At 62.0% G+C, this 56590-nt stretch carries 50 protein-coding genes (2 of these 50 only partly in view); 17 read left to right on the top strand and 33 right to left on the bottom strand.

The features are described 5' to 3' along the window. The 3 genes in view from V6093_RS12365 to V6093_RS12355 are tightly spaced (each overlapping or abutting the next) and all read left to right on the top strand, a layout consistent with a single transcriptional unit that may run on beyond the window. Window positions 1-168, top strand: partial view of a type II secretion system protein GspL gene (locus V6093_RS12365; RefSeq protein WP_258230026.1) — the 3' end only. It extends 909 nt beyond the left edge of the window; 168 of the gene's 1077 nt are visible here — the last part of the coding sequence; the start codon falls outside the window, past its left edge; it ends in the stop codon at window positions 166-168. After that, window positions 165-551, top strand: coding sequence for a type II secretion system protein GspM (gene gspM, locus V6093_RS12360; protein WP_003254992.1), 387 nt, complete (start codon window positions 165-167; stop codon window positions 549-551). The genes V6093_RS12365 and gspM overlap by 4 nt, the downstream gene beginning before the upstream one ends. Further along, entirely contained in the window at window positions 548-1210 is a 663-nt protein-coding gene (locus V6093_RS12355) for a hypothetical protein (protein WP_003254991.1), read from the top strand. Before gspM ends, V6093_RS12355 begins: the two co-directional genes overlap by 4 nt. A gap of 275 nt (window positions 1211-1485) precedes the next feature. On the opposite strand, the gene V6093_RS12350 is transcribed toward V6093_RS12355, so the two are convergent. The 3 genes from V6093_RS12350 to V6093_RS12340 form a co-directional block, all read right to left on the bottom strand. Next, window positions 1486-2247, bottom strand: coding sequence for a siderophore-interacting protein (locus V6093_RS12350; protein WP_012051379.1), 762 nt, complete (start codon window positions 2245-2247; stop codon window positions 1486-1488). Then, on the bottom strand, window positions 2240-2785 hold the full coding sequence (locus tag V6093_RS12345; protein ID WP_047605028.1) for a PadR family transcriptional regulator: 546 nt from the start codon (window positions 2783-2785) through the stop codon (window positions 2240-2242). The genes V6093_RS12350 and V6093_RS12345 overlap by 8 nt, the downstream gene beginning before the upstream one ends. An 89-nt stretch (window positions 2786-2874) precedes the next feature. Beyond that, window positions 2875-6024, bottom strand: coding sequence for a transglycosylase domain-containing protein (locus tag V6093_RS12340; RefSeq protein ID WP_019750593.1), 3150 nt, complete (start codon window positions 6022-6024; stop codon window positions 2875-2877). A 389-nt stretch (window positions 6025-6413) separates the two neighbouring features. Here V6093_RS12340 and V6093_RS12335 point away from each other — a divergent pair, with 389 nt between their 5' ends. Further along, window positions 6414-7832 (top strand): amino acid permease, encoded by a 1419-nt coding sequence (locus V6093_RS12335; RefSeq protein WP_003254987.1) that lies wholly within the window; start codon window positions 6414-6416, stop codon window positions 7830-7832. 36 nt (window positions 7833-7868) lie between these two features. On the opposite strand, the gene V6093_RS12330 is transcribed toward V6093_RS12335, so the two are convergent. Then, window positions 7869-9488 (bottom strand): FMN-binding glutamate synthase family protein, encoded by a 1620-nt coding sequence (locus tag V6093_RS12330; protein ID WP_004575669.1) that lies wholly within the window; start codon window positions 9486-9488, stop codon window positions 7869-7871. Window positions 9489-9771: 283 nt separating this feature from the next. Next, on the bottom strand, window positions 9772-14052 hold the full coding sequence (locus V6093_RS12325) for a DEAD/DEAH box helicase (RefSeq protein ID WP_265979753.1): 4281 nt from the start codon (window positions 14050-14052) through the stop codon (window positions 9772-9774). Window positions 14053-14188: 136 nt separating this feature from the next. Here V6093_RS12325 and V6093_RS12320 point away from each other — a divergent pair, with 136 nt between their 5' ends. Next, a complete protein-coding gene (locus V6093_RS12320; RefSeq protein WP_003254983.1) occupies window positions 14189-14602 on the top strand; it encodes an NUDIX domain-containing protein in 414 nt (137 codons plus the stop codon). Here V6093_RS12320 and metR read toward each other — a convergent pair. Next, a complete protein-coding gene (metR, locus tag V6093_RS12315; protein ID WP_003254981.1) occupies window positions 14586-15503 on the bottom strand; it encodes a transcriptional regulator MetR in 918 nt (305 codons plus the stop codon). The genes V6093_RS12320 and metR overlap by 17 nt on opposite strands. A gap of 195 nt (window positions 15504-15698) precedes the next feature. On the opposite strand from metR, the gene V6093_RS12310 reads away from it, so the two are divergent. Next, window positions 15699-16694 carry an alpha/beta fold hydrolase gene (locus tag V6093_RS12310; protein WP_265979755.1) on the top strand — a complete coding sequence of 332 codons (996 nt, stop codon included), beginning with the start codon at window positions 15699-15701 and terminating at the stop codon, window positions 16692-16694. A gap of 17 nt (window positions 16695-16711) precedes the next feature. Here V6093_RS12310 and V6093_RS12305 read toward each other — a convergent pair whose 3' ends face one another. The 7 genes from V6093_RS12305 to V6093_RS12275 form a co-directional block, all read right to left on the bottom strand. Then, the gene (locus V6093_RS12305; protein WP_010952237.1) at window positions 16712-17047 is read right to left on the bottom strand and encodes a GlpM family protein; all 336 of its coding nucleotides are present in this window, start codon (window positions 17045-17047) and stop codon (window positions 16712-16714) included. Window positions 17048-17071: 24 nt separating this feature from the next. Continuing rightward, complete coding sequence (locus V6093_RS12300; RefSeq protein WP_003254975.1) at window positions 17072-18400, bottom strand: sigma-54 dependent transcriptional regulator; 1329 nt, start codon at window positions 18398-18400, stop codon at window positions 17072-17074. Next, window positions 18397-20301 (bottom strand): ATP-binding protein, encoded by a 1905-nt coding sequence (locus tag V6093_RS12295; protein ID WP_179052734.1) that lies wholly within the window; start codon window positions 20299-20301, stop codon window positions 18397-18399. The genes V6093_RS12300 and V6093_RS12295 overlap by 4 nt, the downstream gene beginning before the upstream one ends. Before the next feature lie 68 nt (window positions 20302-20369). Beyond that, window positions 20370-21104, bottom strand: coding sequence for an amino acid ABC transporter ATP-binding protein (locus tag V6093_RS12290; protein WP_014589904.1), 735 nt, complete (start codon window positions 21102-21104; stop codon window positions 20370-20372). After that, window positions 21101-21772 carry an amino acid ABC transporter permease gene (locus V6093_RS12285; protein ID WP_003254970.1) on the bottom strand — a complete coding sequence of 224 codons (672 nt, stop codon included), beginning with the start codon at window positions 21770-21772 and terminating at the stop codon, window positions 21101-21103. The genes V6093_RS12290 and V6093_RS12285 overlap by 4 nt, the downstream gene beginning before the upstream one ends. Then, entirely contained in the window at window positions 21773-22519 is a 747-nt protein-coding gene (locus tag V6093_RS12280; protein WP_016488794.1) for an amino acid ABC transporter permease, read from the bottom strand. Between the two features lie 145 nt (window positions 22520-22664). Beyond that, entirely contained in the window at window positions 22665-23582 is a 918-nt protein-coding gene (locus tag V6093_RS12275) for a glutamate/aspartate ABC transporter substrate-binding protein (RefSeq protein WP_047605032.1), read from the bottom strand. 332 nt (window positions 23583-23914) lie between these two features. Here V6093_RS12275 and V6093_RS12270 point away from each other — a divergent pair, with 332 nt between their 5' ends. After that, window positions 23915-28237 (top strand): NEL-type E3 ubiquitin ligase domain-containing protein, encoded by a 4323-nt coding sequence (locus V6093_RS12270; RefSeq protein ID WP_323055205.1) that lies wholly within the window; start codon window positions 23915-23917, stop codon window positions 28235-28237. Window positions 28238-28264: 27 nt separating this feature from the next. On the opposite strand, the gene glpD is transcribed toward V6093_RS12270, so the two are convergent. The 4 genes from glpD to V6093_RS12250 form a co-directional block, all read right to left on the bottom strand. Then, entirely contained in the window at window positions 28265-29803 is a 1539-nt protein-coding gene (gene glpD / locus V6093_RS12265; RefSeq protein WP_003254964.1) for a glycerol-3-phosphate dehydrogenase, read from the bottom strand. A 294-nt stretch (window positions 29804-30097) separates the two neighbouring features. Then, window positions 30098-30853: a DNA-binding transcriptional repressor GlpR gene (gene glpR / locus V6093_RS12260; RefSeq protein WP_265979765.1), complete on the bottom strand. Its 756-nt coding sequence runs from the start codon at window positions 30851-30853 to the stop codon at window positions 30098-30100. Between the two features lie 101 nt (window positions 30854-30954). Next, entirely contained in the window at window positions 30955-32454 is a 1500-nt protein-coding gene (gene glpK / locus V6093_RS12255) for a glycerol kinase GlpK (RefSeq protein WP_003254960.1), read from the bottom strand. A 51-nt stretch (window positions 32455-32505) separates the two neighbouring features. Continuing rightward, complete coding sequence (locus V6093_RS12250) at window positions 32506-33357, bottom strand: MIP/aquaporin family protein (RefSeq protein ID WP_003254959.1); 852 nt, start codon at window positions 33355-33357, stop codon at window positions 32506-32508. Window positions 33358-33659: 302 nt separating this feature from the next. Between V6093_RS12250 and ybaK the strand changes: the two genes are divergently transcribed. After that, entirely contained in the window at window positions 33660-34130 is a 471-nt protein-coding gene (ybaK, locus tag V6093_RS12245) for a Cys-tRNA(Pro) deacylase (RefSeq protein ID WP_003254957.1), read from the top strand. A gap of 120 nt (window positions 34131-34250) precedes the next feature. Here ybaK and V6093_RS12240 read toward each other — a convergent pair whose 3' ends face one another. Together V6093_RS12240 and argF are read right to left on the bottom strand one after the other, a co-directional pair. Then, window positions 34251-35360, bottom strand: a complete 1110-nt coding sequence (locus tag V6093_RS12240) for an ABC transporter ATP-binding protein (RefSeq protein ID WP_014755513.1) — start codon at window positions 35358-35360, stop codon at window positions 34251-34253. Then, complete coding sequence (argF, locus tag V6093_RS12235) at window positions 35357-36277, bottom strand: ornithine carbamoyltransferase (RefSeq protein WP_003254953.1); 921 nt, start codon at window positions 36275-36277, stop codon at window positions 35357-35359. Before argF ends, V6093_RS12240 begins: the two co-directional genes overlap by 4 nt. Window positions 36278-36651: 374 nt before the next feature. On the opposite strand from argF, the gene V6093_RS12230 reads away from it, so the two are divergent. Further along, window positions 36652-38760, top strand: coding sequence for a molybdopterin-dependent oxidoreductase (locus V6093_RS12230; RefSeq protein WP_143999603.1), 2109 nt, complete (start codon window positions 36652-36654; stop codon window positions 38758-38760). A gap of 91 nt (window positions 38761-38851) precedes the next feature. Further along, window positions 38852-39187 carry a Grx4 family monothiol glutaredoxin gene (gene grxD / locus V6093_RS12225; RefSeq protein ID WP_003254949.1) on the top strand — a complete coding sequence of 112 codons (336 nt, stop codon included), beginning with the start codon at window positions 38852-38854 and terminating at the stop codon, window positions 39185-39187. A gap of 57 nt (window positions 39188-39244) precedes the next feature. Here grxD and bfr read toward each other — a convergent pair whose 3' ends face one another. Together bfr and V6093_RS12215 are read right to left on the bottom strand one after the other, a co-directional pair. Then, the gene (gene bfr, locus V6093_RS12220) at window positions 39245-39718 is read right to left on the bottom strand and encodes a bacterioferritin (protein ID WP_003254948.1); all 474 of its coding nucleotides are present in this window, start codon (window positions 39716-39718) and stop codon (window positions 39245-39247) included. Between the two features lie 199 nt (window positions 39719-39917). Then, window positions 39918-40136 (bottom strand): bacterioferritin-associated ferredoxin, encoded by a 219-nt coding sequence (locus tag V6093_RS12215; protein ID WP_003254947.1) that lies wholly within the window; start codon window positions 40134-40136, stop codon window positions 39918-39920. A 224-nt stretch (window positions 40137-40360) separates the two neighbouring features. Here V6093_RS12215 and V6093_RS12210 point away from each other — a divergent pair, with 224 nt between their 5' ends. After that, window positions 40361-40963 (top strand): peroxiredoxin, encoded by a 603-nt coding sequence (locus V6093_RS12210; protein WP_003254945.1) that lies wholly within the window; start codon window positions 40361-40363, stop codon window positions 40961-40963. Window positions 40964-41060: 97 nt separating this feature from the next. Here V6093_RS12210 and rnt read toward each other — a convergent pair whose 3' ends face one another. Together rnt and pyrC are read right to left on the bottom strand one after the other, a co-directional pair. Beyond that, window positions 41061-41672 (bottom strand): ribonuclease T, encoded by a 612-nt coding sequence (gene rnt / locus V6093_RS12205; protein ID WP_010952252.1) that lies wholly within the window; start codon window positions 41670-41672, stop codon window positions 41061-41063. Window positions 41673-41731: 59 nt separating this feature from the next. Continuing rightward, the gene (gene pyrC, locus V6093_RS12200) at window positions 41732-42778 is read right to left on the bottom strand and encodes a dihydroorotase (protein ID WP_003254943.1); all 1047 of its coding nucleotides are present in this window, start codon (window positions 42776-42778) and stop codon (window positions 41732-41734) included. 130 nt (window positions 42779-42908) lie between these two features. Here pyrC and V6093_RS12195 point away from each other — a divergent pair, with 130 nt between their 5' ends. Together V6093_RS12195 and V6093_RS12190 are read left to right on the top strand one after the other, a co-directional pair. Then, window positions 42909-43889 carry an OmpA family protein gene (locus V6093_RS12195; protein WP_047605035.1) on the top strand — a complete coding sequence of 327 codons (981 nt, stop codon included), beginning with the start codon at window positions 42909-42911 and terminating at the stop codon, window positions 43887-43889. An 827-nt stretch (window positions 43890-44716) separates the two neighbouring features. After that, window positions 44717-45934: an argininosuccinate synthase gene (locus V6093_RS12190; protein ID WP_003254941.1), complete on the top strand. Its 1218-nt coding sequence runs from the start codon at window positions 44717-44719 to the stop codon at window positions 45932-45934. Window positions 45935-46001: 67 nt separating this feature from the next. On the opposite strand, the gene V6093_RS12185 is transcribed toward V6093_RS12190, so the two are convergent. Next, complete coding sequence (locus V6093_RS12185; RefSeq protein WP_014860061.1) at window positions 46002-46484, bottom strand: hypothetical protein; 483 nt, start codon at window positions 46482-46484, stop codon at window positions 46002-46004. A 368-nt stretch (window positions 46485-46852) separates the two neighbouring features. On the opposite strand from V6093_RS12185, the gene V6093_RS12180 reads away from it, so the two are divergent. Next, window positions 46853-47476: a response regulator transcription factor gene (locus tag V6093_RS12180; RefSeq protein WP_003254939.1), complete on the top strand. Its 624-nt coding sequence runs from the start codon at window positions 46853-46855 to the stop codon at window positions 47474-47476. Window positions 47477-47546: 70 nt separating this feature from the next. Here V6093_RS12180 and V6093_RS12175 read toward each other — a convergent pair whose 3' ends face one another. The 7 genes from V6093_RS12175 to metG form a co-directional block, all read right to left on the bottom strand. Beyond that, entirely contained in the window at window positions 47547-47723 is a 177-nt protein-coding gene (locus tag V6093_RS12175; protein WP_003254937.1) for a PA3496 family putative envelope integrity protein, read from the bottom strand. Between the two features lie 103 nt (window positions 47724-47826). After that, window positions 47827-48465 carry an endonuclease III gene (nth, locus tag V6093_RS12170; RefSeq protein ID WP_003254935.1) on the bottom strand — a complete coding sequence of 213 codons (639 nt, stop codon included), beginning with the start codon at window positions 48463-48465 and terminating at the stop codon, window positions 47827-47829. 4 nt (window positions 48466-48469) lie between these two features. Next, the gene (locus V6093_RS12165) at window positions 48470-48994 is read right to left on the bottom strand and encodes an Rnf-Nqr domain containing protein (protein ID WP_003254934.1); all 525 of its coding nucleotides are present in this window, start codon (window positions 48992-48994) and stop codon (window positions 48470-48472) included. Next, a complete protein-coding gene (locus V6093_RS12160) occupies window positions 48987-49589 on the bottom strand; it encodes an RnfABCDGE type electron transport complex subunit G (RefSeq protein WP_004576225.1) in 603 nt (200 codons plus the stop codon). The genes V6093_RS12165 and V6093_RS12160 overlap by 8 nt, the downstream gene beginning before the upstream one ends. Further along, on the bottom strand, window positions 49586-50557 hold the full coding sequence (locus V6093_RS12155) for an RnfABCDGE type electron transport complex subunit D (protein WP_143999606.1): 972 nt from the start codon (window positions 50555-50557) through the stop codon (window positions 49586-49588). The genes V6093_RS12160 and V6093_RS12155 overlap by 4 nt, the downstream gene beginning before the upstream one ends. Continuing rightward, window positions 50554-51102: an Rnf-Nqr domain containing protein gene (locus V6093_RS12150; protein WP_014755521.1), complete on the bottom strand. Its 549-nt coding sequence runs from the start codon at window positions 51100-51102 to the stop codon at window positions 50554-50556. The genes V6093_RS12155 and V6093_RS12150 overlap by 4 nt, the downstream gene beginning before the upstream one ends. A 106-nt stretch (window positions 51103-51208) precedes the next feature. Then, window positions 51209-53248 (bottom strand): methionine--tRNA ligase, encoded by a 2040-nt coding sequence (metG, locus tag V6093_RS12145; protein ID WP_054889542.1) that lies wholly within the window; start codon window positions 53246-53248, stop codon window positions 51209-51211. Window positions 53249-53406: 158 nt separating this feature from the next. Between metG and apbC the strand changes: the two genes are divergently transcribed. After that, window positions 53407-54501: an iron-sulfur cluster carrier protein ApbC gene (apbC, locus tag V6093_RS12140; protein WP_003254924.1), complete on the top strand. Its 1095-nt coding sequence runs from the start codon at window positions 53407-53409 to the stop codon at window positions 54499-54501. Window positions 54502-54754: 253 nt separating this feature from the next. On the opposite strand, the gene V6093_RS12135 is transcribed toward apbC, so the two are convergent. Further along, complete coding sequence (locus V6093_RS12135) at window positions 54755-54964, bottom strand: cold-shock protein (RefSeq protein ID WP_003254922.1); 210 nt, start codon at window positions 54962-54964, stop codon at window positions 54755-54757. Window positions 54965-55291: 327 nt separating this feature from the next. Here V6093_RS12135 and dcd point away from each other — a divergent pair, with 327 nt between their 5' ends. Both dcd and V6093_RS12125 read left to right on the top strand, forming a co-directional pair. Next, entirely contained in the window at window positions 55292-55858 is a 567-nt protein-coding gene (gene dcd / locus V6093_RS12130) for a dCTP deaminase (RefSeq protein ID WP_003254920.1), read from the top strand. A gap of 94 nt (window positions 55859-55952) precedes the next feature. Further along, a complete protein-coding gene (locus V6093_RS12125) occupies window positions 55953-56180 on the top strand; it encodes a hypothetical protein (protein ID WP_003254918.1) in 228 nt (75 codons plus the stop codon). A gap of 6 nt (window positions 56181-56186) precedes the next feature. On the opposite strand, the gene pdeM is transcribed toward V6093_RS12125, so the two are convergent. After that, window positions 56187-56590: the 3' portion of a ligase-associated DNA damage response endonuclease PdeM gene (pdeM, locus tag V6093_RS12120; protein ID WP_047605037.1), read on the bottom strand. It continues 247 nt past the right edge of the window; the window shows 404 of its 651 coding nt (coding positions 248-651); its start codon lies beyond the right edge, outside the window; the stop codon is at window positions 56187-56189.

The raw sequence follows: 56590 nt of genomic DNA, 5'->3' as shown, positions 1-56590 counted from the left end.
AACCCCGGCTTGCGCCTGCAAGCGGTGCGCTTCGATGGTCAGCGTTGGCACCTGCGCCTGGAGGGCGAGGGCAGTGCGCCGCCATGGCGTGATATGGCGGCTGCCGCTGGCGCCACAGTGCAGGTTCAAGAAGGCCAAGTGATCTTCGACCTGGGAGCAGCCTCATGAACCGGGACTGGCTACAGCGTCATCGCTTCACGTTCGCCTGGGGACTGATCGCCCTGCTGCTGGCCTTCCTGGCCCTGCGCGAAGGCGTTGCGCAATGGCGCGTGCTTGGCCAGTGGCGTGTGCTGGCCGAACAGGCGGCCAGCCTGCAAGGCGGGCCCGGTTTGAACCTGGAGCGGCTACGTCAGTCGGCCCAGGCCCGTGGGGTTGAACTGACCGAAGTCGATACGCAAGGCAAGGCCTGGCAACTGCGCGGGCAGGTGGCCGATGAGCGCATGCTGCAAGGCTGGGTACAGAGCCTGCGTGCAGAAGGCGCACTGCCGTTGCAATGGGGGCTGGAGCAGCAGGGCAAGGGTTTGCGATTTGATCTGGTGGTGCAGCCATGAGCCGCAGTGCAGCAATGGCCTGGGTGTTACTGGTATTCGTGCTCACGCTGTTTATCGAGCTTCCGGCCAATTGGGTGGTGCGTGCGTTCGGCCTGCCGGTACGCGATGTCGGTGGAAGCCTCTGGCAAGGGCAGGCACAACAATGGGGGCCGGTCGGGCCTTTGCGCTGGACGCTGCAGCCCTGGCGCTTGCAGGCGAATGCGCAAGTGGGGTTCCAGGGGCAGGCCTGGCAGTTGCGTGCAGAAGGCTGGCCCTGGCGTTGGCGGCTGGAGGCATCAGCCAAGGGGCCTTTGGCGACGGTCTCGACGGATTACCGCCTGGCCGGCCAGTGGCAGGGTGTGTTGAGGATGCAGGGGACAGGGCGCCAATGCCAGGCCAGTGAAGGCCGCGTGATCGTAACCGACCTTGCCCTGAGCGACCCTTGGTCCCTAGGCCTTGGGCACGGCTGGCTGGAAATGGATTGCCGCAGTGGCTGGCACCTGCGCGGGCAGTTGGCGCAGCAAGGGCAACATCAACTGGCCGTGGATGCCGACCTGCCAGGACGCCAGGCGCAGGTGGTGTTCCAGCTGCAGCCTGAAGCGCAGTTGACGCCATTGTTGCGTGGGGCCCAATGGCTTGGGCCGCAGGCCTTGGCGGGGCAGCGAGACCTTCGTTGGTAAGCAACAACGTGGCGCGGCCTCCTGTAGATACGCTGCGAGCGGTCGAGCTTTTCTGAGCTGCTCGGGGCTGAAGCGCTTGGTCGTATCGATGGTGCATACCCGCGAAGCAGGCGGCGCGTTGCGTGGCACCGGCTGCGCCGGTGTTCGCGGGTGAACCCGCTCCTACAACGGCCTGTGCCCAACCACCGATTTGTGCCCAACCGCCGAGTTGTGTCCATCCCCGATCAGTGTAGGAGCGGGCTTGCCCGCGAAGACGGCAGATCAGGCAATCACGATCACTCGTCGTCCGCAGTCCCGTTGGCCCGCCAGTAGGCTGCAGCCTTTAGCGCGTCTTCCTTTACCCCTTTCTCCAGCAACAACGCCTTGGCCTGGCGAGTCAGGGCTTTTTCCAGCGCTACCCAGGCATACAGCTGGCCTTGCGGCAAGCTCAGGTTCCGCACCAGCTCCAACAAGTCTTCCCCTTGGCGACGTACCCAGATCACTTCCACCTGCGCCTTGCTTGGCAGCGGCTGGCGCTCGTGCTCGTCTTCGATCTGGATGACTGCCAGCACCTGGCGGCCCGCCGGCAACTCCTCCAGCCGACGGCCAATGGCCGGGATGGCAGTTTCATCACCGATCAGCAGGTAGCTGTCGAAAATATCCGGCACCACCAGCGAGGCCCGTGGCCCTGCAATGTCCAGGGTTTGCCCGGGCGCGGCTTGCGCGGCCCAGGTAGAGGCAGGGCCGTCGCCGTGCAGCACGAAGTCGATGTCCAGCTCATGTGCCACCAGGTCGATGCGCCGTGGTGTGTACTCGCGCATGGTGGGCCGCGCGCCACCGTCCTTGCCCAGGTTGCGGGCCTCGATGGCCTGTTGTTGCTCCGGCGTTTCGGCGAACAGCAGCTTGATATGGTCGTCGCTGCCCACGCTGGTAAAGCCTTGCAGCTCGGCACCCCCCAGGGTGATGCGGCGCATGCGCGGGGTCAGCTCGGTGACGCGCAGCACCTGCAGACGGCGCTGGCGGATCTCGTGGTTTACGCGGTGAATGGTGTCACTCATGGGGCGTCTCCCTGAAAGGTTCGGTGGGCCCGGAGGCGATGGCCTTGGCGGTATGGTTGAGCAGGTCACGGACCCGTTCGATTTCTTCCACTGTCCAGCGGCCGCTGTGCATGTGCAGTGCATGGCGCAGGTTGCCGACCGCTTCATGAATCTCTGGCGGGCGGTCGTGGCCGCGCAGGGCGCGTTTGCTGACCTCGATGCGCATGCGCACGCCATCCAGGGCTACTGCCTGATCCGCCAAGGCGTTGCGGCCGGCATCGGTGATGGCGTAGAGGCGTTTGCTGCCTTGTACCTGGCCGCTGATCAGTTCGGCCTCTTCGAGGAAGTTCAGCGTGGGGTAGATCACCCCAGGGCTTGGGCTGTAGCTGCCGTCGAACAGATTTTCGATCTGGCGGATCAGGTCGTAACCGTGGCCGGGCTGCTCGGCCAGCAAGTCCAGCATCAGCAGCTTGAGGTCACCCGGGGCGAAGACACGCGGGCCGCGCTCGCCACGGGCGGGGCGCCGCTCGAAGGGATCATGAGGGGGATGTTCGCGCATAAGGATAGGGCTCCGTCGTTTGCGATATATCTTAAGATATTACTCAAGATATATCTAAAGACAAGCCTTTAAATGCTGATGATTATCATCTACTGCGTCGATGTGTTCCCTGCCGGTGGCGGTGTGTGCAGGGCAACCTGTGGCGGCTTGCACTCATTCGGATTGCCCGGCTGCAGGTATGGCATGAGGATCGGTGCCATGCCCTTGAGCACCTGCACTGGCAGCGCCGAAGTAAATTTGAACGCTTCTGCCGTGCGACCCGGCACGAAGGCGGTCAGCGTGCCGAAATGGTTGTCGCCGAGGAAGAACACGAAGGTGGCGGTGCGGTTTAGCGAGCGCGAGCCGATCAGCCGGCCGCCGGCGCCAAAGCTCTCGATTCGGTTGTCGCCGGTACCGGTCTTGCCGCCCATCACCAGTGGGGTGCCGTCCTGCAGCTTGAAGCTGCCGGAAATACGCCGCGCGGTACCTGCATCGACCACTTGCGACATGGCGCCTTTGAGTGCACGCGCCACTTCGACTGGCAGAATTCGCACGCCCCGGTCCGGGTCTGTGATCAACTTGGTCTCGTAGGGTGTGTTGGCTGCGAAGTGCAGGGTGTCGATGCGCAGGGTCGGCAGGCGAACACCGTCGTTCTGGATGATCCCGACCAGTTCGGAGAGGGCAGCAGGGCGGTCGCCGGAGCTGCCGATGGCGGTGGCCAATGAGGGCACCAGGTGGTCGAATGGATAGCCCACGCGTTTCCAGCGTTGGTGGATGTCGAGGAAGGCTTCGATTTCGACCATGGTGCGGATGCGGCTGTCACGGGCGCCCTGGTAGCGGCTCTTGAACAGCCAGCCGTATACCTCCTGGCGTTCGAAACGACTGGCGTTGATCATCTCGGTCAGTGTCGAGCTTGGGTTCTTCAGCAGGTAGCCAAGCAGCCACAGGTCCAGCGGGTGGACCTTGGCGATGTAACCCTGATCAGGCAGGTCGTACTTGCCGGGGCCGTAAGCTGCGTACATCTCTGACAGACGGCCATCGGTCAGTTTGCCCAACACGGCCTTGTCGCCCTTGAGGTGGGCACGCACGAAGGCGTTGAAGGTTTCCTGGCCTGCCTCGGGGAACAGGTAGCGGTGTACCGCCGCCAACCGCTGCGGGGTCACGCGCATGCTGTCGAGGAAGGTGTCCAGGCGTTGTTGCGAGGTTTTACGCTGGTACTTCTTCCAGAAGCGCATCAGGTAGTTGGTGCCTTCCTTGTCGGCAAAGCGCGCAAGGTATTCCTGGCGGCGCGGGTCGGCATCGTCCTTGAGCAGCGGCACGCGGTTGTACGGCTGCTGGTAAGTCACGTAGCGCACCAGGTCGCGCATCAGGCGGATGAACGGCAGGTTGATCGACTCGCGCAGTGCATCCTTGAGTGTCGGGTTGCGGTTGTTGTCTTCCTTGCGGAAGTTGTTGAATACATGCATCCCGCCACCGGTGAAAAACGCTTCGCCGGTGTTGGCCGAGTACTTGCGCTCGAGCGCGGCGTCGAGCATGGCGTCAAGGCTCTGGTTCTTGCTGTTCTGCGCCAGCCATTCCAGCGACCATTGCGTGATGCGGTCGAGTTCGGCCACTTCGACCTTCTTCAGCTCGGCGGCAGGTTTGCCGGCGTACTTGTCGTGCAGCTCGGCGATAATTTCAAGGTAGGTGGTCAGTACCCGCAGCTTGGCGGTTGAGCCCAGCTCCAGCTTGCTGCCTTCGTTGATGTCGAAGGGCTGGTTGGTGCTGTCGGTCTGCACCCGGACCCGCGAGCCATCGGCGGTGCGTTCGAACAAGGTGAAGCTGTAGCTCACCTGGTCGGTGGTCTTGGCAGTGAGCAGCCGCTCGCCGATCAGGCCGATCTGTGCGGCAAACTCCGGGTCGGCAAGGTTTTTCAGGTACTGGCTGATCTGCAACTGCAGGTCGGCCTGCAAGGTACTTGTGGCTGACAGGTCGAGGCGGTCGAGGTCGTACAGCGGGCGATTGAGCATGGCCGACAGGCGGTTGCGTGCCAGGCTGATGCCCTTGTTGGTAATGATCGGTACGATGGTCGGCTGCGCGACCCAGTCGCGGTACACCGCCTTGCTGGCCAGCGCGGCATCGGCCAGTGGCTGATCGATGACCTTGTTGGCGGCGAGCACGCGGATGTGCGCGTCGGTCAGTTCGGCCAGCTCGACCCGGCCCTTGGACAAGTAATGCGAGGGGCGGCGTTGGGCAATCATCAGCGACAGCACCTGGCGCAGGGCCAGGCCGCGTGCGGCCATGCTCTCGGGGTCGGTGGCGGTGGCGTTCAGGGCCTGGTTGACCTGGTCGAAGTCGGCGCCGTACCACACCCGCAGGCCCTCGGCCATGCCATGTACTTCACCATGCCCAGGCACAGCCGACAGCGGTACGCTGTTGAGGTAGTCACGCACGATGCGCTGGCGTGCCTCGGTGGTGTCGGGGCCGCCCTGGTAGGCACGCACGCTGGCAGAAATCATCTGCCGGATTTTCTCTGCGCCCGACACCGTCAGGCCGTCGGGTGAGTGGCGATATTTCTCCAGCTGCGTGGCCAGGGTGCTGCCGCCGGCAGACTGGCCGGGCAGGGCCAGGTACTTGGCGACCTGGCTGTAGGCGGCCTTGGCAAAGCGCGGCCAGTCCACTGCCGGGTTGTTACGTGGGTCCTGGGTATCCAGCAGGTCGCGGTTTTCGATGAACAGCAAGCTGTTGACCATCACGGGAGGGATCGCTGCAAAGTCCGGGTACAGGTGCTGGGGGTAGTTGTACTGGTACAGCGTGTCGCCGCGGCAGTCGGTGATCGACAGGCCGGCCTGGATTTTCTCGATATAGGGCGCGAACAGCCCATGATCGACGTAGTTCATCAATGCGGGTGAGAACTTCACCTGTTCGCTGATGAGGTAGTCGCGCTTGAGCAGGCGTGGCAGGAATTCACCCAGGGCGCTATAGCCCAGGCGTTTGTCGAACGGCCCATCACCGGGATAGATGATGGCATCGCTGGGACCGGGTTGCAGTGAATAGGTCAGTGTACCGGCCAGTTTGCTGAACTCGCGCGATTGCAGTTCGGAGGTACGGAATTCGTCATACGCGGCAACACCTATGGCTACCAGTGCCACCAGCAGGATGAGGATGATCAGCCGCCACCATAGCCGACGCTGACGGGGGGACTTGGGTTGTGGCGTCTCGGCCGGAGGTATCTCGGGTGCTTCCGTTCTGCTTGGTTCCGATTGCCACAGTGCGCCCATAGTCTTCTATCCGGCCAAGTATTTTCGTCTTGCTTGTCTGAAGCTTAGACGTTGAGTGGATAGGGTGAAAAATTTGTAAGAAGAAGGAAAGTGGTGAGGGGCTATGCGGCTTTGGTGTGGGTTCCTTCAACGGCCGATGTTGCTATGGTGCCCCGGCGATTTTTGGGGCGGGTAGCGGCCCCAGAGTTCTAGCCAAATTTCTGCATATATACAGTGAAAACTCCTACAACGGTCTTCCTATACTGCTCGCCCCCTTCGCCTTGCCGGGCGCTCTACTCCGGCACACGGGCCGGTCCACAAGGCCAGCCTGGCAAGCCAATGCCACGCCTATCGGCTTGGTCGCGGCGGCACGAAGGTCAAATCCAATAACAAAATGAGGTTGTATTGCTATGCCAGTCGGCAACCACTCTGCCCACGGCCAGGCCACAGAAGGCGGCCCGCTCAAGCGTGAACTGGGCGAACGGCACATCCGCCTGATGGCGCTGGGCGCCTGTATCGGTGTCGGTCTTTTCCTCGGTTCGGCCAAGGCGATCGAAATGGCCGGTCCGGCCATCATGTTGTCCTACATCATCGGCGGCCTGGCCATCCTGGTGATCATGCGCGCCCTTGGTGAAATGGCCGTGCACAACCCCGTCGCCGGCTCGTTCAGCCGTTATGCCCAGGATTACCTCGGCCCATTGGCGGGCTTCCTGACCGGCTGGAACTACTGGTTCCTGTGGCTGGTGACCTGTGTTGCCGAAATCACGGCAGTGGCCATCTACATGGGCATCTGGTTCCCCGACGTTCCGCGCTGGATCTGGGCCCTGGCGGCGCTGGGCAGCATGGGCGCGGTCAACCTGGTGGCGGTGAAGGCTTTTGGTGAGTTCGAGTTCTGGTTCGCGCTGATCAAGATCGTCACCATCATCGCCATGGTGCTTGGCGGCATCGGCATCATTGCCTTCGGCTTTGGCAATGACGGTGTGGCAGTGGGGATCTCCAACCTGTGGAGCAACGGCGGCTTCATGCCCAATGGCGTGACCGGCGTGCTGATGTCGCTGCAGATGGTGATGTTCGCCTATCTGGGTGTGGAAATGATCGGCCTCACCGCCGGTGAAGCACGCAACCCGCAAAAGACCATTCCCCAGGCCATCGGCTCGGTGTTCTGGCGCATCCTGCTGTTCTACGTCGGCGCGTTGTTCGTGATCCTGTCGATTTACCCGTGGAACGAAATCGGCAGCCAGGGCAGCCCGTTCGTCATGACCTTCGAGCGCCTCGGCATCAAGACCGCTGCCGGCATCATCAATTTCGTGGTCATCACGGCGGCGCTTTCGTCGTGCAACGGCGGCATCTTCAGCACCGGGCGCATGCTTTATAGCCTGGCGCAGAACGGCCAGGCGCCGGCGGCCTTTGCCCGCACCTCGAAGAACGGCGTGCCACGCAATGCGCTGCTGCTGTCGATCGGCGCGTTGCTGCTGGGCGTGCTGGCCAACTACCTGGTGCCAGAAAAGGTCTTCGTCTGGGTGACCTCGATCGCCACCTTCGGTGCGATCTGGACCTGGGTGATGATCTTGCTGGCGCAGCTGAAGTTCCGTGCCGGCCTTACCACGGCCGAGCGCAAGGCACTGAAGTACCGCATGTGGCTGTGGCCGCTGAGCTCGTATCTGGCACTGGCCTTCCTGGTGCTGGTGGTCGGGCTGATGGCGTACTTCGAGGATACGCGTGTGGCCCTGTACATCGGCCCGGCGTTCCTGGTGCTGCTGACGGTGCTGTATTACACGTTCCGCCTGGCGCCGAAAGACGCACAAGGTGTGACGAGTACCGCCTCCTGACCTGACGTGGGGCCGCTTTGCGGCCCCAGCGTTCTCTCAGGCCGCCACTTCGCTGTGCGGCTCGAAACTGTCCGCCCGGGCCAGTTGCCACATCCGCGAATAGAACTGCCCGTTCACCTCGCCGGTCAGCAGCTCACCTGGCTTCAAAAACACATGCATCTGCGAGAACAGCTTGATCTCGGTGGCTGAAATGCGCCGCACCAGGTGCTTGGCCTCCAGTTGTGCCGGATGCTCCAGGCCGGCCGCCGCCAGCATTTCTGCCAAGGCACGCAACGTGTTGTGGTGGAAGTTCAGCACCCGCTGGGCTTTGTCGGGCACCACCAGCGCACGCTGGCGTAGCGGATCTTGCGTGGCCACGCCGGTCGGGCACTTGTTGGTGTGGCAGCTTTGCGACTGGATGCAGCCGATGGCAAACATGAAGCCGCGTGCCGAGTTGGCCCAGTCGGCGCCAATGGCCAGCACGCTGGCGATGTCGAAGGCGCTGACAATCTTGCCGCTGGCGCCCAGCTTGATCTTGTCGCGCAGGTTCAGGCCGACCAGGGTGTTGTGCACGAACAGCAGGCCTTCACGCAGTGGCACGCCGATATGGTCGGTGAACTCCACGGGCGCTGCGCCGGTGCCGCCTTCCTTGCCATCGACGACGATGAAGTCGGGCAGGATGCCGGTTTCCAGCATGGCCTTGGCGATGCCCATGAATTCCCACGGGTGGCCCAGGCAGAACTTGAACCCCACTGGCTTGCCACCGGACAGCTCACGCAACTGGGCGATGAACTGCATCATTTCGATCGGTGTCGAGAAGGCGCTGTGGCGCGACGGTGAGATGCAATCCTCGCCCATCAGCACGCCACGGGTTTCGGCAATTTCCTGGGTGACCTTGTGTTTGGGCAGTATGCCGCCATGGCCAGGCTTGGCACCCTGGCTCATCTTGATCTCGATCATGCGCACCTGAGGGCTGCGCGCCTGGGCGGCGAAACGTTCGGGATCGAAGCGCCCATCTGGCGTGCGGCACCCGAAGTAGCCGCTGCCCAGTTCCCACACCAGGTCACCACCGTGCTCGCGATGGTAGGGGCTGATGCTGCCCTCGCCGGTGTCATGGTGGAAATTGCCCAGTTTGGCGCCCTGGTTGAGCGCACGGATGGCATTGGCGCTGAGTGAGCCGAAACTCATGGCCGAAATGTTGAAGATCGACGCTGAATACGGCTGGCTGCACTGCGGCCCACCGACGATGACGCGGAAGCTGGCCGGGTCGGCCAGCGGTGCCGGGCGCATGGAGTGGCCGATGAACTCGAAACCGGATTCATATACGTCGATCAGGGTGCCGAAAGGTTTGTCCGAGGCTTCGTTCTTCGCCCGGGCATACACCAGCGAGCGCTGGGCGCGGGAGAAGGGCAGGGCATCGCTGTCGGACTCCAGCAAGTATTGGCGGATTTCCGGGCGAATGGCCTCGACCAGATAGCGGATGTTGCCAAGAACCGGGTAGTTACGGCGGACGGCGTGGCGCTGCTGCAGCAGGTCGAACAGGCCGATCAGGCTGAGAATGCCTGTGGTCAGGGTGAACGGCCACAACCATTCGTGGTGGCTGAAGGGGAGGCTCGCCAGGGTGAACAGCACACAGGCGGCGAAGAAGGCATAACGACTGAGAAGTGACAGGCTCATACAGGGTCCTTGCGATGGCGCGGTCAGGCTCAGGGCCTGGGGGCAAACCCCGACCATAGCCAAGTTGCCGGGCACTGCAAAATAAAATTGGGGTAGCGAAAATCATTCTCGACCCGAGCCAAATTGCCTGGTAGAAACGCAGATCGGTGGTGGACACACATTGATGATTGGGCGCAGGCCGTCGTAGGCGCGGGTTTACCCGCGAAAGGGCCGGGCCTGCTGGCCAATTTCTACCCGCCGGTCAGCGTTGCCGCCGCTACCGTATTCGCGGGTAAACCCGCTCCTACAGGGGGGCGCGCAGCAGTTTTTGCCGCCAGCTTTCCTGCTCCTGTGCGGACGCCTCGACCAGATACGCGTAACGCCCGGCCATCCGCACCGCCACCGGTATCCCGTCGCGATACAGAAGCCGGTTGCCAATCACTGCCGGCACTTTCGCCCCGGGCAGCAACGAGCCGATCAGGTTCAGCGGGTCACCGGCGCTCACCACCTGCAGCGTTCCGTCCGGTTCACGTCGTCTCACTTGCCGCAGCAATACTACCGCCTCAGGCAAGGCGAACTGTTCACCGGCCAGCCCGGCAATGAAGCGCCCGCCCCGGATCTCGCCACGCGCTTCCAATCGGTGATAGCAGCGCAGCAGCTCACGCCAGGGCGGCAGTACATCACTCTCGCGCGCCAACAGCCGCCAGCAGATCACGCCATAGCGACGCAGCAGCGTGCGGGCAATGTGCTCCAGGCGCTGGTCGTGATCCGGTGGCGCATCGCTGCGGCGCAGCAGGGCCCAACGTCCGGCATGCGCCATGCTGCTGGAAAGCGGCGGGTGGCCTCGGCGGCTGTTACGTGAGCTGCGCTTGGTTGCAGGCGTGATCAGGCTGCGCAAGCCAGTGAAACTGTCCGCCCCGGCCAGGCCCGAGCCCACCAGCTCCTGCAGTGCAGTTTCCAGTTCACTGGGCAGCAGGTGTGCCTCATGTGCCAGTTCATCGAAGAACAGCGCACCCTGGGTTTTCAGCGCTTCGTGCACACGTTGCGCACGTAGGCCAAGGGCGTCGACAGCAGGTGCGGGCGCCAGGCTGCGCCACGTGTTCAACTGGTCCCGCGGCAGCAACACCAGCGGGGTACTGGTCAACGTGCTGCTCGCCACTGTTGCCGCCAGCCGGCTCCAGGCAAACTGGCCGCTTCGGCAGGCTTCGTCGAGCCAGTGCGGATTGTAGTCTTTGATACGCGCCGGCAGCAGCTCCGCCTCCCAGGCCGCTGCGGCGCTGGGGAACCCTTGTAACTGGCCCAGCACTTCGGCCACCGCCTGCGGACCACGCAGGCGCTCGTCAGGCGCCAGGTGCTGCCAATCGAACAGAAAGCGCATGAAGTCTTGCAGGCTGACCGGTTCGATCTCGCGGCGCAGGCGTTTGACTGTGTAGCGGTGGATGCGCGCCAGCAAGTGGCGTTCGCACCATTGCAGGTCAGTGGCACCTGGGCTGAAATGCCCGCGCAGCACATAGCCTTCGGCTTCCAGGCGGGCCAGCGCCTGCTCGATATCGGTTACCGGTTTGCCCAATGGCGCAGCGATTTGCGCCAGGGTCTGTGGGCCATGGCCGCTCAGGCGGGCGCGCAGCAGTTCGCTCAGTGCGTTGTCGGGCTCGATGGGCAGGTCGAAGCCAGCGAGCCGTTCGAGCGCTGGCTCCCTGTGCGCTGTGGGGTACAGTGCCAGCAGCAGGTTCAGGCGTTCGCGGGCCAACCAGAGCTTGTCATCGGGCAGGCGCAAGGCACGCCCGGCCTTGGCCAGCTGCCTTAGCAGCACATCCCAGCAGGGGTTGGCATCTACCTCGACCTGACCGATGGCACCCAGGCTCATCAATGCTTCGTGCATTTCGTCGGGATTGGCCGGCTGTGGCCAGGCCTCGGCCGCTACGGCAGCAATGGCATCAGCGTCCAGCGCGCCCAGGTCGTCGCTACTGTGCACGTCGTTCCAGCGCCGGTTGAGTACCGCCTGGGTACGTCGCTCTTCCAGTGGCGCATCGTCCAGAAAGGCATAAGGCCGGGCATTGAGAATCGCTGAAGCCAGCGGCGAGGGGGCGGGCAAATCCCTGCACAGCAAGCGCACTGCACCGCTTTCCATGCGCCGCAGCAGGGCCAGCCAGCCTTCGCTGTCCATTGCCTCGTGCAGGCAATCGTCAAGGGTTTGCTCGACCAGCGGATGGTCGGGAATCTGCCGCTCGCCGACGATGTTTTCCAGGCAGGCGATCTGGTCGGGGAACACGGCGGCAACCAGGTCCTCACTCTTCATGCGCTGGATTTGTGGCGCCACCTTGCGTCCGCCCACAAAGCGCGGCAGTGCCATGGCCACGCCTGCATTCCAGCGCCAGCGCACGCCAAACAGCGGTGCATCGAGCAGGGCCTGGATGAGAATAGGCTCGGCGCTGCGGCTGTTCAGGTAACGCCACACTTCGTCCAGCTCGAAACTGTGGCTGGTCGACAGAGACAGCACGATGGCGTCCTCGCTGGCGGCAGCCTGCAGTTCGAAGTTGAAGGTGCGGCAGAAGCGCTTGCGCAGGGCCAGGCCCCAGGCGCGGTTGATGCGGCTACCGTAGGGTGAATGAATGATCAGTTGGGTCCCGCCGGACTCATCGAAAAAACGTTCCATCACCAGCGTATCCTGCGAGGGCAGGGCGCCAAGCACTTCACGGGTGCGGGCCAGGTAGTCGAGCAACTGGCCCGCACAAGCTTCGTCCAGTTCGAAGGTCGCCTGCAACCAGGCCAGTACCTCCACCGTGTCGCCGCCTGCCTGCGCCAGTTGCTGGTCGATTCGCGCCTGCAGCCGGGCCACGGCGGCAGACAGCTCGTCACTGCGCCCCGGCGCTTCACCCAGCCAGAACGGAATGGTCGGTGGCAGGCCATGAGCATCCTCTACCCGCACCCGGCCCGGCTCGACGCGCAGAATGCGATAGGAGGCGTTGCCCAGCTGGAAAATATCGCCGGCAATGCTTTCCACGGCAAAGTCTTCATTGACGCTGCCGATGTTCAGCGCCTGCGGTTCCAGCGACACGGCGTAGTCGGCGTTGTCGGGGATGGTGCCGCCGCTGGTCAGCGCGGTCAGTTGGCTGCCACGTCGGCCACGCAGCGTGCCGCTCACTGCGTCACGGTGCAAGTAGGCACTGCGCACACCCTGGCGGCCGTTGTAGCCCTCGGCGAGCATGCGCAGCAGGGCCTGGTAATGGTGCTGGTCAAGCTCGGCGTAAGGTGTGGCCTGGCGCAGGCAATCCAGCAGATCCTGTTCGTGCCAGGCCTGGTTGCTGGCTTCTGCGACGATCTGCTGGGCCAGCACATCCAGCGGTGCCCGGGGGATGCGCAGTGCGTCCAGTTCGCCCTGTCGAACGCAGTCAAGCAAGGCAACGCATTCGATCAGGTCATCGCGTGAGGTGGGGAACAGGCGCCCCTTCGGCACACCATCGACCTGGTGTCCAGCGCGGCCAACCCGTTGCAGGAAGCCGGCAATCGAGCCCGGCGACGCGACCTGGCAGACCAGGTCGATATCGCCGATATCAATGCCAAGCTCCAGCGATGCGGTCGCGACCAGCACCTGGAGCTGGCCGCTCTTGAGCCGCTGCTCTGCATCCAGGCGCAGCGCTTTGGACAGGCTGCCATGGTGTGCGGCAACCGCCTCCTTGCCCAGCCGGTCGCTGAGGTGGCGGGTGATACGTTCGGCCAGGCGCCGGGTATTGACGAATACCAGCGTGGTGCGGTGTTCACGGGCAAGGGTGGCCAAGCGGTCATACACCAGGCCCCAGACATCAGTGGCCATCACCGCCCCCAACGGTACCGGCGGCACTTCGATGGCCAGGTCACGCTTGCGGGCATGGCCGATATCGACAATGGCGCAGGGGCGCCCGCTACCCACCAGAAACTGTGCCACCCGTTCGACCGGGCGTTGGGTAGCGGACAGGCCGATCCGCCGCAGTGGCTTTTTGCACAAGGCTTGCAGGCGCTCCAAGGTCAGGGCCAGATGGGCGCCACGCTTGTTACCGGCCAAGGCATGGATTTCGTCGACGATTACCGTGTGCACATGGGCCAGGCCTTCACGGCCAGAAGCCGAGCCCATCAGCACGTAAAGCGATTCGGGGGTCGTCACCAGAATGTGCGGGGCCAGCTTGCGCATGGCGGCGCGTTCCTTCTGCGGAGTATCGCCGGTGCGTACCGCCGTGGTGATGCGTGGGGCGTTCAGGCCTTGCTCTGCAATGGCTTGGCTGATGCCTTCGAGCGGGGCCTGCAGGTTCAGACGAATGTCATTGGACAGGGCCTTCAGAGGTGAAACGTAGATCACCAGTGTCTGTGCGGGCAGTTCGCCCTGGTGCTTCATGCCTTCACGCAGCAGCTCATCTAGCACGGCCAGAAAAGCGCTCAGGGTCTTGCCTGAGCCGGTCGGCGCGGCCAGCAGCATGGATTGCCCGGCGTGGATCAACGGCCAGGCCTGTGCCTGGGCATCGGTGACCGTGGCGAAGCGGCGGCGGAACCAGGTGCTGACGGCAGGGTGGAACAGCTCGAGCACCGGGTGGTGTTTGGCGGGCAGGTTCATGTGTTGTTTATGGAGGGTGTGCAACAGGTTGGCAAGGGGCCGCTCGTCTGCCAGGCCGACACAGGAATGACCGGCCTTGTCAGGCCAATGACCCCATGGGATCCTCGCGGGTCATTTTATTCAGCGAGCCCACTTCATGCCCAACATCATCCGCATCGCCGCCGCCCTGCTGATCGACCCTCAGGGCCGCACGCTGCTGGTGCGCAAGCGTGGCACCGAGGCTTTCATGCAGCCAGGCGGCAAGATCGATGCCGGTGAAACGCCGGTACAGGCGCTGGTGCGCGAGTTGCAGGAGGAACTGGGCCTGCGCATCGACCCGGCTCAGGCCATGCACCTGGGCCAGTTCAGTGCCCCCGCCGCCAACGAACCAGGCTTCGAAGTGCAAGCTGAACTGTTCCGTGTCGACAGCGCCGCTGCCGTGGTGCCGGCCGCAGAGATCGAGGAGGTGGTCTGGCTGGCTGCAGATCAGGCGCCCGTCATGCCACTGGCTCCCCTGACCCGCGACTTGATCCTGCCGCTGTATCGCCAGGCGCTCAACGCACCGCGCTGACGCCGTCGAGGGTAGCGAACGAGGTGTCCTTGGCCGTCAGCAAAAAGTCGCGCATGTACGGGGCATCGAGCATGTCGGTGCGTACGGCGGCATAAAGCGTGGCAAACAGGCCTTTCTCGCCCAGGCGTTTGCCCTTCACATAGCCGCGCGAGCTGTACTCGTGCAGCGCCCAATGCGGCATGCCGCATACGCCACGGCCGCTGGCCACCAGTTGCATCATCATCACCGTCAGCTCCGAGGTACGCACGGCGGCTGGCTCGATATCGGCCGGCTCCAGGAAGCGCGTGAAGATGTCCAGGCGATCGCGCTCCACCGGGTAGGTGATCAGCGTCTGGTCGAGCAAGTCTTGCGGCACGATGTAAGGCTTGCTGGCCAGCGGGTGCTGGTTGGCCACTGCCAGCATCGCCTCGTAGGTGAACAGCGGCACGTAAGTGATGCCTGCCAGGTCCACCGGGTCGGAGGTCACCACCAGGTCAAGGTCGCCGCGGGCCAGGGCCGGTAGCGGGGCGAAGGCAAAGCCCGAGGCCAGGTCCAGTTCCACTTCCGGCCAGGCATCACGGAACTGGTCGATGGTCGGCATCAGCCACTGGAAGCAGCTGTGGCATTCGATAGCCATGTGCAGGCGTCCGGCAGTGCCTCCGGCCAGGCGTGCGATGTCACGTTCGGCGCTGCGCAGCAACGGCAGGGTGGCATCAGCCAGTTGCAGCAGACGCAGCCCGGCGCTGGTGAAGCGGATTGGCTTGGTCTTGCGCACGAAAATCGGGAGGCCCAGGCGCTCTTCCAGCTCCTTGAACTGGTGCGACAACGCCGACTGGGTCAGGTGCAGGCGTTCGGCGGCCTCCACCAGGCTGTCGGCTTCGCGCAGGGCATGAAGGGTTTTCAGGTGACGGATCTCCAGCACAGATGACTCCGGGGTGTGGAATTGAAGAAACAGGGAATGAATTGAGTTTCTCTCATGATGCGGCATCTGTCGACTGGGCGATCGTCGCACCGCCTGGCGGGAGTCATGAAACTGTCACCGAACTGTGGCAGCGCGCCCGAACAGAATTCATCAGACTCGCGCTCTACTGGGGATCTGCATTCTGGTGTTTCTTTCATGCGGGCTTTTTGGCTTTTTCTTTTCTTCCTGTTCAGCGTTCCGGCGAGTTTCGCCGAACAGCGCTGTGACGCCCAGGTGCCGGTGCAGCGTGCCGAACTCGGTGCCGTCAGCCTGGTGTACCAGAGCGTCGGTGCGCCACGCGACCCGGCCTTGCTGCTGGTCATGGGCTTGGGCGGGCAGCTGATTCATTGGCCAGATGATGTGGTCGAGGCATTGTGCCGCCAAGGTTTTCGGGTGATCCGCTATGACAACCGCGATGTCGGCCTGTCACGCTGGAACCAGGTACCACCGCACGCCAACCTTACGCTCGAACTGTTGCGTTACAAGCTGGGCCTGCCCGTGTCGGCGCCCTATACGCTGACTGATATGGCCGATGACGGCTTGCGCCTGATGGACGCGTTGGGCGTGCGCCAGTTTCATGTATTGGGGGTGAGCATGGGCGGCATGATTGCCCAGCACCTGGCGGCGATGGCGCCTGAGCGTGTGCGCAGCCTGACGCTGGTCATGTCCAGTTCAGGGGCGGCGGGGCTGCCGGCGCCGGCCCCGGCGTTGGTGCAGTTGCTGGCCCGGCGCAGCGCGCCGAACCGTGAAGTGGCTATCGAGCAGCAGGCCGACCTGCTGGCGGCCTTGGGCAGCCCTGAGGTACGGGACGACCGCGAAGTGTTGCTGCACCAGGCGGCGCAGGCCTACGACCGGGCGTTCAACCCTGACGGGGCCAAGCGCCAGATCATGGCGATACTGGCCGAGCCGAGCCGCGTCGAGTTGCTCAACCAGTTGCGAGTGCCGACCCTGGTGGTACACGGCACGGCTGATCCGTTATTGCCGGTGATGCATGGCGTGCACCTGGCGGCGCATATCCGGGGCAGCCAGTTGCGCTTGATCCCGGGGTTGGCGCACCGTTTCCAGGAGCCGTTCAAGGCGCCGTTACTGGGGGCGGTGTTGCCTTATTTGCAGGCGCACAGGCAAGAGGTCACGCACATCGCAGGGCTCTGAATCGGCGCCGATTTCGATCAGTGCATCCGCACCCACACAGTCACCAGCACGGTCGCGGCGATCAGCCAGGCCACCGTGGCCAGCGCCATCGAAGCCTCGAGGCGCAAGCGGTCGACCAGTACATACAGGGTTGCCAGGTACACGAAATACGGAATGATCGACCACATGCCAAACAGGATGGTGGTCTTCAGGTCGGCAATGCTGCGCCCCTTGCCGACGATGTAGTGGGCAATCAGGGCGAAGGTGGGGAACAGCGGCACCAGCCCTGCGATGTAGTAGTTGCGCGTTTTCGACAGCACCGCCAGCAACAGCACCACGCCTGCGCCCAGGGCCGCTTTGAATACCAGGTCCACGTTGTTTTCCCGTTTGGGTTCAAGTCAGCCGAGGCCGTATTTTTTCACTTTGTCGAACAGCGTGGTCTTGGCCATGCCCAGCTCCTGGCTGGCCTGGCTCAGGTTGCCGCCCGTGCGTTGCAGGGCATCAGTGAGCAGGTTGCGTTCGAATGCTTCCACCGCCTCGGCAAAAAGCAGGCCTTGGTTGGCACCTCCGCTGGGGCCTTTCTTGAAGGCTGGCAGGCCGAGGGCATAGCGTTCGGCCACGTTGCGCAACTCGCGCACGTTACCCGGCCAGTCATGGGCCATCAGGCGCGACAGGGTCTGACTGTCCAGTGTCGGTGTTTCGCGGTCGAAGCGCAGGGCCGACTGCTGCAGGAAATGTTCGAACAACTGCAGGATGTCTTCACGGCGCTCACGCAGCGGCGGCAGCTCCAGGGTGACCACGTTCAGCCGGTAATACAGGTCGCTGCGGAACTGGCCGCTCTGGCCCAAGGCATCGAGGTCGGCCTTCGTCGCGGCGATCACCCGGCAATCCACCGGGATGCTCTGGTTCGAGCCCAATCGCTCCAGGGTGCGCTCCTGCAGCACGCGCAGCAGCTTGATCTGCAGGTTGATCGGCATGCTCTCCACTTCATCGAGGAACAGCGTGCCGCCATTGGCGTGTTCGATTTTGCCGATGCGGCGTTTGCCGGCTCCGGTGAAGGCGTTGGCCTCGTGGCCGAATATCTCGCTTTCAAACAGGTTTTCCGGCAGGCCGCCACAGTTCAGTGCCACGAACGGGTGGCTCTGGCGACGGCTGAAGTCGTGCAGGCAGCGCGCGACCAGCTCTTTGCCGGTGCCGGTCTCACCTTCGATCAGCACGTTGGCTGAGGTGTCGGCGACGTTGGCGATCAGTTCGCGCAAGTGCTCCATGGCCGGTGAGCGACCAATGATGCGTCCCTCCAGGCTGCTCTGCTCGGCCAGCTGGCGGCGCAGGGCCACCACTTCGCGTGACAGCCCGCGCTGTTCCAACGCGCGGCGCACCACATCGACCAGGCGCTCGGGGGAGAACGGTTTTTCCATGAAGTCGTAGGCGCCGTTACGCATGGCGCCAACGGCCATGTCGATATCGCCATGGCCAGTGATCAGCACCACCGGCAGGCTGCGGTCACGGGCCTTGAGGCGATTGAGCAGCTCCAGGCCATCAATACCCGGCAGGCGGATATCGCTGACGACAATGCCGGCGAAATCGTCGCCGATGCGCTCCAGCGCCTGTTCGGCGCTGCCCACGCCCTCGCAGGCGATATCCTCCAGGGCCAGCGCCTGCTGGCAGCCGAGCAGCACATGCGGGTCGTCTTCGACAATCAGGACGGTAAGAGGCGCTTGGTTCATGGATGCTCTGCCGATTCGCTAGGGGGGGAAACCAGAGGCAAGGCCAGGACGAAGGCTGTGCCGCCGGTGGCGGGATGCTCGACGTTGAGGCTTCCCTTGGCGGCGGCGGCAAGGGAAGCCGACAAGGTCAGGCCCAAGCCCAGGCCATGCTCGCCCGGTTTGGTGGTAAAAAAGGGTTCGAAGAGGTGCTTGCGCGCTTCGGCGTCGATACCGTGGCCGTTGTCGCGCACCTGCAAACGGTACTTGTCGCCCTGCAACTCGCCTTCCAGCCACAGCTCAGGCTGCGGTTGCGCGGCCATCGCGTCAAGGGCGTTGCCGATCAGGTTGACCAGAATCTGCTCCAGGCGGGTCTGGTCGATGGCCAGTTGCTGGTCCTCGAACTGGTGGTGCAATTGCAAGTGACAGGCACTGACGCGGTTGGCCAGCACCTGCAGGGTGGCCTCTACCGCCTTGGCCAGTGAAGCCTGGCCGCTGTCATCGCCGCGCCGGGCGAACGAGCGCAGGCTGGCGGTGATGCGGCCCATGCGGTCGATCAGGTCATTCATGGTGCGCAGGTTGGTGCTGGCGGTTTCCAGCGCCCCGCGCTCAAGGAAGCGCACCGTATTGCCAGACAAGGTGCGCAGCGCAGCCAAGGGTTGGTTCAGCTCGTGGGCAATGCTGGTAGACATTTGCCCGATGGCGGCCAGCTTACCTGCTTGCACCAGCTCATCCTGGGCGTGGCGCAAGGTCTGCTCGGCATGCCGGCGCTCGCGAATCTGGCCCTTGAGGCGTTCGTTGCTGGCGCGCAGGTCGGCGGTGCGTTCGGCAATCCGCCGCTCCAGCTGGCTGTTGGCCTCTTCAAGGGCTTCGCGGGCCGCCAGGCGTGTGGCGATCACTTTGCGCCGCTCGTTCCAGGCAATGCCGAGGATCGCCAGCAAGGCAAAGGCCACGCCCACCAGAATGCCCTGCACCATGGATTCGCGACGCAGGTCCTGCAGTGGGGTCAGCAGGGTGAAATGCCAGGGCGTGTCGACCAGGCGCCTGGTTTGCGCCAGGTAGGCCACCTCGTGCGGTTTGCCATGAGCGGTTTCGGTGTTGGCCGGGAAGGTCAGTTTTTCCACACCATCGGCCAGGGTTTCCCGGGCCAGGGGCTGCAATTCGTTCAGCGGCCACCAGTAGTACTGCAGGCTTCGCGCCAGGCGCTCCTTGATTTGCGGGGTCAGCGGGCGCACCGACTTAAGGCGCCGGGCCGGGTCGCTGGAGAGAATGATGATGCCATTCTCGTCGCTGACGAACGCCTCCAGGCGGGCACGCTGCCAGCGCTCCTCGAGGGTGTCCAGGCGCACCTTGATCACCGCAACGCCTATGATCTTGCCGTGCTCCTCAAGGCCATGGGCCAGGTAATAGCCAGCCTCGCCAGTGGTACTGCCGATGCCGTAGAAACGCCCGGGCTCGCCGCGCACGGCAGTCTGGAAATAGGCGCGGAACGACAGGTCTTCACCCAGGAACGAGTCGGCATCGCGCCAGTTGCTGGTGGCCTGTACCCGGCCATTGGTGTCGAGGACGAAGATGGCCCGACTGCGACTGCGACGGTTCAGGCCTTCAAGGTATTCGTTGACCGTCTGGCGTGAGGCGCCGTCCGGGTCGGTGAGCAGGTGCGAGACGCTGTCTTCCAGCTCCAGCAGGCTTGGCAAGTAGGTGTACTTGCTGATTTCGCTTTCGACCGTGCGTGCGTGCAGCTCCAGCTGGCGTTCGCCGTTTTCGCTGAGGGTGCGGATACCATTGCTCTCGCTGATCAGGTAGCCAGCCATTCCCAGGCCGACCATCATCAGGATGATCAGTGGTGGTAACAGCAATTGACGGATCAGGCGGGAATTCACGGCAGGCTTGGCAGGGCGAAGTAGCGAGGGATCGCATTTCATCACAATGGCCTTGTTACGACCAGCTTCCGCTGCCTGGTGGGGCCGTGGCAGCGGAAGCTGTGGCCGGGTCAGTGTTGCAGGATCTTGCTGAGGAAGTGCTGGGTGCGCTGGTCGCGGGCGCTCTGGTCACCAAAGAACGCTTCCTTGGTGCAGTCTTCGATGATGCTGCCCTTGTCCATGAAGATGACCCGGTTGGCGACTTTGCGGGCAAAGCCCATCTCGTGGGTTACGCACATCATGGTCATGCCTTCGTGGGCCAGTTGCACCATCACGTCCAGTACCTCGCTGACCATTTCCGGGTCCAGTGCCGAGGTGGGTTCGTCGAACAGCATGACGATCGGGTCCATCGCCAGGGCGCGGGCGATGGCCACGCGCTGCTGCTGGCCACCGGAGAGCTGGCCGGGGTGTTTCTTGGCATGGGCACTGAGGCCTACACGCTCGAGCAGCGCCAGGCCCTTCTTGGTGGCTTCCGCCTCGCTGCGGCCCAGCACCTTGCGCTGGGCAATGGTCAGGTTCTCGGTGATGGTCAGGTGCGGGAACAGCTCGAAGTGCTGGAACACCATGCCCACGCGCGAGCGCAGCTTGGGCAGGTTGGTCTTCGGGTCGGCAATCGAAGTGCCATCGACCACGATGTCGCCCTTTTGGAACGGCTCCAGCGCGTTGACGCACTTGATCAGGGTGGACTTGCCCGAGCCCGACGGGCCACAAACCACCACCACCTCACCTTTCTTGACCTCGGTGCTGCAGTCGGTCAGTACCTGGAAGTCGCCGTACCACTTGTTGACGTTCTTGATGGAAATCATACGGTGATCCTTTTTTGCAGGCGCTTGACCAGCCACGAAGCGGAGAAGCTGATGAGGAAGTAGACGACGCCGGCGAAGATCAGGAACTCATGGGAGCGCCCGATGATGTCGCCGTTGGAGCGTGCCGAGTTGAGGAAGTCGACCAGGCCCACGGTGTATACCAGCGAGGTGTCCTGGAACAGGATGATGCTCTGCTGCAGCAGCAGCGGGGTCATCTTGCGGAAGGCCTGGGGCAGGATGATCAGGCGCATGGTCTGCGCGTAGTTCATGCCCAGCGCTTGTGCGGCGCCCATCTGGCCCTTGGAGATCGACTGCACACCGGCGCGGACGATTTCGCAGAAATACGCGGCCTCGAACATCATGAAGGCAACCACGCAGGAGGTGAAGGCACCCACCGGGGTATCTTCGCCGGTGATCCAGCGCAGCACGAACGGGACCGCCAGGTAGAACCAGGTGATCACCAGCAGCAGCGGGATCGAGCGGAAGTAGTTGACGTAGGCGCCGGCCACGTTCGACAGCAGTTTGCTCGACGACAGGCGCATCAGGGCCAGGATGGTGCCCAGCACGATACCGCCGATGACGCCCATGACCATCAGTTTGAGGGTCATGACCATGCCCTCCCAGAGGGCAGGCAGGGCGGGGATGATTTCGCTGAAATCCATTTCCATTTACTTGCCCCCCACGGAGATCAGGCCAGGCACGGCGACTTTCTTCTCGACCATGCGCATGAGCAGCATCAGGCCCATGTTCAGGGTGAAGTAGATCAGCGTGGCCAAAGTGAACGCCTCGAACAGGTTGGCGGAAAACTCTGCGGTCTGTTTGGTCTGCGCCAGCAGCTCCATCAGGCCGATCAGCGACGCCACCGAGGAGTTCTTGAACACGTTGAGGAACTCGGAGGTGAGCGGCGGAATGATGATCCGGTAGGCCTGCGGCAGCAGCACATTGTTGTAGATCTGCGGAAGGCTGAAGCCCATGGCGCGGGCGGCAGCTTCCTGGCCTTTGGGCAGCGCCTGGATACCGGTACGCACTTGCTCACAGACGCGCGCGGCGGTGAACAGGCCCAGGCAGACGACCACACTGATCAGCGCTGAAGTGGTCGGGTTGAGGTCCTGCTTGAACCATTCCTGCAAGCCTTCTGGCAACAGGTCCGGCACCAGGAAGTACCAGATGAACAGTTGCACCAGCAGGGGCACGTTGCGGAACAGTTCCACGTAGGCGGTGGCGATACCCGATACCAGGCGGTTCGGTACGGTACGCATGACACCGAGGAGCGACCCCAGCAGCAGCGCGATGATCCAGGCGGTGATGGCGATGGCGATGGTCCAGCCCAGGCCGGTGATGTACCAGTCCAGATAGGTTTCGCTGCCCACGCCGGTGGACTTGAAGAACACGCCCCAGTCCCAGTTGTAATTCATCGGGATTTCCCCTCAGACGGTTGTTTCACGGGCACCTTCGAGCATCCGGGGGCGCAAGGCGCCCTCGGATGAAAGGTTAGACACTAATGAGTGGCCTGCAGAATTGATTCGTGCTCGTGAGCACCAGGCCACTATTTGCTGAGGATCAGGACTTCTTCTCGTCCGCAGCCTTGTCGGTCGGCTCGGCGATCAGTTTTTTCAGCTCGTCGCTCATCGGGAACTGGAGGTTCAGGCCCTTTGGTGGAATCGGCTGCTGGAACCACTTGTCGTAGCTTTTGTTGACTTCGCCCGACTTGAAGTAGGCCACGATGGCGTCGTCGACCGCTTTCTTGAACGCAGCGTCTTCCTTGCGCACCATGCAGCCGTAGATTTCGTACGACTGTGGCGTACCGGTGATGACCCAGTCGGATGGCTTGCGCGCCTTGGCCATTTCACCGGCGAGCAGGGCGTCGTCCATCATGAAGGCCACGGCGCGGCCGCTTTCGAGCATGTTGAAGGCTTCACCGTGGTCCTTGGCGGAAATCACGTTCATCTTCATCTGCTTGTCGGCGTTCATCGCCTTGAGGATGCGCTCGGAGGTGGTACCGGCGGTGGTCACCACGTTCTTGCCGGCCAGGTCCGGGAAGTCTTTGTATGCAGGCTGACCGTCCTTGACCTTGGTCAACAGGCGGGTACCGACTTCGAAGATGCCGACCGAGAAGCCGACTTGCTGCTGGCGCTCGACGTTGTTGGTGGTGGAGCCGCACTCCAGGTCGACGGTGCCGTTCTGCACCAGCGGAATACGGGTTTGCGAGGTGACCAGGTTGTAACGGACCTTGATGTCCGTGCCCAGTTGCTTTTTCAGCGCGTCGACGACGGCCAGCTGGATGTCATGCGAGTAACCGACGGGCTCGGGTTTGCCGGCCAGGTAGGAAAATGGAATGGAGGAGTCGCGGTGCCCCAGTGTGATGGTGCCCGATTCCTTGATCTTCTTCAGGGTGCCGGTGAGCTCCTCGGCCATGGCCGGCGAAGCGATGACTGCAGCCGCGATGGCTGCGCCCAGCAATTGACGAACGATACGCATCAAATTTTCCTCGACGTGTTTGTTTTTTTTATGGAGCCGTTGGCGGACTCTTCGTTCAACGAATACAGCAAGAAGCGGGTGCATTCGGCTACCAAGTGTAGAGCATGACTCGTGCCAAGCCTTGCTGTCGACCTTAAACCGCTTGTATTGCTCGCGCTTGACAGTCTCGACATCCCTCCGGGGTTCGCCAGGCCGAACAAATAGCGTTTGCTCGTTCGGTTATCCGAACGCATGGGTCGCCGCACATCCAGATATCGCGTGTGGTAACTATGCAGTGCGCGGCAAGGGCGCAGACGTAGTGTGCTCTGCTCTTTGCCTGGAGAGCTCCACAGATGTCACCGCACCGGCCCCCGAACGATTCCATCGATAGCCTGATTGCCCAAAACTTGCCTGGATGGCTAGTCGACCACGCGCAACCGGAAAGGCTCGATGCGTTACGAAACGCCCTGCGGCGGCAGGCGAACTGTAATGCGCGGCTTGGCCCAATCCTCCAGGCCATCCCTTCTTTGCAGGCCTACGCAGCAGCGTTGCTCAAAACGAAACTGCGCAAGAGCGGCTTCAGCAACCCGGACGTGACGGGCTGGAGGGTACGGGTCTCGCAGCGGCTGTTGCTGCCCAGCGCTTCGCCTGTGCTGCTGCGGCCCACCTATGTTCGCCGCTCCAGGCGGTCATTGCTGGAGGCGGCGCTGCATAACTATCATCGCAGGGAGACACGCCCCGGGCTCACGCTCAAAGGTGAACTGGTCGATGGCAACGGTAACCGCCTGCCGATGAGCTTCCACGCGTTTGCCTCCGCATGTCGCGAGGTCGACGCAGGGGGCAAGTACCAGGCGTTGCTCACCCACCATCTACAGCCTGAAGATGGCCCGGAGGATGAGCCGGGCCAGGCCGTTTCCCGCTTGCACGGGCTGTTCGAAGCGAGTTTCAAGGCCCATTTCGAGGTGGCGATGCGGGTCGCTGCGTTGAAACAGGACATTGACGAGCGCACGTATTTTTTTCTGTTGCCGCTTATTGCCGAAAAGCCGGTGGTGCCTGCGCTGGTTGGCACTGTGGTTCCCCGACAGTTGTACCTGCTGGGCCGCCCGGTTCAAGGCGTGCTGACACTGGAAGTGCGTCCGTCAGCTGAGGGCGCAGTGGAGTCGGTGGTGCTCTGGGTACCCGATGACCCTCATCAGCCCGTCTCCCGTCATGCCAGCTGGGATGCACTCGACAAGTACCTCGGTAAGCGCTTCCGTGCGCCGGCCTATCGGCGCTTTTTCGCGCGCTTCATTACCGAGCGTCAGCGCATCAATTTCTATCGGGTATTGAACGAACGGGTCGCGCAGGCATCGGCAGCCGGGGTGGAACTCGACGCCCGTTCTGCACCGATCACTGACGCACCGTTCGTCCACCTGCGCCGGCAACACCTTGCCAAGATCAGGGATGACGCCAAGGTGCTCGCCGTACCCACCGATGTCGAAGATGACGAAGACCGCGAAGCGCGCATGCAGGGCTACAAAGAGCTGGGTATGAACTTGCTGAATGTGGCGGGGGCCTTCGTGCCTGTGCTTGGCGAAGTGCTGCTGGTGGCAAATGCGGTTCAGATTGCTGACGAAGTGTATGAAGGGTATGAAGATTGGCGCATGGGTGATCGCGAAGGGGCGTTGAACCACCTGTTCAACGTTGCCGAGAATGTCGTGCTCGGCGGGATGATCGCAGCCGGCAGCCAAGTGGCCGTGCGTGCCCTTGAGCGTCTGGCCTTCGTGGATGACTTGGCACCGGTGTGCACCTCCGCAGGCAAGGTCAGGCTCATGGCTACGGATCTGCCCGGTTACGATGCCCAACCGTTGCGGGGTGTCGGCGCACAGGAATGGTTGTGGCACCTCGATGAGGGGCGTTATCGGGTGATGGAGGATCCGCAGGATGGTCGCTCCAGGATCCTGCACCCTGGTCGTCCCAGGGCCTACCGGCCGGCGATAGAGCAGAATGGCGCCGGTGGCTGGCGCCATGAACTCGAAACTCCACAGTACTGGGAAGGGCGGGCCAACCTGGTGCGCCGCCTGAGTACGCCCCTGGCAGAGCTACTGGAACCGACATGCGACTACCTGCTCCAGGTGACAGGGCTGAGTGAAGCGCAGATTCGCCGTTTGCACGTTGAGCACATGGGCGCACCTGCACGGTTGCTCGATGCCCTGGAGCTTTATCAGGCACATGAATTACACCCGGACTTCAGCGCGCCGCGACTGGCGCAGTATGTTGCTGATCGGCAAGTGCAGCCCAATGGCATCGAGCGGATATTGCGGCACACTTTCCCCGGCCTGTCGGCTCGCTGTACCCGTGAGCTGCTTCAGCAATGCAGCGGTGCGCAGCTCGATACACTCAGCACCGCGCAGCGGATCCCTTTGGCAGTGGCCGAGCGTGCACGATGGTCGCTGCGCGAAAGCCGTCTGGACAGGGCCTGTGCCGGTTTGCGCCTGCCGCGTTGCGTCAATCCGGACACCGAACGCCTGGCTTTGGGCTTGCTCGAGCGTCAGCTGAAATGGCCGGACACCCTGCGCATCGAACTGCGCGAAGGTAGCCCGAGTGGCCGGTATCTGGCCGGTATCGGCGCAGAGTCTGCGCAGGATGTACGGTGTATCGTGCGCCGCGGCGACGGCTATCGCTACGCCGGTCAAGGTACATCCGGCCCCTACCTGGCGGCACTGTTGGCTGCGCTGGACGAGACGCAGACAGCCGATCTCGGCGATGCCGCTGTCAGTCCAGGCGCCCTGGGCTCGTTGCTGATCGAGGCCGCTGCCGGGGATCGCACCCAAGCGGCTGAGCTCTGTGGCATGCCACGTCTGGGTGTTGGCCTGCGACCCCCGACCCGTTTTGGAGATGGGCGTATCGGGTATGCCTTGAGTGGGCGAGGCGAGAGCAGTCGGCGTGCCATAGGGCGTGGTATTCACCAAGTGTTTCCGACGATGACAGACGGGGAGCTACAAGCCTATCTGCTTGACCTCATGGAGCGGCGAGTAGGGTTGTGGGAGCACTACAGCCAGCTCACGGGGCAGTTGGCGCGCCTGCGTCAGAGCCTGCGCCAGTGGCGCAGGGATGCCAGTAACCCACTGGACGCGCTACGCCGCCGTCGGGTCGCTACTGCCGTACGGCGAAGCTGGCGGCGCAAGATAACCGACGAGGCCGGGGACTACGCGCTGATCATCAGCGGAGAGCGTATCGGGAGTCTGCCCGAATTACCGGAGGGGGTGAGCTTTGATCATGTGCGACGGCTGATCCTCAGTGACCTGGGCCTTGGTGAAATCAATGGGGACTTTCTTCGCCGTTTTCCCAACCTGATTGAACTCGACCTGTCCGGCAATCGCCTGACTGCGATCCCTCACGGCATTGAACATATGCCCCGCCTGCGGCAGCTAAACCTGCGCCGCAACAGCGTGATAATGGATGAGGCCGGTGAATTGCGTCTTGCCGGGATGAGCGCGCTGCGGTACCTGGACCTCAGCCACAACCCGTTGGGAAGGGCGCCGGTACTGACGCGCCTGGGCAATTTGCGTGAAGTCAATCTGCGCTCTGCTGGCCTTGAAGCGTTGCCTGAGCGGATTTCATTTCGTGCCCACATAGACTTGCGTAACAACAACATTCGCACACTGCGCCGAGAGTTGCAGCAGCTGCGCCTGCAGGTGCACCAGTTGTCCTTGCACGATAATCCACTTGGCGAAGCTGACGCATTGCTGCTTGATGAGGCACGAGGTGTAACCCCAGGGCAGTGGGGGTCAGCGTCCGCACGCCATCGCGCCATTGACAGTGACCTGTTCAATACCTGGGCCAACAGCACAGCCGACGCTGAACGTGATCGCCAGCAGGCCATATGGACAGCGCTGCTTGAGGAACCGCACTCAGATGGAATGTTCCGCTTTCTGGCAGACTTCGTTCACGGCGAGGACTTTGAGCAGCACCCTGGGCATTACCGCAGCCGAATCTGGCGAATTCTGGAAACGTGTGAGCAGCACGAGCAGTTGCGTCATCAGTTGTTTCTCGAGGCATCTGGTCCCCGCAGTTGTGAAGACCGGCTGCTGCTGTTGCTGGAGCAGATGGAGCTTGGGGTTCTGGTGCTGCGCGCCGTCGAAGACGCGCATGGCAGTCGGATGGAAGCTCGCTTGCTAAGCCTGGCGCGTGGTTTGTTTCGCCTGGACGAGGTCGACCGTCACGCGACGTTGCACGTGCAACGCATGCATGCCGAGCACGCCCCTCATGTCGATGAAATCGAGACACGGCTTTTTTACCGACAGCGGCTTGCGCGTCCGTTGGGCTTGCCGATCGAGCTCGACGAAATGCACTACCCAGGTTTTGCAAACGTAACCACCAGCGATGTGTTGCGGGTCCAGGACGCGGTTTTGCAAACTGAGACGACGGATGCCCTGATAGCCTCGTTGGCACAGCGGCCTTTCTGGGAGCAATACGCGCGAGAGTTTCATGCGCAGCGATTTGAAGAACTGGTACAGCCACTGCACCAGCGCATGGAGGCCCTACAGGTTCAGGTAGATGAGCAAGTGATCAACGAAAGCGAGTTTCTGCAACGCTGTGAAGCACTGAAGACTGATTACGATCGCAGTGAGCGGGCATTGCTGGCGCGGTTGGCGCGGGAAGCCTACGAGCGCTGGGCGAATACGCCCCCTTGACGGATCAAGAGGGCTTCACCGTCGGTATCAGGCTGCGCGGCTATTCGCGCGCACCTTGCGGGCTTGCTGCAGATACGCCTCCAGGGCCATCTGCTCCTGTGCGGTCAGCGACAGGCCCAGCTTGGTGCGACGCCAGATAATGTCAGCGGTTTGCTCTGCCCATTCCTCCTCCAGCAGGTAGTCCACCTCGCGGGTGAACAGCCCGGCCCCGATAGCCTGCCCGAGGTCTTCGGGGCCGTGAACGCCATCGAGCAGTCGCCACACACGGCTGCCATAGGTGAGCACCCAGCGTTTGGCCAGGTCGACAGGCAACCAGCCGCAACGTGCCAGTACGGCATCGATCAGCGCCTGTACCGTTGTCATGCCCTCTGCGCCCGGCAGTGGCGCACTGGCGGTCCAGGGGCCGCGCATCTGGGTGAAGAAGGGCTTGAGTTCAGCCATGGCCGATTCGGCCAGCTTGCGGTAGGTGGTGAGCTTGCCACCGAACACCGACAGCAGCGGTGCCTGGCCAGCTTCTGCCGAAAGGGCGAGTGTGTAGTCCCGGGTCACCGCCGAAGGGTTGTCCGACTCGTCGTTGCACAGCGGCCGAACGCCGGAGTAGGTATGCAGGATGTCGGCTTGGCTCAGTTGGTGGTTGAAGTGCTCGTTGACGACCTTCAACAGGTAATGTGTTTCCTGCTCGGTAATGGCGACCGCGGCCGGGTCGCCGCTGTATTCCCGGTCAGTGGTGCCGATCAGGGTAAAGCGGTCCAGGTACGGGATGCAGAAGACGATGCGCTGGTCTTCATTCTGCAGAATGTAGGCATGTTCACCTTCATACAGGCGCGGCACGATAATGTGGCTGCCCTGGATCAGGCGGATGCCGTAAGGCGCATCGAGCTTGAGGTCGTCCTTGATGAAGCTGGCCACCCACGGGCCGGCGGCGTTGACCAGCGCGCGGGTATGGATCGTCTGGAGGCTGCCGTCGGCGTGCTGCAGTTCTACCTGCCACAAGCCCTCTACACGTTCGGCGCGCAAGCAGCGGGTGCGGGTGTGGATGTGTGCGCCCAGCTCACGGGCCGCCATGGCGTTGAGTACTACCAGGCGGGCGTCATCGACAGCGCAGTCGGCGTATTCGAAGCCGCGGGTGATTGCCGGCTTCAGCGGGTAGCCCGGGCCGAAGCGCAGGCTACGCGAGGCGCCCAGGCGCTTGCGCTTGCCCAGGTGGTCGTAGAGGAACAGGCCGGCGCGGATCATCCATGCAGGGCGCAGGTGCGGGCGGTGCGGAAGCACGAAGCGCATAGGTTTGACGATGTGCGGGGCCTTGGCCAGCAGCACTTCGCGTTCAGCCAAGGCCTCGCGTACGAGGCGAAACTCGTAGTGCTCCAGGTAGCGCAGGCCACCGTGAATCAGTTTGCTGCTGGCTGACGACGTGTGTTGGGCCAGGTCGTCTTTTTCGCAAAGGAAGACCTTCAAGCCGCGACCAGCGGCGTCGGCAGCGATGCCCACGCCATTGATGCCACCGCCGATCACGACAAGGTCATAGCAGTCGGCTGTTGGGGGCTGGGACGAAACTGGCTGGGACACGGGCAAGGCCTCCTGGGGCTGTTCACATCGAATATGAACATTGATGTTCGTTTGCGAAAATATTAGCGCAACAGAAAGCCGGTCGCCAGTCAGTCTCCATAGAAAAAACTGATCAAATGACAACGAAGTGAACATTTCCGAAAATTTAGGGGGTGGCTTTGGTTATGGGGGGCGCTGTCTCAGGCATAACTGGCCCGAAACCGATGCAGGCGCGAGCCACGCTCGCGATGCGCCGCGCGGGCCGCACTTGATCTCACGGCCGCCACACATCTGGCGGCATGCACCCACCAGCCCTCAAACCACCTCAAGCCTGATCTTGTTCTGGTTCAACAATTGGGTAAGGGGTGGGGTTGGTGTCTGGTCGGTCACCAGGCAGTCGACCAGGTCGATCGAGCCCAGACGCACCATGGCATTGCGCCCGAACTTGCTGGAATCGGCCGCGAGGATCACTTGCCGGGCATTGGCGATGATGGCTTGCGACACCCGCACTTCCTGATAGTCGAAATCGAGCAGGCTGCCATCCTCGTCGATACCGCTGATGCCCACCAGGGCGAAGTCGACCTTGAACTGGTTAATGAAATCGACACTGGCCTGGCCGACTACACCACCATCACGGCGTACCGTGCCACCCGCCACCAGCACTTCGAAATCGTCCTTGGCGGCCAGGATCGCCGCCACGTGCAAGTTATTGGTGATGACTTTCAGGTGGTTGTGGTTGAGCAGCGCCCGTGCGATCGATTCGGTGGTGGTGCCGATGTTGATGAACAGCGACGCATGGTCGGGAATCTGCCGGGCTACGGCGTCGGCAATGCGCTGCTTTTCGTCGCGCATCTGGTCGGCACGCATGGCGTAGGCGGTGTTCTCGATGCTCGAATCGTAAGCCGCGCCGCCGTGATAACGACGCAGCAGGTTGAGCTCGGCAAGCTGGTTGATGTCGCGTCGGATGGTCTGGGGAGTGACAACGAACAGCTGCGCCATTTCCTCGATACTGACATAGCCGCGTTCGCGTACCAGTTCGAGGATTTGTTGTTGGCGAGGGGGCAGATTCATGGGCGGTCCTTTGGGGCTGCCGGACAAATTCTGCAATGATGCCGTAGGAAGGGGATGACGGCCAGTGGACGATTGGGGCCGCATGGCGGCCCCAACAGCTATCATGCCTCGTGATCTTCCCAGTCACGGGTACGCTCGACCGCCTTCTTCCAGCCGGCATACAGCTTTTCTTTCTGCGTTTCGTCCAACTGCGGGCTGAACTCACGCTCGATGATCGCCTTGTCGCGCAGCTCGTCCAGGCCACTCCAGAAGCCACAGGCCAGGCCTGCCAGATAGGCGGCGCCCAGCGCCGTGGTTTCGCGCATCTGCGGCCGCTCGACGCAGGTGCCGAGGATGTCGGCCTGGAACTGCATGAGGAAGTTGTTGGCCACTGCACCACCGTCCACGCGCAGCTCGGACAAGCGCTGGCCACAGTCCTGCTGCATGGCGTCGAGGACATCGCGGGTCTGGTAGGCGATGGACTCCAGTGCGGCGCGGATGATGTGGTCCACCTTCACGCCACGTGTCAGGCCGAACAACGCACCGCGGGCATACGGGTCCCAGTACGGGGCGCCCAGGCCGGTAAAGGCGGGCACCAGGTACACGCCGTTGCTGTCCTTGACCTTGCTGGCGAAGTACTCGGTATCCAGGGCGTCGTTGACGATCTTCAGTTCGTCACGCAGCCATTGCACGGTAGAGCCGCCATTGAATACCGCACCTTCCAGTGCATAGGCCACCTCACCACGCGGGCCGCAGGCAATGGTCGTGAGCAGGCCGTGGGACGACTTCACCGCCTGGTCGCCCGTGTTCATCAACAGGAAGCAGCCGGTGCCGTAGGTATTCTTGGCTTGGCCCGGCTCAACGCACATCTGGCCGAACAGTGCCGACTGCTGGTCGCCGGCGATACCGGCAATGGCAATGCCGCTCTTGGTGTGGCCGTACACTTCCGAAGATGGGCGCACCTCAGGCAGCATTTGCCGCGGGATGCCCAGGATTTGCAGCAGCTTGTCGTCCCACTGCAGGCTGTGGATGTTGAACATCAGCGTGCGCGAAGCGTTGGTGTAGTCGGTGACGTGAACCTTGCCACCCGTAAACTTCCAGATCAGCCAGGTGTCGATGGTGCCGAACAGCAGTTCGCCACGCTCGGCGCGTTCACGGGCGCCCTCGACATTGTCGAGGATCCACTTCAGCTTGGTGCCGGAGAAATACGGGTCGGTGACCAGGCCGGTGGTTTCACGAATGTAGCCTTCGTGGCCGTCACGCTTGAGCTGGGCACAAATCTCGGTGCTGCGGCGGCACTGCCAGACAATGGCGTTGTACACCGGGCGTCCGGTTTCCTTGTCCCACACCACCGTGGTTTCGCGTTGGTTGGTGATGCCCAGCGCAGCGACCTGGGCGTGGCTGATACCCGCCTGGGCAAGGGCCTCGACCATGGTGGCGCTTTGTGTGGCGAAAATCTCCATCGGGTCATGCTCGACCCAGCCCGCCTGCGGGTAATGCTGTGCGAACTCGCGCTGGGAGGTACCTACAACATTGGCGTCACGGTCGAAAATGATCGCCCGTGAGCTGGTGGTACCCTGGTCCAGGGCGATGATGTAGTTCTTATCCTGGGTGTCTGTCATGGTCGTAGGCCTTGCAAGAATAGGGGGTCAGGGCTGTGCGTGATGGCGGCATCAATTGGCTTGAGTATCGCCCTGGCGAATGTCATTTGTCTCAGGGGTCGCGGCAGGCGCCATTGGCAGGTTGCGTGCAATCAGGCCGCGATAGCTCGCTGCACCCAAGCAGGCGCCAAGGATCGGTGCAAATACCGGAACCAGGAAATAGGGAATATCCCGCCCGCCAGTGAAGGCGATTTCGCCCCAACCGGCCAGGAAGGTCATGAGTTTTGGCCCGAAATCGCGGGCCGGGTTCATCGCAAAGCCAGTCAATGGGCCCATGGCGCTGCCAATCACTGCAATCAGCAGGCCGATCAGCAGCGGGGCCATGGCGCCGCGCGGCAGGCCGTTGTTGTCGTCGGTCAGGGCCATGATCACGGCCATCAGAATGGCAGTGATCACCACTTCGACCAGAAACGCCTGGCTGGTGGACAGCGACGGGTGCGGGTAGGTGGAGAACACCGAGGCCAGCTCCAGGCTGCCTTCGCTACCGCGCAGCATGGCGTGGGCTTGTTCGAAATCGAAGAACAGGTTGCTGTACAGCGTGTAGACCAGTGCTGCGCCACAGAATGCGCCGCATACCTGGGCCAGCATGTAGAAGGGCAGCTTGCGCTTGTCGAACCCTGCGAACAGTGTGAGGGCGATACTCACGGCTGGGTTCAGGTGCGCACCGGAAATACCGGCGGTGAGGTAGATGGCCATGCTGACGCCCACACCCCAGATGATACTGATTTCCCAAAGCCCGAAGCTGGCGCCGGCAACCTTGAGCGCGGCAACGCAGCCGGTGCCGAAGAAGATAAGCAGGGCGGTGCCGAGAAACTCGGCCAGGCATTGGCTGGACAGTGTGGGTTGGCGCAGAGCAGTCGTCATGTATGACCTCGTTTTTTTTGTTGTGAGGCGCGTGGCGCTCGACAGCAAAACCCGGTGTCTATCCCCATTGACCCCGGGTGATGTAGGAAATGCACCTTAAAAGGGCATCGTTTATTCAGAAACGAAAAAATATAGACAAGAAACGCTGATGTCAAAGGTCGAAAGTGAACGGTCAGTCACGATATGGTCGCTAGAATCAGCTGCTGATCCCTGTACTAGACGCGCGCGATTGCGGTGCGGTGGCTGGGATGTGGGAATTGTCCTAAAGTAGCCGCCGAGTCGTCCCTGACTGGAGCCCTTGCATGACCCCCGCCCTAGACTTGTTGAAGAAGCACCGTGCCGAGCATCGTGTGCACAGTTATGAACATGACCCGAAGTCGGCGTCGTATGGCCTGGAGGCGGCAGAAAAGCTCGGGCTCGACCCGCAACAGGTGTTCAAGACGTTGCTGGCAAGCAGCGAGAAAGGGGAATTGCTGGTAGCGGTTGTGCCTGTGGTGGGTACCCTGGACCTCAAGGCCCTGGCCCATGCTGCCGGCGTGAAGAAGTGCGAGATGGCCGACCCGGCGGCGGCGCAGCGGGCGACCGGTTACCTGGTGGGTGGCATCAGCCCGCTGGGGCAGAAGAAGCGCCTGCGGACCTTCATTGATGACTCGGCGCAGAATTTTGCAACTATCCATGTCAGCGCCGGCAGGCGTGGCCTGGAAGTGGAGTTGGCAGCGGCGGTGCTGGCGGAGTATACGCAGGGCACGTTTGCCGGGATCGGCAGAGGCTGAGATCCGGAGCCGCGCTGCAGCCCAATCGCGACACAAGGCCGCCCCACAGGAGTTCTCGATTTCCTGTGGGAGCGGCCTTGTGTCGCGATTGGGCCGCAGCGCGGCCCCAAGGGTCTGCAATCAGGTCGCGGAACTGTACCGACGCACGCCATTCTCCTGGCGCGGCAACTGCGCCGCTACGCTACCCGGCACCGGGAACAGCACCAGGTGATCGGCTTTCACCGCAATCCCCACATCTTCACCGACCTGAAGGTCGTTATGGCTAGGGAAGATCGCTTCCAGCTGGCTGCCAGTCGGCAGTTGCAGGCGGTACAGGGTCGATGCCCCCAGGAAGCTCTTGCCAACGATGTTCGCCTGTAGCCCGCTGCCCGGTGCATACACGATATCGTCGGGCCGCAGCAGTACATCCACCGAACTGCCCGGCGCCATGATGTAGGCGCGGTTACCGCGCAGCTCACCCACTTCGGTATTGACTGCCTCGTGGCTGCTCATTTGCCCACGGATGAAGTATCCCTGGCCGATGAAACTCGCCACGAATGGCGTCTGCGGTTCGTGGTAAAGGTTATAGGGCGTATCCCACTGTTCCAGGCGGCCTTCCTTGAAGACGCCAACCTGGTCGCTGACGGCAAAGGCTTCTTCCTGGTCATGGGTGACCAGAATGGCGCTGGTACCGCGGCTTTTGAGAATATCGCGAACCTCATGGCTCAGGCGCCGGCGCAGCTCCACGTCGAGGTTGGAGAATGGCTCGTCAAGCAGCAACAGTTGCGGCTCGGGCGCCAGCGCCCGGGCCAGGGCGACACGTTGCTGCTGGCCGCCAGACAGCTCATGCGGGTAACGCCCGCCCAGCCCGCCGAGTTTGACCAGCTCCAGCATCTCTTCGATGACGGCGGCCTGGCGTGGGTGTTTGGCGATACCAAAGGCAATGTTCTGCGCCACGGTCAGGTGCGGGAACAGCGCGTAGTCCTGAAATACCATGCCGATGCGGCGCTTTTCCGGAGCCAGGGTGAAGCCAGCCCGGGAAATGACCTCACCGGCCAGGTGGATTTCACCTTCGTGCACCGGCTCGAAACCGGCGATGGCACGCAGGGTGGTGGTCTTGCCACAACCGGATGAACCCAGCAGGCAACCGATGTCGCCTGCGTTCAGGTGCAGGTTGAGGTTCTGGACGATGCGCTGGTCGCCATAGCCGCAGGCGAGGTTGCGCAGGTTGAGCAGTAGGGGTTGACTCATGCGTGGTGGTAAGCCGGTTCTACAAGGAATTCGAGAAGCGCCTTCTGTGCATGCAGGCGGTTTTCAGCTTCGTCCCAGGCGACCGAACGTGGGTCGTCGAGCAGGTCCTGGCTGATTTCCTCGCCACGGTGGGCGGGCAGGCAGTGCATGAAGAGGACATCGGGTGCAGCCAGGTCGAGCAGTTCGCGGGTGACCTGGTAAGGCGCGAAATGCGCCAGGCGCCGTGCAGTTTCCTCCTCCTGACCCATGGAAGTCCAGACATCGGTGACCACCAGGTGTGCATCACGCACAGCTTCCCTGGCATCCCGGATGATCTGCACGCGGTCACCGCCCAGTGCCATGAAGCGTTGATCCGGCTCATAGCCTTCGGGGCAGGCGATGCGCAGCTGGAAATCGAACTGCCTGGCGGCTTCGATATAGGAGTTGCACATGTTGAAGCCATCGCCGATCCAGGTCACGGTCTTGCCCTGAATCGAGCCGCGGTGTTCAACGAAGGTCTGCATGTCGGCCAGCAGTTGGCACGGGTGCGATTCGTCGGACAGGCCGTTGATCACGGGCACACGCGACTTGGCGGCGAACTCGGTCAGGGTGCTGTGGGCGTGGGTCCGGATCATCACCACATCAACCATGCTCGACAGCACGATGGCGCTGTCACCAATCGGCTCGCCGCGGCCCAGCTGGGTGTCGCGGGGCGACAGGAAGATGGCCTGGCCGCCGAGCTGGATCATGCCGGCCTCGAACGACACGCGGGTACGGGTCGAGGACTTTTCGAAGATCATGCCCAACACACGGTTCTTCAGCGGTTCGAACAGCACGCCTCGCTTGCGCAGGTCCTTCAGCTCGATGCCGCGGCGGATCACCCCGAGCAATTCGTCGGTGGTGAAGTCCAGCAGGGAGAGAAAGTGCCTAGCGCTCATGAGTGACTACCTTATCTGCAACGGTATGCAGGTCGACCGTATGGTTTTTTTGACAACGGGGGTGACCTGCGGCGTAAGCCGCACGGGGCGGACGAAATAGGGAAAGGCGCAATACTATAAGTAAATGTCGCCTGAAGCCAAGGGGGGAAAAGCGGGGTGATCGCAAAGGGTATTGCAAAGGGTGTCTTTACCCGTTGGCCCGTGCTGTTCTTTATTTGCTACAGACGGTTGTACACGGCTTGCTGGCAATTTGGCAAATGGCTGTCGTAAATCGTGCGCCTGATGTCGGTGGATTCACGCGGCGAAGCGCACTGGCCGCGGGGCGGGGGGCGGGCGCATAGTCACTGTTCGACAACAACAAGGCAGAGGCGGCCATGACCAAGACCCTGCATCACCGTGCCTGTCACCTGTGCGAAGCGATCTGCGGGCTCAACATCGAAGTCAGCCATGAGGAAGACGGGCGGGCCCTGATCAGCTCGATCAAGGGCGACCCCATGGACCCGTTCAGCCGTGGCCATGTCTGCCCCAAGGCCGTGGCGTTGCAGGACATTCAGAACGACCCGGATCGCCTGCGCCAGCCCCACAAGCGGGTCGGCGAGCATTGGCAGGCCATTGGCTGGGATGAGGCTTTCGCACTGGCAGCCGAAAAATTGTGGGCGGTCCAGCAAGCCCATGGGCGCAATGCCGTGGCGGTCTACCAAGGCAACCCGAGCGTGCACAATTACGGCTTGATGACCCACAGCAACTACTTTCTGGGCCTGCTCAAGACCCGTAACCGTTTCTCAGCCACTTCAGTGGACCAGTTGCCCCAACACCTGGTCAGCCACTTGATGTATGGGCATGGGCTGCTGCTGCCGATTCCGGACATCGACCACACGGGGTTCATGCTGATTCTTGGCGGCAACCCGCTGGCCTCCAATGGCAGCATCATGACTGTTCCGGATGTGGAGAAGCGCCTGAAGGCCCTGCGGGCGCGTGGTGGGCGCCTGGTGGTGGTTGACCCGCGGCGTAGCGAAACGGCGGCAATGGCTGACAGCCATTTGTTCATACGCCCCGGTGGTGATGCAGCCCTGTTGTGCGGCTTGCTCAACACATTGTTCGAAGAAGGCCTGGCACGGGGCTCGCACTTGCCGGTCAACGGCCTGCAGCAGGTGCGCGAGGCCATTGCGCCGTTCAGTGCCGAGGCCGTGAGCGCCCAATGTGGTATTGCTGCAGCGGATATTCGCCAGCTGGCACGCGACTTCGCCGCTGCCGGGCAGGCCGTGTGCTACGGCCGCATGGGCGTCTCGACCCAAGCATTCGGTACCCTTTGCCACTGGCTGGTGCAACTTGTGAACCTGGTGACCGGCAACCTCGACCGCGCAGGCGGCGCGTTGTGCACGGAGCCTGCCGTCGACCTGGTGGCAACCACCTCGGGCGGCCATTTCAACGCCTGGCAGAGCCGTGTGTCGGGTTTGCCCGAGTACGGCGGCGAGCTGCCGGTGGCTGCCCTTGCCGAGGAAATGCAAACACCGGGCGAAGGGCAGGTGCGGGCCCTGGTGACCGTTGCCGGTAACCCTGTGTTGTCCACGCCTAACGGCCGCCAGCTGGATACGGCGCTGGAGGGTCTGGAGTTCATGCTCAGTATCGATCTCTACATCAACGAAACCACCCGCCATGCCGACTTGATCCTGCCCTCCACCTCAGCGCTGGAGAACGACCATTACGACAGCACCTTCAACTTGCTGGCAGTGCGCAATGTCACGCGCTTCAACCGGGCGATCCTTGCCAAGCCGGAGGGGGCACTGCATGACTGGGAGATCTTCGTCGGCCTGGCCCAGGCGTTTGCCAAGCGTGCCGAGTTGGCGTTGAAGCCGACCTGGTCGCCTGCGCAGATGATTGATCAAGCCCTGCGCAAAGGGCGCTATGGTGAAGCAACGCCTTGGCAGCTCTCCCTGGCAACACTGGACGATCACCCGCACGGGCTTGACCTGGGGCCGTTACGCAGCAACCTCGCTGGGCGCTTGGCGACCGCCAGCAGGGCTGTCGAAGCAGCCCCTCAGGTCTTGCTGGACGACTTGCACCGCCTGGCGCGAATGACGCCCCCAGTGCCGGGCGAGCTGCTGCTGATCGGGCGCCGTCATGTGCGCAGCAACAACTCGTGGATGCACAACTTCCATCGCCTGGTGAAAGGCAAGCCACGGCATCAGTTGTTGATGCACCCGCAAGATTTGCAGCAGCGGCAACTGCAGGATGGCCAGCGCGTGCGCATCCGTTCGCGTACTGGCTCACTGGAGGTCGAGGTGCAGGCCTGCGAGGACATGATGCCCGGTGTGGTCAGCTTGCCCCATGGCTATGGTCATGGTCGTCACGGCGTGCACCTGCAGATCGCCCAGGCGCAACCCGGCGTGAGTGCCAATGACCTGACCGATGAGCGCTTTCGGGACCAGGTTTCCGGGAACGCTGCGCTCAATGGCGTACCCGTGCAGGTCGAGGCCGCTTGAGGAACGGCAAGGCCGAGCACGGCGCTCGGCTTTCCGATACAATGCGACACCGTGCCGACGACTGTGTCGGATAGTTCAGCCGAGGTGCTACATGGATATCATCGAAACGATCAAAGAGCAGATTGCCAACAACACCATTCTGCTTTACATGAAAGGCTCGCCGAATGCCCCGCAGTGCGGCTTCTCTGCGCGTGCATCGCAGGCCGTGATGGGTTGTGGCGAAAAGTTCGCCTACGTCGACATCCTGCAGAACCCGGAAATTCGCGCCAACCTGCCAAAATACGCCAACTGGCCGACCTTCCCGCAACTGTGGGTAGCCGGTGAGCTGGTTGGCGGCAGCGACATCATGCTGGAAATGTTCGAGAAGGGTGAGCTGCAAACCCTGATCAAGGAAGCGGCTGCCAAGGCCAAGGCTTCTGAAGCCTGATCTTCCGGCAAACATAAAAAAACCCGCGGTCAGCGGGTTTTTTTATGGGGCGAATAGTTACTCTTCGCCCATCTGCGACTGCAGGTAGTTCTCGATACCGATCTTGTCGATCAGCCCCAGTTGGGTTTCCAGCCAGTCGATGTGTTCTTCCTCGGACTCGAGGATATCTTCGAGCACGTCACGCGAGCCGAAGTCGCCAGCGGTTTCACAATGGGCGATGGCGGCCTTCAGGTCGACCAGGCCTTGCTGTTCAATCTTCAGGTCACACTCGAGCATTTCCTTGGTGTGCTCGCCGATCAGCAGTTTGCCCAGGTCCTGAACGTTAGGAATACCTTCGAGGAACAAAATACGCTTGATCAGTTTGTCAGCGTGCTTCATTTCATCGATGGATTCTTTGTACTCGTGCTTGCCGAGTTTGTTCAGCCCCCAATCTTCGTACATGCGTGCGTGCAGGAAGTACTGGTTGATCGCGACCAGCTCGTTTCCGAGGATCTTGTTGAGATGCTGGATGACGCTTACGTCGCCTTTCATGTCGGGTTCCTGCCCTGTAGAAGTGTGTCAATCCACTGAAGTTTGAGCCCGATACTTAGGTGTGTCAAACCTAAGTTCTTGAATACTAAGTGAAAATTAATAGGAATAAGAATGTTTGTGAACCGCGTTGCAACGCTAACTTGTTGAATTGCGGGCATAAAAAAACCGGACACCAGGTCCGGTTCTTGAAATTCTGCGTTCAGGCAGCGGTAAATTCGACGGGGTAGGGCAAGGCCGCCTGGCTGACCTGAAGCTCGGTCAGGGTCTCGCGGACCACCTGCTTGGCCACGCAGGCGCATTTCCCACACTGGCTGGCGACATTGGTGGCGGCTCGCACTTCCTTGTAACTGCAGCATCCTTCATAGATCGCATCGCGGATCTGTCCGTCGGTAACGCCGACACAAAGACACACATACATAAGGGCTGACCATCGCTGGTTGGGTCGATGGGTTGGAGCTTAATGTTAATGAGAATGCTTGTCAAAGATCTTTCTGAGGGTGCTGTGCTTGAGCGACCGGTGGTCGCTTTGTCGACGGAGTCGGCCTGTCATGAGAAGCCGTGTATGATGGTCGGCCTTTGTTGGATGTCGGGCAAGCCCGTCTGGCCCGGCAAACGGTTTTTCACCCTCATCAGGAGATTACAATGAGCGTACTCGTTGGTAAGAAAGCCCCCGATTTCACCGTTCCGGCCGTGCTGGGCAATGGCGAGATCGTCGATAGCTTCAACCTGGCCTCGGCCATCAAGGGCAAGTACGGCCTGGTGTTCTTCTACCCGCTGGACTTCACCTTCGTCTGCCCGTCCGAGCTGATCGCCCTGGACAACCGCATCCCTGACTTCCAGGCGCGCAACGTGGAAGTGATCGGCGTGTCGATCGACTCGCACTTCACCCACAACGCCTGGCGTAACACCCCGGTCAACAACGGCGGCATCGGTCAGGTGAAGTACACCCTGGCTGCCGACATGACCCACGAAATCTGCAAAGCCTACGACGTCGAGTCCGAAGGCGGCGTGGCCTTCCGTGGTGCCTTCCTGATCGATACCAACGGTGTTGTCCGTTCGCAGATCGTCAACGACCTGCCACTGGGCCGTAACATGGACGAGCTGCTGCGTCTGGTCGACGCTCTGCAGTTCCACGAAGAGCACGGCGAAGTGTGCCCTGCCAACTGGAAAAAAGGCGACAAGGGCATGAACGCTTCGCCTGAAGGCGTTGCTGCCTACCTGAGCGAGAACGCTGGCAAGCTGTAATTGCTGCGTGCATAAAAAAACCGGCCTTCGTGGCCGGTTTTTTTATGCCTCACTGTGCAGGTCTCTTACGGACGCGCTCGCGAATGCTTTTGGCAGATCAATCGTTGAAATCGCGCCAGCCGCCCATTTCTTTCCAGCGGTTGACGATGCCGCAGAACAGCTCAGCGGTTTTCTCGGTGTCATAACGTGCCGAGTGCGCCTCACGCCCGTCGAAGTCGATGTCGGCGCTCTGGCAGGCTCGTGCCAGCACGGTCTGGCCATACGCCAGGCCCGCCAGGGTGGCGGTGTCGAAGCTGGAGAACGGGTGGAACGGGTTGCGCTTCAGGTCATTGCGCGCCACTGCTGCATTGAGGAAACCCAGGTCGAAGCTGCTGTTGTGGCCGACCAGAATCGCCCGCTTGCAGCCGTTGGCCTTGAGTGCCTTGCGCACGCCGCGGAAGATGTCGGTCATCGCGCTTTCCTCGCTGACCGCCATGCGCAGCGGGTGGTCCAGCTTGATCCCGGTGAACTCAAGTGCGGCCGGCTCGATGTTGGCGCCCTCGAACGGCTCCACGCGGTGGAAGTAGGTATGTTCGGGGAACAGGAAGCCTTTCTCGTCCATGCCGATGGTGACGGCGGCAATTTCCAGCAATGCATCGGTAGCGCTGTTGAAACCACCGGTTTCAACATCCACCACGACCGGCAGATAGCCGCGGAAGCGCTCGGCCATCGGATGGCGAGGACCGCTGCTGCCTTGGGTGTCCAGGTCGTCTTCGTAAAGGTCTTCGCTCACGCGTTTTTCTCCAGCAGGCGCCAGCGCAGTTTTTCGCCAGCGCGCAGCGGGACTACGGTTTGCTCGCCAAATGGCAGGCTTTCCGGAGCGGTCCATTCTTCGCGGACCAGGGTAATGGTGTCGGTGTTCGCCGGCAGGCCATAGAAGGCCGGGCCGTGCAGGCTGGCGAAGCCTTCCAGCTTGTCCAGCGCGTTACGCTGCTCGAACGCTTCGGCGTACATCTCGATGGCCGCATAGGCGGTGTAGCAACCCGCGCAACCGCAGGCTGCTTCCTTGGCGTGACGGGCATGAGGTGCCGAGTCGGTGCCGAGGAAGAACTTCGGATTGCCGCTGGTGGCTGCGTCCAGCAAGGCCACCTGGTGGGTGTTGCGCTTGAGGATCGGCAGGCAGTAGAAGTGCGGGCGAATGCCGCCGACCAGCATGTGGTTGCGGTTGTACAGCAGGTGCTGGGCGGTGATGGTCGCACCCACGTTGGCCGGGGCCTCGGTGACGAACTGCGCGGCATCGCTGGTGGTGATGTGTTCGAACACCACTTTCAGCGTCGGGAAGCGCTCGACCACACGGCGCATGTGCTCGTCGATGAAGCGCTTCTCGCGGTCGAACACGTCGATCTCGCTGCGGGTCACTTCGCCATGCACCAGCAGCGGCATGCCCACTTCCGCCATTGCCTCTATGGCCGGGAAGATGTTGTCGATGCTGGTCACGCCGGAATCGGAGTTGGTGGTGGCGCCGGCCGGGTACAACTTGGCGGCGTACACGAAACCGCTGGCCTTGGCCGCGCGGATGTCCTCGGGGCTGATGTTGTCGGTGAGGTACAGCACCATCAGCGGCTCGAAGCGGCTGCCGGCCGGGCGGGCAGCCAGAATGCGCTCACGGTAGGCGCCGGCCTCGGTGGCATTGCGCACCGGCGGCACGAGGTTGGGCATGATGATGGCACGGGCGAAGGTACGCGCCACGTCGCCAACGGTGTGGGGCAGGACGGCACCATCGCGCAGATGGATGTGCCAGTCGTCGGGGCGCAGGAGGGTCAGGCGATCGGACATTGGGGATTCCAGGCGGGTCGAACTCAAGCCCCAATCCTACCGGAAAACCCCGGGGCGAGCACGGCTATCAAGTTTTCCGGACAGCGTCCGATAGCCTGCAGGTAAGCCGTCAGAATTTGTGGAGCCGCCCGTGCGCCAGCGTTACCTAGCCCTGTTGACCCTGTTCGCCAGCCTGCCGGCCGGCGCACTGACTTTCCAGACGCGCATGGAGAACATTGCCTGGAAGGTCGAGGGTGACCAGTTCGAGTGCCGTCTGAGCCAGCCGATCGAAGGTTTCGGCAGCGGTACGTTCGTGCGTCGGGCAGGCGAGCAGCCGGTGTTTCAGCTGCGGTCGGACAGCAACGCACTGGGTGCCGGCACCGCCAGCCTGCTGGCTGCGGCAGCGCCGTGGCAACCAGGGCGTGGCGATATCAACCTGGGCAATGTGCGTATGGCCCGCAGTGGTGTGCTGTTCAGCTCCTCCCAAGGGCAGGCCAGCCGGCTGATCAACGGATTGCTCGACGGGCGTAGCACCGTCGTGCGCAACTACACCGGTGAGGCGGGCAGGCCGATGGAGGTGCGAGTGCTGCCGGTCAGCTTCGCCAAAGCCTACAATGACTATCAGGTCTGTGCTGGCAAGCTGTTGCCGATGAACTACGACCAGGTGCGCCAGACCCAGGTGGGTTTCCCCGGGGGCGGTATCGAGCTGGATGCAGCAGCCAAGGCGCGGCTGGACGTGATCCTCGATTACATGAAAGCCGACCCGACGGTGAATCATGTCGAGCTCAATGGGCATTCCGACAACAGTGGCAACCGCCTGGCCAACCGCGACCTGTCACGCCGCCGCGCATTGGCCGTTGCCGATTACTTCAAGGCTAACGGTGTGCCGGAGGAGCAGATCACTGTGCGCTTCCATGGCGAACGTTATCCGCTCGCGAAGAACAACAGTGCGTCGAATCGGGCGCGTAATCGGCGGGTGAATATCGAGCTGGATCGGGTAGCGGTGGTTGAGAAACCGGTGGAAAAGCCGGTTGAGCAAGCGGCGCCGGTTGTTGCACCGGTATCAGGGCCTGTTCCAGCGGGTCCGGTTGCTGCACCTGCCTCGGGCGTCCCAGGGTCGAAGGCGCCCTGAGATCTGGTCGGTGCATGTCATGGGCTCGCATCAAGGCCGCCAGGGGTTCGTCACAACATTTTCTGCGCCTGCGAGATCGAGCGCCGCCAGGTGTCCGCCTCGACACATTCTGCGCCTGTGAGATCGAGCGCCGCCCGCGCGGCGCTTCGCGGGTAAACCCGCTCCTACGTTTGTTTCGGGCCAATTATGCCTGTGGGATTTGCGCGCGAACGCCTTGGTGCCTATATCGATATCGCGTCGTACCAACAAGGCGGTCGCGCGCGCCAGGCACAGGATGGACTGGCCCGAAACAAACGTAGGAGCGGGTTTACCCGCGAAGCGCCGCGCGGGCGGCGCTCGATCTCGCAGGCGCAGAATGTGTCGAGGCGGACACCTGGCGGCGCTCGGTCTCACAGGCGCAGAATGTGTCGAGGCGGACACCTGGCGGCGCTCGATCTCACAGGCGCAGAATGTGTCGAGGCGGACACCTGGCGGCGCTCGGTCTCGCAGGCGCAGAATGTGTCGAGGCGGACACCTGGCGGCGCTCGGTCTCACAGGCGCAGAATGTGTCGAGGCGGACACCTGGCGGCGCTCGGTTTCACAGGCGCAGAATGTGTCGAGGCGGACACCTGGCGGCGCTCGATCTCACAGGCGCTGAACTCCTCAAGGCATGCACGCTGCGGCTCGACGCCCCTCCATGGTCCTCATGCCACATCCCGCAACCGACCGCCCGTCGCCCCTACGAAAGTTCTTGTCGCTTTGTCGTCAGAAGCTGTCGCCCCACTGTAAATTTATCCGCAACGCCGGTAGAATCGGTCCCTTTCCGTACAACCCCGTGGAGTGATGGCATGGCGGACGTAAAAAAGGTCGTACTGGCGTATTCCGGCGGCCTTGATACTTCGGTGATTCTCAAGTGGCTGCAGGATACCTACAACTGCGAAGTGGTGACCTTCACCGCTGACCTGGGGCAGGGCGAAGAGGTCGAACCGGCCCGTGCCAAGGCCCAGGCAATGGGCGTTAAAGAGATCTACATCGACGACCTGCGCGAAGAATTCGTGCGTGATTTCGTGTTCCCGATGTTCCGCGCCAACACCGTCTACGAAGGCGAGTACCTGCTGGGTACTTCCATCGCCCGTCCGCTGATCGCCAAGCGTCTGATCGAAATCGCCAACGAAACCGGCGCTGACGCCATTTCCCATGGCGCCACCGGTAAGGGTAACGACCAGGTGCGCTTCGAGCTGGGTGCCTATGCCCTGAAGCCAGGCGTCAAGGTCATCGCCCCATGGCGTGAGTGGGACCTGCTGTCCCGCGAAAAGCTGATGGACTACGCTGAGAAGCACGGCATCCCGATCGAGCGCCACGGCAAGAAGAAGTCGCCGTACTCGATGGACGCCAACCTGCTGCACATCTCCTACGAGGGCGGTGTCCTGGAAGATACCTGGACCGAGCACGAAGAAGACATGTGGCGCTGGAGTGTCTCGCCTGAGAACGCCCCGGACCAGGCTACCTACATCGAGCTGACCTACCGCAATGGTGACATCGTTGCCATCGACGGCGTCGAGAAATCCCCGGCCACCGTCCTGGCAGACCTGAACCGTATCGGTGGTGCCAACGGCATCGGCCGTCTGGACATCGTCGAAAACCGTTACGTCGGCATGAAGTCGCGCGGTTGCTACGAAACGCCTGGCGGTACCATCATGCTCAAGGCACACCGTGCCATCGAGTCGATCACCCTGGACCGCGAAGTCGCTCACCTGAAAGATGAGCTGATGCCAAAGTATGCCAGCCTGATCTACACCGGCTACTGGTGGAGCCCGGAGCGTCTGATGCTGCAGCAGATGATCGATGCTTCGCAGGTCAACGTGAATGGTGTAGTGCGCCTGAAACTGTACAAGGGCAATGTGACCGTGGTTGGCCGCAAGTCGGACGATTCGCTGTTCGATGCCAACATCGCCACCTTTGAAGAAGATGGTGGTGCCTACAACCAGGCAGATGCTGCTGGCTTCATCAAGCTCAATGCACTGCGTATGCGCATTGCCGCCAACAAGGGCCGTTCGCTGCTCTGATTGCTGGTGTGTGCGAAAACCCCGGCTCAGTCCGGGGTTTTTTTATGCCCGCGCAAAGGTGGGTCGTTCAACTTCGATGGCTCACATCATCGCCCTCAAGTGCGCTGATCGAAAGCTGCGCACATTGACGTCTGTCCAGATTACAAAAGCGCCAGACTCGCGTTGGCTCGGGCGGTTGGGCAAGTGCGTGCAAGAGTTGCTGCTCCATCATGCGATAGGCGTCTGGGCCGGAGAACATGAACGTGACAGGCTCGCCCTGTACCGCCTCACGGGCATCATTGGAAATCGCGGGTGTGGCCACACTGTTCAGTGCTGGCGTGTTGGGCTGTGCTGTGCTGTCGGGTAGCGGGTTGTAGAACGACTTGTAATTGAAGTTGAGCGTCAGAAAGAACAGTGCCGTCAGAAAGAATGGAAAGCCTACCAGGAACCAGGTGTAGAGCTTTTGGCTGGACTCGCCGAGAAATGGCAGTGTGGCAAGGGCGGAGGCTTCGATGATCCCCGCGAAGATGGCAATGATCGTCAGCGGGGCGACAGGTTGTGCTTGGGTCATATGGGCCGTCTCCAGCGGTTTTGTCCATCTTTACCTTACTGCTGTACTCAACTAAAGGCTGGATTGTTTCCCGGGGGAGGAATGATCGTCAGAGAACCTCGTTGTATGGCTTTTTCAACGTGTTTGAATCGGAAGTTTTCCTCTGCTCAAGATCAGTATTCAACTGGTACATTTATGTCTGTGGGTGGTACCGTTTCTTTCGGTAATAAGTAATTTGTTTGTTACAACCCTAGTCATTATGTGTAGGAAGTTTCTGTAAGTTCTGTAGGCTTTTTCTGTCCATCGCTTTCGCTGGTAAATCGCCGCGCCAGCAAGCGTCCTGTCGGTTATCGTGGCGTGCCAAAGCAACAACAATGTATGGATATCGCATGAATAAAGTGCTTATCGTGGATGATCATCCGGTCATACGCCTGGCCGTACGCATGCTGATGGAGCGGCATGGGTATGACGTTGTGGCGGAGACTGACAATGGGGTAGCTGCGCTGCAGCTGACGCGGCAACACCTGCCGGATATTGTGGTGCTGGATATCGGTATCCCGAAGCTGGATGGCCTGGAGGTGATCGCCCGCATGGCGACATTCAGCCCGGGTAGCAAGGTACTGGTGCTGACGTCGCAGGCCCCCGGCAACTTTTCGATGCGCTGCATGCAGGCAGGGGCGGCGGGTTACGTGTGCAAGCAGCAGGAGCTTACCGAACTGCTCAGCGCTATCAAGGCTGTGTTGTCGGGTTACAGCTACTTCCCCAACCAGGCCTTGCATGCGTCACGTGGCAGGGGGGCGGGCAGCGAGACGGATATGGTGAATCGCCTGTCTGCGCGAGAAATGACGGTGCTGCAACAACTGGCGCGAGGGCGTTCGAACAAGGAGATTGCCGACAGCATGTACCTCAGTAACAAGACGGTCAGTACCTACAAGTCACGGCTGCTGCTCAAGCTCAATGCACGGTCATTGGTTGACCTGATCGAGCTGGCGCAACGGCAAGGTCTGAACTGATCGCCAAGCCTTGAAGCCTCCAGCCAGGAGGCTTTGCCAGGGCTATCGGTCCTTGACTACGGGACCCGCACTACAGGTCGTAATCGAAATCGGCCAACTGCTTTTGCAGGCGCCGTTCTTCCAGCATGTTGTCGATGGTGCGGCGTTTGCTCAGGTTGGTTTTTGCTGTTTCAACCTGTGGCTCCGCGTCATCGTCTGCGGCAACAAAATCATCATCGATCGACAGGTCGTCTTTATCGGTACTCATGAGTCGCTCCAAGCCAAGGGGCCATTGGCCGTCCTTATAACCAGAAAGCAGACGCTGGTAAAAAAGATTTTTTCAATCGACGTGAGTGTTTTTGGCAATCGGCTCAATCGTCGGAGGTTTTGTGCTTGTACTCGCACAAATCTTCGATCCTGCAGCTGCCGCACCTTGGCTTGCGCGCCTGGCATACGTAGCGCCCGTGCAGGATCAGCCAGTGGTGGGCGTCGAGCAGGTAGTCCTTGGGTACAAACTTGACCAGTTTCTTTTCCACTTCCAGCACCGTTTTGCCTGGCGCGATGCCCGTGCGGTTACTCACCCGGAAAATATGAGTATCCACGGCCATGGCCGGTTGGCGAAACGCCGTGTTAAGCACCACATTGGCGGTTTTGCGGCCGACGCCGGGTAGCGCCTCCAACGCTTCGCGGGTTTGCGGTACCTGGCTGTCGTGGCGCTCGATCAGCAGCCGGCACGCTTCTATGACATTCTTGGCCTTGCTGTTGTAAAGCCCGATGGTCTTGATGTATTCGCTGAGGCCTTCAACGCCCAGGGCATAGATGGCCTCGGGGGTGTTGGCGACGGGGAACAGGCGGGCAGTGGCCTTGTTGACGCCGACGTCGGTGGATTGCGCGGACAGTGTCACGGCGACCAGCAGTTCAAACGGGGTCGTGTAGGCCAGTTCGGTCTTGGGGTCGGGGTTGTCTTCGTGCAGCCTGCGAAAAATCTCCAGGCGTTTGGCGGCATTCATGAAATCAGGGCTTTCCTTGACGATGTGGGTGGGCAGGGCCCGGAAGCAGGCGATTGTACAAGGCCAACAGCAGTCCCAGCAGCAGTAGCGCACCGGGGGCGAGGCTGGCCAGGTGCAGCTCGGCATGGTCAGCCAGCCATTGGCGGCTGGCGCCCAGCAGCAGGCAACTGGCAAAGACAGCGCCGAGGTGCGTTGCGAGCAGGCGCCAGCGGTGTTGGTCAGGCAGCAGGTGGTCACTGGCCAGGCATTGCAGGCACAACAATGCGGGATAGTGGCCCAAAGCAATGGCCAGCGGTAGCAGCCAGGCCCGCATGGCCAACTGCAGGCAACTGGCCAAGGCTGCCAGCAGCAGCAGGCTAGCCAGTACATAGGCCCAGCTGGCCATGTGTTTACGCAGTGGCGCCAGCAACAGTTGGTGCAGGCACCCCATCACTACTGCGCACAGGCCGATGGCCGCGCCTTCAGCCAGCGTTCGGGTGGCACCCAGCAGTGGCGCCAGGCTCATGGCCAGCAGGCAGAACCTATTCATGCGCGGCGCCCTCCAGCAATACACTACGCTGCTCGTCGAAATAGCTCAGCGTGTCCTGCAATGCGGCGATCACCGCTCGCGAGGTCACGGTTGCGCCGGCCAATTGGTCAAAGTCACCCTGGTCCCGCTTCAGTGCCCAGTGATCGCCCTGATCGCGGTTGTTGAACTGACTCAGCCAGTGCAATCGCGGATCTCCCAGGCGGTCGCCCAGCCCGGGGCTTTCCTGTTGTTCGACAACCTGGCTGCCGATCAGCCGGCCGTCCGTGGTGATGGCGACGCTCAGTACGATCGGCCCGGCATACCCCTGGGTCTGTGTGATCAGGATAATGGCGCTTGGCTTACCTGCCAAAGTGGCACGGTAAGCCGCCAGGATACGGCTGTTGGGCCGCTGTGCGGCGGGCCTTGGCAGCGGGCTTTCCAGGGGCTGGTTGTCATAGCTACCGTCGGGCAGCACGGCCAGCCGCTGGCGGCTTTGCAGCTGCTTTTCAGCGCCGGCGATGGCCGGACCGGTCCACTGCCGCCAGGCCAGGGTGGCAGACACTGCCAATACTCCCGTCAGCAGCAGCAGGCCCACATCCCGAACCCCGCGCTTCATCGGGCTGCCTGCTGACGCCGCACAGCCATACGATCGAGCGCCGGTGCCAAAAGGTTCATCAGCAGGACGGCGAACGCGGTGCCATCCGGGTAGCTGCCCCATGTACGAATCAGGTAGATGAGCACCCCTGTCCCCACGCCGAAGCACAGCTTGGCCCAGTCGTCTCTGGGGCCGGACACTGGCTCGGTCGCAATGAAGAAGGCTGCCAGCATGGTCGAGCCGGAAAACAGGTGCAGCAAAGGCGAGCCATTGGAGTCCGACCCCGAACCGTTCCAGCCCAACAGGCTGAATACCACTAGCCCTGCCAGCAAACCTGCCGGCGCATGCCAACTGATCACCTTGCGTTGCATCAAGAACAGGCCGCCAAGCAGGAATGCCAGGTTGACCCATTCGCTGCCTGCCCCGCCAATGTTGCCAAAGCCTGGATGGCTGGCGAACAGCTCGTCGATGGTCAGGCTGCGGTTGTGGCGCAAGCCGTCGAGCAATGTCGGACGGGCCCAGGCATCGATCTGTTCGCCCCCAGCGAACACCTGCTGCACGCTGTCGAGCAGGCCTGGGGCCTGCCCAGGCCAATGGTTCATCTGCAACGGGAAGCTGAGCAGCACGAAGGCATAACCTACCATGGCCGGATTGAACAGATTTCGCCCGACCCCACCGTAGGCCTGCTTGCCGATACCGATCGCGACACTTGCCGCGATGACCGGCAGCCACCATGGCGCCAAGGTGGGCAGGGCGGCCGCCAGCAGCACGGCGGTCACCAGTGCGCTGCCGTCGTTTAGCGCCTGGCTCAGTGATTGGCTGCGCAGTGCCAGCAGCAATGCCTCGCACAGCAGCGCGGCGCTGGCGCACAGCAACAGGTTCAGCATCATGCCCCAGCCATGCAGCCAAAACAGCGCCAGCAGTCCAGGCGTGCAGGCGAGCAAGACCAGGCCCATGCTGGTGCGTAGGCGCGGATCGGGACTGCTCATTGGCCAAACATTCCGTTGAAACCGGAAAGCGCCATGGCCATCACCCCGGCACCAATCAATTCGATGGGCAGGCCGCGCAGCGCGTTGGGGATATCCGCGTGGGCGCTGCGCTGGCGCAGGTCGGCGAACACCATCAGCGCCAGCCAGAAGCCGCCCCCGGTCAGCAAGCCTTGGAGCAGCATGGTTGGCCAGGTGCCGTCGTCGCTTGTCTGTTGCAGGGCCAGCCCAAGCACTGCTGCATTGCTCAACAGCAACGCTGGCAACCCCACTACAGGCCAGGCCGGGCGCCACTTGGCCAATAGCCAGGGCAGGCCCCAGGCGAGCAAAGCCAGCCAGGGCAATAGCAGAAACAGGGCAAGATCGTGGATGTGTAACGGGGCAAGTACCGCGTGCACCAGCAACTGCGCGCCGATTACGCCCAGGGCGATGCACAGGGCGCAGGCCAGGCCGTGCACCTGCAGTTGCAGCCCGGAGAGTGGCTGTCGGAGCAGGCACAGGTGATTGATCAGTGCGGCGCTGATCAGGACCAGGATGTAGTCATTCATGAGATGACGATAGCCGGGAATCGGGCCGATTGTCCGGGTTTGGCATGAAGGGGCCTGCGTAATTGTGGGGGCGGGCAGGCCGCTCCCACAATGGCCCGCAGGGCGGTTACTTGATGCGCTGGCCTGGCTTGGCGCCGCTGTCCGGGCTCAGCAGGTAGATTTCTTCACCGCCAGGGCCGGCAGCCATGACCATGCCTTCGGACACGCCAAAGCGCATCTTCCGGGGTTTGAGGTTGGCTACCATCATGGTCAGGCGGCCTTCCAGCTTGGACGGGTCTGGGTAGGCCGACTTGATGCCGGAGAACACGTTGCGGCGCTCGTCACCAATGTCCAGGGTCAGTTGCAGCAACTTGTCGGCACCCGCCACGGCTTCAGCCTTGACGATCAGCGCCACACGCAGGTCAACGGCAGCAAAGGTATCGAACTCGATCTCTGCCGACAGCGGGTCCTTGGCCAGCTCGCCATTGCCCGCCGGGGCCTTGGCTTCGGCAGCCAGCAGGTCTTCCTTGCTGGCAGCGACCATGGCTTCGACCTTGGCCGGCTCGATACGGCTCATCAAGGCCTTGAACGGATTAAGCGGGTGGTTTTCCAGGCGTGTCAGGTGGTCGTTCCAGGTCAGCGGGGCCACGTTGAGGAAAGCCTCGGCGTCAGCGGCCAGCACCGGCAGTACCGGTTTGAGGAAGATCACCAGCTGGCGGAACAGGTTGATGCCTTGGGCGCAAATGGCCTGGACTTCATCCTGCTTGCCTTCCTGCTTGGCCAGTGACCACGGTGCCTTGTCGGCGATCCAGGCGTTGGCGCGGTCGGCCAGTGCCATGATTTCGCGCATGGCGCGGCCAAAATCACGGGCTTCATAGGCTTCGGCGATGGAGGGGGCGGCAGCCAGGAAGGCTTCGGTCAGCTCTGGTGCGGCATCACCGCCGACCATCACGCCTTCGTTGCCCTTGTGGATGAAACCGGCGCAGCGGCTGGCAATGTTGACGACCTTGCCGACCAGGTCGGAGTTGACCTTCTGCACGAAGTCTTCCAGGTTCAGGTCCAGGTCGTCGACGCCACGGCCCAGCTTGGCCGCATAGTAGTAACGCAGGTACTCCGGCTGCAGGTGATCCAGGTAGGTGCGGGCCTTGATGAAGGTACCGCGCGACTTGGACATCTTGGCGCCGTTGACCGTCAGGTAGCCGTGCACGTTGACCGCGGTCGGCTTGCGGAAGCCGGCGCCTTCGAGCATGGCAGGCCAGAACAGGGCGTGGAAGTTGACGATGTCCTTGCCGATGAAATGGTACAGCTCGGCCTTGGAGCCTTCGTTCCAGAAGGCGTCGAAGTCCAGCTCCGGGCGGCGTGCGCAGAGGTTCTTGAAGCTGGCCATGTAGCCGATTGGCGCATCCAGCCATACGTAGAAGTATTTGCCAGGTTCACCCGGGATCTCGAAGCCGAAGTACGGCGCGTCGCGGGAGATATCCCACTCCTGCAGGCCGGAGTCCAGCCATTCAGCCAGCTTGTTGGCTACCGCGTCCTGCAGGGTGCCGCTTCGGGTCCACTGCTGCAGCATGGCCTGGAAGTCTGGCAGCTTGAAGAAGAAATGCTGGGAATCACGCAGTACCGGGGTGGCACCGGAGATCGCTGATTTGGGGTTCTTCAGCTCGGTGGGTGCATAGGTGGCGCCGCATTTTTCGCAGTTGTCGCCGTACTGGTCTTCGGCCGCGCACTTCGGGCAGGTGCCCTTGATGAAGCGGTCGGCAAGGAACATGCCTTTTTCCGGGTCGAAGTACTGGGTCACCGAACGGGTGGCGATGTGCCCGGCTTCACGCAGGCGCGAGTAGATCAGGCTCGACAGCTCGCGGTTCTCTTCGCTATGAGTGGAGTGGAAATTGTCGAAGTCCACCAGGAAGTCGGCGAAATCGCTGCTGTGCTCGGCCTGGACGTTGGCGATCAGCTGTTCCGGGGTGATGCCTTCCTTTTCGGCGCGCAGCATGATGGCCGAACCGTGGGCGTCGTCGGCGCAGACATAGATGCACTGGTTGCCGCGCAGCTTCTGGAAGCGCACCCACATGTCCGTCTGGATGTACTCCAGCATATGGCCGAGATGGATCGATCCATTGGCATAGGGCAGGGCGCTGGTGACGAGAATCTGGCGTGGCTCGGACATGGTGGCTCGGCTACTTATCTGGCTACGGGGTAAAAATGAGGGTGATCGGCCACTATAAAGGGCTGGCGAAGATATTTCACCCCGCAAGCGCATCTGCTGACGATTGACGGGTTAGGATAGGCGGCTGTTTTACATTCAGTTTGCCAATGGGAGTCTCCATGAGTGCCGTCACCCGTGCCGCCGTTGAAGGCGTGCTTCGCCAGTACACCGACCCCTACCTGAACCAGGACCCGGTCAGCGCCGGCTGCGTGCGCGCCATCGATATCCAGGGCGGGCAGGTCAGCGTGCAGTTGCAGTTGGGTTATGCCGCAGGGCTGTTCAAGAACGGCTGGGCCCAGGTGCTGCAGACCGCCATTGGCAGCCTCGAGGGGGTCACTGGCGCCCAGGTTTCGATCGATTGCGTGGTGGCTGCGCACAAGGCCCAGGCCCAGGTACCAGCCATGGCCAACGTCAAGAACATCATCGCCGTGGCCTCGGGCAAGGGCGGTGTGGGCAAGTCGACCACCGCTGCCAACCTGGCCTTGGCCCTCGCCCGTGAAGGTGCGCGGGTAGGTATTCTCGATGCCGATATCTACGGCCCCAGTCAGGGGGTGATGTTCGGCATCGCCGAGGGTACCCGTCCACAGATTCGTGAGCAGAAGTGGTTCGTGCCGATCAAGGCCCACGGCGTGGAAGTCATGTCCATGGCCTTCCTCACCGACGACAACACGCCGATGGTATGGCGTGGCCCGATGGTGTCTGGCGCGCTGCTGCAACTGGTCACCCAGACCGCTTGGGATGACCTGGATTACCTGGTGATCGATATGCCGCCGGGTACCGGTGACATCCAGCTGACCCTGGCACAAAAGGTGCCGGTGGTCGGCTCGGTGATCGTCACCACGCCACAGGACCTGGCGCTGCTGGATGCCAAGAAGGGCGTGGAAATGTTCCGCAAGGTCAACATTCCGGTGCTGGGTGTGGTCGAGAACATGGCCGTGCATATCTGCTCGAATTGCGGCCATGCCGAACACCTGTTCGGTGAAGGTGGTGGCGAGAAGCTGGCCAGCCAGTATGGCGTCGATCTGCTGGCGTCGCTGCCGTTGTCGATGCTGATACGTGAGCAGGCCGACAGCGGCAAGCCGACGGCGATCGCCGAGCCGGAAAGCCAGATTGCCATGGTTTACCAGGAACTGGCCCGCCAGGTGGGCGCGCGGATCGTGCTGCAGGAAGCTGCGGCGCCGGCAATGCCCAGCATTACCATCAGCGAAGACTGACGCATTCCCTGTGGGGGGCAACTGTCTTGCTCAATTTCTAAAAGCTGGCGCGATCCCTGTGGGAGCGGCCTGGCGTCGCGAAAGGGCCGCGCAGCGGCCCCAGGATCTCCGCATCATGCATAGATTGCTGGGGCCGCTTTGCGGCCCTTTCACGACACAAGGCTCCACACACTTGCAATGCATGGCCTTCAGACAGGCATAAAAAAACCCGCCAGAAGGCGGGTTTTTTTGAAAGCTAGGAAGCTAGATCGACTTAGGCGATCTGAACTTCTTCAGCCTGCATGCCTTTCTGGCCGCGGGTAGCGACGAAAGTAACAGCCTGGCCTTCTTTCAGGGTTTTGAAGCCGTCAGCTTGGATGGCTTTGAAGTGCACGAACAGGTCATCGCCCGACTGAGGGGTGATGAAGCCGTAGCCTTTCTCATCGTTGAACCACTTAACAACACCGGATTGACGGTTGGACATTTTTCTGTCTCCTTGGACAATTTGATAACGGTCAGGAAAAACCCTGCCCGGGACTGAGCGCAAAGAGAGCAGAAAATTCAGCGATGGGCCGATCAGGATCGTGCATCAAACTAGAGATTCTCGGTGTCACGTGCAGCACAGTGGCAACACCTTACCCCACTTTCCGCAACCTGCCAATGGTCAGAAGACGCTTTAGGCAAATTCGGATCGGCGGCGGCTGCAGCCCCCACCCGGCGCGGGATGTGGGATGGAACTTTAACCTGGGCGCCGGGACCGGTAATATGCGCGTCACGATTTTCACCTCGCAACTCTTCAGGACACCCCGCCATGAGCATCAAATCGGACAAGTGGATTCGCCGCATGGCGCAGGAACACGGCATGATCGAGCCGTTCGTCGAGCGCCAGGTGCGCGGCGAGCAGGACAACCGCGTGATCTCCTTCGGCGTCTCCAGCTACGGATACGACGTACGCTGCGCCGACGAATTCAAGGTGTTCACCAACATCAACTCGGCCACCGTCGACCCGAAAAATTTCGATGCTGGCAGCTTCGTCGATATCAAGAGCGACGTGTGCATCATCCCGCCAAACTCTTTCGCCCTGGCGCGTACTGTCGAATATTTCCGCATTCCCCGTGACGTGCTGACCATTTGCCTGGGCAAGAGCACCTACGCCCGGTGTGGCATCATCGTCAACGTCACGCCGCTCGAGCCCGAGTGGGAAGGCCACGTGACGTTGGAGTTCTCCAACACCACCACGCTGCCGGCGAAGATCTACGCCAACGAAGGCGTGGCGCAGATGCTGTTCTTGCAGTCCGACGAAGAGTGCGAAGTGTCGTACAAGGACCGTGGCGGCAAATACCAGGGCCAGCGCGGCGTCACGCTGCCGCGTACCTGAGCCGACAAGCGCGGGGAATTACCCGCGCCTTTGGCACTCCAACGAAGTAACGCCGGTGTGCATGATGTACATCGGCTTTCGTCAGGAGCAGCCAATGAAACTCCATCCCGCAATCAGTGCCAAGCTGGCAGGCCTGCAGCCCAATCACGTAGGGTTGTTGCCCTGGTCACTGCTGGCGCACCCGCTGCCCATGCAAGCGGGGGGCGTGCCCCATCAACCTGACCCCGATACCCCGCAACCGCCGGAACCCGGTGAGACGCCTCCCATGGAGCCGGGTGAACCGACCTTGCCGGACGAGCCGCCTCCCGCCCCTGTCGCCTGAGCGTCGCTAAAGCGGCCAGACGCGGCCAGCGCCAGCCAGGTACAGCCGGCTGGCGCTGGCGGGGGTGATTTCCCACCCTCCGGTGAACTCACCGAATGCAGGTAGCAGGCTGACTTGCTCATCGATCACGAAGCAAGGCAGGCGCAAGCGCTGACGGGCCTTGCCGCGCAGGACGAAGACGGGGTGTACGTGGCCCGCCAGTACCGGGTGTGTGTGGTGGGGCTGCGGCTCGTGCTGCAGGGCAAAGGGCTCCAGAACCCAAGGCTCGTCCACGACCTGAATATCGAGCGAGGCGGGTGGATCGCCGGCGTTGCGGTCATGATTGCCGCGTATCAGCACTATTTTCAGTTCATTGTGCCGCTTGCGCCAATCATCCACTTTGGCCAGCGTTGCCGGTGCACGGGCCGCGC

The sequence above is a fragment of the Pseudomonas putida group bacterium ESBL64 genome, from assembly GCF_045277175.1.
Classification (GTDB): domain Bacteria; phylum Pseudomonadota; class Gammaproteobacteria; order Pseudomonadales; family Pseudomonadaceae; genus Aquipseudomonas; species Aquipseudomonas alloputida.
This window is presented reverse-complemented; position numbering and strand designations above follow the sequence as displayed.

Excerpts from the sequence above, each read along its gene's own strand:
- V6093_RS12185 (WP_014860061.1), bottom strand. The coding sequence starts at position 46,484 with ATGACCCAAGCACAACCTGTCGCCCCGCTGACGATCATTGCCATCTTC.
- apbC (WP_003254924.1), top strand. The coding sequence starts at position 53,407 with ATGAGTGCCGTCACCCGTGCCGCCGTTGAAGGCGTGCTTCGCCAGTAC.
- V6093_RS12155 (WP_143999606.1), bottom strand. The coding sequence starts at position 50,557 with ATGAGCAGTCCCGATCCGCGCCTACGCACCAGCATGGGCCTGGTCTTG.
- V6093_RS12215 (WP_003254947.1), bottom strand. The coding sequence starts at position 40,136 with ATGTATGTGTGTCTTTGTGTCGGCGTTACCGACGGACAGATCCGCGAT.
- argF (WP_003254953.1), bottom strand. The coding sequence starts at position 36,277 with ATGAGCGCTAGGCACTTTCTCTCCCTGCTGGACTTCACCACCGACGAA.
- V6093_RS12150 (WP_014755521.1), bottom strand. The coding sequence starts at position 51,102 with ATGAATGACTACATCCTGGTCCTGATCAGCGCCGCACTGATCAATCAC.
- V6093_RS12250 (WP_003254959.1), bottom strand. The coding sequence starts at position 33,357 with ATGACGACTGCTCTGCGCCAACCCACACTGTCCAGCCAATGCCTGGCC.
- V6093_RS12350 (WP_012051379.1), bottom strand. The coding sequence starts at position 2,247 with ATGAGTGACACCATTCACCGCGTAAACCACGAGATCCGCCAGCGCCGT.
- V6093_RS12355 (WP_003254991.1), top strand. The coding sequence starts at position 548 with ATGAGCCGCAGTGCAGCAATGGCCTGGGTGTTACTGGTATTCGTGCTC.
- bfr (WP_003254948.1), bottom strand. The coding sequence starts at position 39,718 with ATGAAAGGCGACGTAAGCGTCATCCAGCATCTCAACAAGATCCTCGGA.
- V6093_RS12310 (WP_265979755.1), top strand. The coding sequence starts at position 15,699 with ATGCGGGCTTTTTGGCTTTTTCTTTTCTTCCTGTTCAGCGTTCCGGCG.
- grxD (WP_003254949.1), top strand. The coding sequence starts at position 38,852 with ATGGATATCATCGAAACGATCAAAGAGCAGATTGCCAACAACACCATT.
- glpR (WP_265979765.1), bottom strand. The coding sequence starts at position 30,853 with ATGAATCTGCCCCCTCGCCAACAACAAATCCTCGAACTGGTACGCGAA.
- metG (WP_054889542.1), bottom strand. The coding sequence starts at position 53,248 with ATGTCCGAGCCACGCCAGATTCTCGTCACCAGCGCCCTGCCCTATGCC.
- rnt (WP_010952252.1), bottom strand. The coding sequence starts at position 41,672 with ATGGCCGAGCGCTTCCGCGGCTATCTGCCGGTCGTGGTGGATGTTGAA.
- V6093_RS12240 (WP_014755513.1), bottom strand. The coding sequence starts at position 35,360 with ATGAGTCAACCCCTACTGCTCAACCTGCGCAACCTCGCCTGCGGCTAT.
- V6093_RS12160 (WP_004576225.1), bottom strand. The coding sequence starts at position 49,589 with ATGAAGCGCGGGGTTCGGGATGTGGGCCTGCTGCTGCTGACGGGAGTA.
- V6093_RS12345 (WP_047605028.1), bottom strand. The coding sequence starts at position 2,785 with ATGCGCGAACATCCCCCTCATGATCCCTTCGAGCGGCGCCCCGCCCGT.
- pyrC (WP_003254943.1), bottom strand. The coding sequence starts at position 42,778 with ATGTCCGATCGCCTGACCCTCCTGCGCCCCGACGACTGGCACATCCAT.
- V6093_RS12320 (WP_003254983.1), top strand. The coding sequence starts at position 14,189 with ATGCCCAACATCATCCGCATCGCCGCCGCCCTGCTGATCGACCCTCAG.
- V6093_RS12300 (WP_003254975.1), bottom strand. The coding sequence starts at position 18,400 with ATGAACCAAGCGCCTCTTACCGTCCTGATTGTCGAAGACGACCCGCAT.
- V6093_RS12190 (WP_003254941.1), top strand. The coding sequence starts at position 44,717 with ATGGCGGACGTAAAAAAGGTCGTACTGGCGTATTCCGGCGGCCTTGAT.
- V6093_RS12340 (WP_019750593.1), bottom strand. The coding sequence starts at position 6,024 with ATGGGCGCACTGTGGCAATCGGAACCAAGCAGAACGGAAGCACCCGAG.
- nth (WP_003254935.1), bottom strand. The coding sequence starts at position 48,465 with ATGAATGCCGCCAAACGCCTGGAGATTTTTCGCAGGCTGCACGAAGAC.
- V6093_RS12270 (WP_323055205.1), top strand. The coding sequence starts at position 23,915 with ATGTCACCGCACCGGCCCCCGAACGATTCCATCGATAGCCTGATTGCC.
- V6093_RS12210 (WP_003254945.1), top strand. The coding sequence starts at position 40,361 with ATGAGCGTACTCGTTGGTAAGAAAGCCCCCGATTTCACCGTTCCGGCC.
- V6093_RS12180 (WP_003254939.1), top strand. The coding sequence starts at position 46,853 with ATGAATAAAGTGCTTATCGTGGATGATCATCCGGTCATACGCCTGGCC.
- dcd (WP_003254920.1), top strand. The coding sequence starts at position 55,292 with ATGAGCATCAAATCGGACAAGTGGATTCGCCGCATGGCGCAGGAACAC.
- V6093_RS12165 (WP_003254934.1), bottom strand. The coding sequence starts at position 48,994 with ATGAATAGGTTCTGCCTGCTGGCCATGAGCCTGGCGCCACTGCTGGGT.
- ybaK (WP_003254957.1), top strand. The coding sequence starts at position 33,660 with ATGACCCCCGCCCTAGACTTGTTGAAGAAGCACCGTGCCGAGCATCGT.
- V6093_RS12125 (WP_003254918.1), top strand. The coding sequence starts at position 55,953 with ATGAAACTCCATCCCGCAATCAGTGCCAAGCTGGCAGGCCTGCAGCCC.
- V6093_RS12290 (WP_014589904.1), bottom strand. The coding sequence starts at position 21,104 with ATGATTTCCATCAAGAACGTCAACAAGTGGTACGGCGACTTCCAGGTA.
- V6093_RS12280 (WP_016488794.1), bottom strand. The coding sequence starts at position 22,519 with ATGAATTACAACTGGGACTGGGGCGTGTTCTTCAAGTCCACCGGCGTG.
- V6093_RS12335 (WP_003254987.1), top strand. The coding sequence starts at position 6,414 with ATGCCAGTCGGCAACCACTCTGCCCACGGCCAGGCCACAGAAGGCGGC.
- V6093_RS12295 (WP_179052734.1), bottom strand. The coding sequence starts at position 20,301 with ATGAAATGCGATCCCTCGCTACTTCGCCCTGCCAAGCCTGCCGTGAAT.
- V6093_RS12275 (WP_047605032.1), bottom strand. The coding sequence starts at position 23,582 with ATGCGTATCGTTCGTCAATTGCTGGGCGCAGCCATCGCGGCTGCAGTC.
- glpK (WP_003254960.1), bottom strand. The coding sequence starts at position 32,454 with ATGACAGACACCCAGGATAAGAACTACATCATCGCCCTGGACCAGGGT.
- V6093_RS12285 (WP_003254970.1), bottom strand. The coding sequence starts at position 21,772 with ATGGAAATGGATTTCAGCGAAATCATCCCCGCCCTGCCTGCCCTCTGG.
- V6093_RS12330 (WP_004575669.1), bottom strand. The coding sequence starts at position 9,488 with ATGAGCCTGTCACTTCTCAGTCGTTATGCCTTCTTCGCCGCCTGTGTG.
- V6093_RS12325 (WP_265979753.1), bottom strand. The coding sequence starts at position 14,052 with ATGAACCTGCCCGCCAAACACCACCCGGTGCTCGAGCTGTTCCACCCT.
- V6093_RS12135 (WP_003254922.1), bottom strand. The coding sequence starts at position 54,964 with ATGTCCAACCGTCAATCCGGTGTTGTTAAGTGGTTCAACGATGAGAAA.
- V6093_RS12175 (WP_003254937.1), bottom strand. The coding sequence starts at position 47,723 with ATGAGTACCGATAAAGACGACCTGTCGATCGATGATGATTTTGTTGCC.
- V6093_RS12230 (WP_143999603.1), top strand. The coding sequence starts at position 36,652 with ATGACCAAGACCCTGCATCACCGTGCCTGTCACCTGTGCGAAGCGATC.
- gspM (WP_003254992.1), top strand. The coding sequence starts at position 165 with ATGAACCGGGACTGGCTACAGCGTCATCGCTTCACGTTCGCCTGGGGA.